We start from the raw sequence: 55033 nt of genomic DNA on the forward strand, positions 1-55033 counted from the left end.
TTCAGGCCCTCGGCCTCGCCTCCGTCGCCGACCCGCTCACCGCTTAATCCCCCGAACCGCCGGATACGGACCCGTATGTCCGGTGGTGTGGGAGGGGGGAGCCGCGAGGCTTCCCCCTATCCCGATATTCCCGGCCGTCCAGGTAGTCCGCCAGTGGGCGGTCATGCCCCACGATGTGATCGCTCAGATCAAAGACAACCTTGAGCCGAGGGTGACGCAGCGCCTCCTCCCTGGAGAGAATGCGGCCCAGGCCTCCCGAGGCCCAAGCTGTCTGTTCAGGGCCGACGATGCCGACATTGTATTGGCCGTCATCCGACCAAAGCTGGAACGCGAAGGCGACGCGATCCTCGGGCGACGCGGCGTCGTCCCAGTCTCCCAACCCGACGATCATCTCCACCCGAGGGTGCCGAGGACCACGCGTCAGCATCGCGCGATAGATCGCGAAGGCTTCGCCATCGCGAGCCACAAAACGGACCAGCCGGGTGCTGGGCAGGCCGCAGCAATCGCAAGAGGTGAGAATCGGCTCGACGAATTCGATCTCGTACACGACGTCCCCCACGCCATCGGCCAAGCATCGCTCGTTGCGGCCGATGGCGCGAGTCCCGTCACGCGGGTGCCCTCCCACTAGACTTCCCAAACTGTCATGCCCGGGCTTGACCCGGGCAGCCAGGAGGTCTCGACAGCCTCTGGATTGCCGGGTCAAGCCCGGCAATGACAGTGAGGGGATGAACGGCCTAAGGCTGGTCCCGCTTCAGGTCCAGCCAGTCCCGCTCGGCCTCGGTCAGGTTGGCCGACAGGCCCTCGATGTTGCGGCGGCTCTCGTCCAGCGTGCGCGGGCCGGACAGGGCGAAGGTGGCGAAGGGCTGCGACAGCACCCAGGCCATGGCGATCTGGACCGGGCTGGTGCCCTTGGCCTCGGCCAGGGCGATGGCGCGGCGGCGGCGCTCGAAATTGTCCTCGGCGTGCCAGCTGTGGGCGATCTCCGGCTCCGCCGCCGCCCGGGACGGGTCGCCGCGCTCGGTGAAGAAGCCGCGGGCGGTCGAGGACCAGGCGAACAGCACCGTGCCGCTCTCCTCCAGATGGCGCAGCCACTCCGGGTCGCGGGCCGAGACGCAGCCGGCCCAGACCGGCTGCACCATCCGGGCCAGGGCCAGGTTGTTGCTCAGCACCGTGAAGCCGGCCTTGCCGTTGCGCCTGGCGTAGTCGTTGGCCGCCCGGAACCGCTCCAGGCTCCAGTTCGAGCCGCCGAACACGCCGATCCGGCCCTCGCGGTGCAGCGCGTCGAGCACGTCGACGAACTCGCCGACCGGCACCTCCGGATTGTCGCGGTGCAGGAAGTAGATGTCGACGCGGTCGGTGCGCAGCGCCTCCAGGCTCCGCTCCAGCTGGCTCCGCGCCGCCGCCGGCGTGCAGTGCGGCGTGTGCGCGCCCTTGCCGATCAGGACGATCTTGTCGCGCAGGCCGCGGCTGGCCAGATAGTCGCCCAGCAGCCCCTCGGCCTGGCCGTCGACATAGATCCGGGCGGTGTCGAAGCAGTTGCCGCCGCGCTCGACATAGTCGTCGAACAGGGCGGCGGCCGCGCCGGGATCGCGCTGGTTGTCGACGCCCATCACCATGCGGGCGACCGGCTTGGCGACGCCCGGAATCGTGCCGTAGATCATCTCGCTTCCCCTCACTCGGCCCGCCAGCAGGCCACGCCCTGCGGCGGCACCCGCAGCCCGCCCAGCAGGTAGCGGCTGGCATCCGTCACCGGCGCCGCCCAATCGATCTCACCATAGTTGAAGGCGAAGGTCAGCCCGCCGCGGCGGCGCAGCCGCACCGCCTCCGGCAGCTCGACCAGGTCCAGCCCGGCGCGGCCCAGCAGATCGGCGACGACGCCGCGCAGCAGCGCCGGGTCGGGCCAGCCGGCCAGGTAGGAGCGCTGGCCGTCGCCGACCAGGGCCGGGGCGCCGTCGGCGAAGCTGGCCTGCGCCGGCAGGTCGGTCTCCAGCCATTCGCGCCAGCGCCGGATCGATCCCTTCAGCCCGGCGCCCTCGACCGGCTCGGCCAGGTTCGGGCGCAGCGAGGCGACCTGGATGACCTTGAGCGGCAGCAGCTCCTGCAGCAGGCCCGGCGGCAGCCCGTCCGGGATGGCGAAGTCGTGGGTCTTCGAGCCGGTGCGCGGGCCGAACAGGGTGACGGCGTCGGTCGCGGCGAAGGCCTGCCGCGCGGCCTCGGACACATGCGCCAGGGACGGCACCACAACCGCTTTGTACCCGGCCAGGGAGGCGCCGGGGCGGACGATGTCGACATCCAGGCCGAAGCGGCGGATCGCCTCGTACCAGCGGAACACCAGGTCGGTGTAGCGGAAGTCGCGACCCTGCGGCTGGATCCGGGTGATCCAGGAGGTCTCGTAGTCGAACACCAGCGCCACCGGGGCGGGGGCGGAGGCGGGCAGGGCGCCCAGCCGCGCCAGCTCCTGCCCGACCTGAGTCGCCTCCTGGCCGCCGGGGGACAGCTTGCGGTCCGGCCGGTTCAGCCCGGCATGCATCTGCTCCTGCGCGAAGGGGCATTGCCGCCAGCGGAAATAACTCACCACCTCGGCGCCGTGGGCCAGCGCCTCCCAGCTCCACAGCCGGACCATGCCGGGCTTCGGCACCGGGTTCCAGGCGGCCCAGTTCACCGGGCCGGGCTGCTGCTCCATCACCCACCAGCGGCCGCGGCCGACGGCGCGGTACAGGTCGTGGTTGAACGGCGCCAGGTCGGGGTGCGAGGTGCGGGCCCAGCGCGCCCGCTCGTCATCGTCGCAGGCGATCTTCTCCAGCGTGCCCAGCGGGTAGCTGTCCCAGGACGCGACATCCAGGTCCTCGCCCACCGGCCAGTGGTCGAACTCCTGGAAGAAGCCCATGAAGTTGTGGGTGACGAAGCGGCCCGGCGAATGCTGGCGGATGATGCCGACCTGCATCCGGTTGTAGGCGGCGACCTGGTCCGAGGCGAAGCGCCAATAGTCCAGCCGCGCCGCCGGGTTGGTCTCGGTCACCGCGCCGACCGGGGCGATGATCTCGTCGAAGCCGCCGACCTCCATCGACCAGAACACGTTGCCCCAGGCCTGGTTCAGCGCGTCCGGCGTCTGGTAGCGGTGGCGCAGCCAGGTCTGGAAGGCGGCGACGTCCTCGGGCCCGTAGGACAGCACGGTGTCGTGGCAGCCGAACTCGTTGTCGGTCTGCCAGCCGGCGACCGCGTCATGGCCGCCGTAGCGCCGCGCGACTTCCTCGGTGATCCGCGCGCTCTCCTGCAGCCAGACGCGGCTGGAGAAGCTGGTGTGTCGGCGCGAGCCGAAGCCGCGGGTGCGGCCGTCCTCGCCGACCGGCAGGATGTCGGGGTGGCGGTCGACCAGCCATTTCGGCGGCGTCGCCGTCGGCGTGCACATCACCACCTTCAGCCCGGCGGCGCCCAGCGTGTCGATGGCGCGGTCCAGCCAGCCCCAGTCGAAGCGCCCCGGCTCCGGCTCGATCCGCGACCAGGCGAATTCGGCGATGCGGACGAAGCTGATGCCGACCTCGCGCATCCGGCGGGCATCATCCTCCCACCACTCTTCGGGCCAATGTTCCGGGTAATAGCAGACGCCGAGCATTCGGAAGCCTCGTCGGAAACGGAAGTTGGGGGGCGCTACTTCACCGCGCCGGCGGTGATGCCGGCCACGAAGTAGCGCTGCAGGAAGATGAAGACCACGAGCATGGGCAGGGTCAGCAGCATGGCCCCGGTCATCAGGGCGCCCCAGGGCACGACATTCAGCCCGATCAGGCTGCCCAGCGCCACCGGCGCGGTGCGGGCCCCCGGCTGGGTCGCGACCAGCAGCGGCCACAGGTAGTTGTTCCAGGAGGCGAGGAACAGGATGATCGCCAGCGCCGCCATGCTGGGCCGCACCAGCGGCAGGGCGATGGTGAAGAAGATCCGCCCCTCGCGCGCGCCGTCGATGCGGGCGGCGTCCAACAGCTCCTGCGGCAGCGACAGGAAGGTCTGGCGCATGAACAGCACGCCGATCGAGTTGAACAGCGGCGGCACGATCACCGCGATCCAGGTGTTCGACAGGCCCAGGTCGCGCGCCACCAGGACGTATTGCGGGATGATCACCACCGCATAGGGCACGGTCAGCGTCGCCACCAGCAGGCTGAAGGTCGCCTGCTTGCCGACGAAGCGGAATCGGGCGAAGGCGTAGCCGGCCATGCTGGTCAGCATCAGCGACAGCACGGCCGAGACGGTGGCGATGCCGATCGAGTTCAGCATCGCCCGGCCGAAGCTGGCGGTGTCGTCGAGGAAGGCCAGGTTCTCCCAGAAATTGCCGCCGGGGGTCAGCGGCAGCTCCGGCGAGAAGATGGCGTAGTCCGGCAAGGTGGCGAAGATCACCATCAGGTACAGCGGCGCCAGCCACAGCAGCGCCACGGGCGCCATGCCGCCGGTCAGGGCCCAGGCGCCCCAGCGCCGGCGCGAGGTCATCGAGCGGGGCATGGCCATCCTCACGCCTTCCGGTTGCGGGTGAGCATCAGGTTGAGCGCCGCCATCACGGCCGCCATGCCGGCGATGGTGTAGGCGATCGCCGCGGCGTAGCCGAAGTTCAGGCTGACGAAGCCCTGCTTGTACAGGTAGGTGCCCAGCGTCTCGGTGGCGCCGCCCGGCCCGCCGCGCTCGGTGATCAGCCAGGGCTCGGTGAACAGCTGCATGGTGCCGATGATCGACAGCACCAGGCAGAACACCAGGATCGGCTTCAGCAGCGGCAGGGTGATGCGGAAGAAGCGGTCGACCGGCGAGGCGCCGTCGATCGAAGCCGCCTCGTACAGGTCGCGCGGGATCGACTGCAGCCCGGCCAGCAGGATGATGGCGTTGTAGCCGGTCCAGCGCCAGGTCACCGCCACCATGATCGTGGCCATCGCCGCGTCCGGGTCGTGCAGCCAGTCGACCGGGGCCAGGCCCAGCGCGGCGAGGCCGTGGTTGACGGCGCCGAACTGGCCGTTGAACAGCAGCCGGAACACCACCGAATAGGCGACGTCCGAGACCACCACCGGGGCGAAGAAGGCGAAGCGGTAGATCGGCCGCAGCTTCAGCAGCGGCGAGTTCAGGGCCACCGCCAGCAGCGTCGCCAGGACCAGCATCACCGGCACCTGGATCACCAGGATGGTCAGGGTGTTCTTCAGCGCTTCCTGGAAGGCGCGGTCCACCAGCAGGCGCCGCCAGTTGATGCCGATGTTCCAGGCCCAGGGATTGACCCGCGTGTTCTGCAGCGACAGCAGCGCCGAATCGATGATCGGCCAGCACCAGAACACGGCGAAGACCAGCAGATAGGGCGCCAGGAACCAGTACGGCGCCAAGGCGTGGCGCCGGCGCCGCCACCCGAGGCTGGCCTCCGGCGGCGCGGCGGCCGGGGCCCCGCGTATCCGTGGGGCCTGGAGGCCGCCTCGGGTGGCGGCTCCCATTACTCGGCGACCGGCAGGCCGGTGGCGGCGGAGATCTGCTCGGCCGCCTCGTCCAGGGTCTCCTTGGCGGATTTCGAGCCGCCCTTCAGATAGGCCAGCAGGATGCCGTCGGCGATGTTGTCGGCCTCGGCGAAATACTGGGTGCCGCGCGCCGGCTTGATCTGCGACAGGGTGTTCAGCACCACTTCCCAGACCTTCTGGCCGCCCCAATAGGGAAGCGGCTGCTGGACATAGGGATCGTTGACCGCCTCCGGCAGGGTCGGCACCAGGCCCGAGGCCTTGAGCTGGGTGATCTGGCTGTCCGGCCGGCCGTTCGCGAAGTTGATGAAGGCCAGCGCCGCCTGCGGGTTCTTCGACGAGGCCGGGATGGCCAGCGCGGAGCCGCCGAGATTGGCGGCGCGGTTGCCGCCGGCGGTGAAGGCCGGCAGCGGGAAGACGCCCCATTTGCCGCTCAGCTCCGGCGCGTTGCCGCGGACCGAGCCCTCGTACCAGGCGCCGAACACCGCGCTGGCCAGCCGGTTGGCCTTGATCGCCTGCAGGCTGCCGTCCCAGTCGCCCTCCATGAACAGGCCGGCATCGGTGATCTTCTTCACCGTCTCCAACGCCTGGACGCAGCCGGGCTGGGCGACCGTGACGGTCTCGCCCGTCTCATCGAAGAAGGCGCAGCCGGCCTGGTTGGCCAGGATGCGGAACCAGGTGGTGCTGGTCGCGCCGCTGTTGGTCGACAGGAACTTGACGTCGGGGCCGGCCTTGGCCTGCACCGCCTTGCCGGCGGCGATGAAGTCGTCCCAGGTCGCGATCTTGGCCGGGTCGACGCCGGCGGCCTCGTACATGTCGCGGCGGTAGAACACCACGACCGGGCCGGAATCCCAGGGCATGGCGTAGATCTTGTCGCCGACGGTCAGCTCGGCCAGCTTGAATTTCGGGAATTTGGCGAGGAGGTCGGCCTCCTTCGGATCGAGCGACTTCAGGTCCGCGAAGCAGTCCGGGAAGCGGGCCCAGAACACCTCGGATTCGTGGTTCTCGACCGAATAGACGTCCGGCATGTTGATGCCGCCGGCGGAGCAGCCGGCCAGGCCGCGGTCGTAGACCGGCTGGTTGCCGAGATCCTCCACCGTCACCTTGACGTCGGGATAGGCCTTGTTGAAGTCCGGCACCACGGCCTTCAAGGCCGTCGCCGCCACGTTCCAGCTCCAGACCGTGATCTCGCCCTTCACCTCCGACTGCGCCATCGCCGGCGCCGTCAGGGCCAAGACGGCCGCGCCGGCCAAGCCGGACATCATGCCGGCAATCCTGCCGAGTCTGCTCATAGGATCCTCCCTCGTGTCTGGTCCGACGGACGGGTCCGGCCTGCCAGAGGCGAACCCGCTTCGCGGAGCTTATCGTCGACTTGCGGGGGGAGTATGAATCCGATGGTTTCCGCATGTCGTCCCGATCAGGGACGAATTCTTCCGGGATCCTAAGGTCGACGATGAGCCGAGCCCAGACTGCGCGCATACCGAGGCTGCCGGGCCTGTCCGAGCACATCGTCAGCGCCGACACAAGGCGCGAGGTGCTGGTGATGCGGCGGGCGCACCAGCACAGCCAGATCGAGCTGAATCTGATGCTGGAAGGGGCCGCGACCTATCTGTTCAACGGCCGGCGGGCGACGATCGGGGCCGGCGACCTGGTGTTCTTCTGGGGCGCGATCCCGCACCAGACCATCGAGGTGTCGAGCCCGGCCAGCTTCGTCTGCCTGTACCTGCCGATCGAGATGTTCCTGAGCGCCGCGCTGGGGCCGCGGCTGAAAAGCGCGGTGCTGGGCGGCGGCATGATCGGCGATCGGGCGCCGCTGCCCTTCGACGCGGCCCAGTTCGAGCACTGGCATGCCGAGCTGAACCGCGGCGACGAGCGGATCACCGCCCTGGTGCGGCAGGAGATCGAGCAGCGGCTGCGGCGCAGCGACCTGTGCGGCTGGGAGGTGCTGAGCGACACCGGCGACGGCGCCGCCGCCTCGGAAGGCCGGCACGCCAAGGTCTGGGCCATGGCCGGCTTCATCGCCGCGCATGCCAGCGAGTCGATCTCGGTTTCCGACGTCGCCGCCTCGGTTTGCCTGCACCCGAACTACGCCATGGCGATCTTCCGCGAGGCGCTGGGCATGAGCATCGGCGGCTATCTCACCCGCCAGCGCCTGTACGTGGCGCAGGCGCTGCTGCTGTCGACCGACACCGACATCGTCACGGTCGCCTTCGAGGCCGGCTTCGGCTCGGTCTCACGCTTCTACGAGGCCTTCAGCCGCCACTTCGCCATGCCGCCCCGCCAGTTCCGCATCCTCTACCGCGGCGGCGGGTGAGGGAACCATGAGATCAGCCAGACAACGACCTGCCGCCTTCAGGCGCTTTAGGGCCATGGGCGGCGTGCTCGACTTCGCCGTCTTCGAAGAGAGCCTCGGTACGGAAGAGGAACTGTTCGAGGCCGTCGCTGCCGCCCTCGGGCGCAGAGCATCCTTCGATGCCGACAGGCTGCGGTCGCTCGGGGGCCGGCCGATCGACGAGCGCATGTTCTTCGGCGACTGGCACGACCACGAAAGCGGCGCGCTGCTTCGGCTGGGCCAATACGTCACTGCCGAGGGGAAGCATCTGCAGGATCCGAAGCTGCTGGCCCTAGACAGGGTGCATATCGTGTCCGGTGCGGCGATGCACCCGGAGCCCGGCGCAGGCGGGCAGTTCGCCTATGCGTTCTCGCGTCCGCCTTACCCGCTGCGGGCCAAGCCGCGACAGGTGCAGGCGGTGTTCGACGTGATCCGGGGCTTCATCCTGCCGCCCGGACATGACAGCGAGATCCTGGACTGGAGCAGCCCGCACCTTCCCGAGGTGTCGGACTATTTCGAGGCGGGCATGGACTGGTGGGGCGTGTTCCTGTTCAGCATCCGCACCCCGACGCTGCAGCGGCTGACCGTTATCGCGGGCTCCACGACCGATTGAGGGGCAGCCCGGCTACAGCCCGTCCTTAAGGCTCCAATGCCCGCCCCAGCGCGGGTCGGCCTCGTCGCGGACGTCCTGGAAGCGGATGTCGGCAGACAGGCGCATGATCCCGTCCGGGTCGTCGTTGCGGGTCGCGGCGTGGATCATGTAGGGGCTGTGCAGCACCACGTCGCCGGCGGCGTAGTCCGCGGCCAGCCAGCGGGTGCCGAAGCGATCGGCCATCGCCGGCAGGTCTTTCGAGATCCAGCCGGTCTCGGTCATGTTGCGGTTGTAGGCGCTGATCCGTTCCTCCGGCGACAGCTCGGCGTTCCTGCGGCCGAACTCCGCCTCCATTTCGCGGCCGAGGCGATGCGATCCGTCAAGGTAGAGCAGCCCGCCCATTCGCACCGGCACGTCGCCGATCGGGATCCAGGCGGTGACCAGCCGGTCGGTGCCGGCGCGCAGATAGATCAGGTCGTAATGCGCGCCGGTCGCGGCCGGGTCGCCGGGCCGGGTGAAGCGCAGGATCTTGCGCCGGTGCAGGGTGGAATTGCCGCCGATCAGCCGGTCGATGAATCGCCACAGCTCCGGCATCAGGCAGAAGGATTCGAAGGCGGAGGAGCGCACCAGCTCCATCAGCCGGCCGCGCGAGGCGGGGTCGGCCGGGCGGTCCGCGGTCCGGCCCTCGACGGGGTCGGAGCCCTCGGCCAGCAGGCCGAACTCGGCGAATTGTGCGAAGACGTGGCGGCGGAACTCCAGCACCGCCGCCCGCGGCAGCAGCGACCGCAGCCAGAGATAGCCCTCGGCATCGTAGCGCGACCGCAGGGCCGCGAGATCCTCCGCCGGCTCGCTCGGCGCCAGCCAGCCCAGCCGCGCCGGGCTGCAGTTCAGCGCATAGCCGTTCGACGACAGAGCGGACGGCAGAACGCCCATCTCCTCCTCCCATGACCGACGCGCCTGGGGGCGCTTGGCGGCCATCATGCCTCCCATGGTCCGGAATGTCGTCGCGTTCCGGTGGCTTTTTCTCCGGGATCCTCAGGTCGAGCCTGTGACATGAGAATTCTGGCGGGCGCGTAGAAATCTGTTTAATATCAAAGAGTTAAATCTACAACGCCACATTTCTTAGCCGAGGCTTAGAGAAACATGTCGGGGTTCCAGATGAAGCCAGCGCCTCTCCGCCCAGGTCCCGGAACGGGGGGCGATCGCTGATGGACCGCGCCTCCCAGGCCGCTCTGGCCAGCGTCTTCGTCGGGGCGCTGGTGCTGGGGCTCAAATTCCTGGCCTATTGGTTCACCGGCTCGGTCGCGCTCTATTCCGACGCGCTGGAGAGCATCATCAACGTGGTCGCGGCCGGCGCCGCCTTCATCGCGCTCAGGGTCTCGGCGCAGCCGGCCGACGCCAACCACCCTTACGGGCACACCAAGGCCGAGTACTTCTCGGCCGTGTTCGAGGGTCTGCTGGTGGTCCTGGCCGCGCTGTCGATCCTGCGCGAGGCGTATTTCGGCCTGCTCGATCCCCGGCCGATCGATGCGCCGGCGCTGGGCCTGGCGATCAGCGGGGTAGCGTCGGTCATCAACGCCGTCTGGGGCTGGGCCCTGCTGCGCTGGGGCCGGAGCCTTCGCGCCCCGGCGCTGGTGGCGGACGGCCGGCACGTGCTGACCGACGTCTACACCTCCGGCGGGGTGCTGGTCGGCGTCGGCCTGGTGGCCCTGACCGGCTGGCAGATCCTCGATCCGATCCTCGCCGCGATCGTGGCGCTGAACATCCTGTGGTCCGGCTACGTCATGGTCCGGGATTCGGTCGGCGGCCTGATGGACGAGGCGGTGCCGCCGGAGACGATGGCGCGCATCCGCGAGGCGATCGCCCGCACCGGCGGCGGCGCGCTCGAGGCCCATGACGTGCGCACCCGGCATGCCGGGCGGCTGACCTTCATCGACTTCCACCTGGTGGTGCCGGGCACGATGACCGTCTCCGAGGCGCACGACATCTGCGACCGCATCGAGGCGACGCTGAAACTGGACATCGGCGCCGACACGATCATCAGCATCCATGTCGAGCCGGAGGAGAAGGCCAAGCACGCCGGCGTGGCGATCGCCCGGAACCGGCCCCGCCAAACGGTGCCGGAAGCCTCAGCCAGCGAGACCTAGCCGGCGGCGGTGACCAGCACCTCGACCGTGCCGACGCCGTCGAACTCGGCCTCGGCCCGGTCGCCCGGCTTCACCACATGGACGCCGGTGGTCATGCCGGTCAGCACCCAGCTGCCGGCGGGCAGGTCCCGGCCGCGGCGGCCGAGATGCTCGGCCAGGAAGGCGAGGGAGGCGATCGGCCCGCCGCCGGCGACGCGGGCGGCGCTGCCCTCGCCGACCACCGTGCCGTCGACCCGCATCCGCACCGTCCAGTCCGACGGCGCCCGGCTGTCCCACGCCGCGATCGCGGGGCCGACCACGAGGCCGGCATTGTTGCCGAAATCGCTGGCCACGGCGCCGGGGCCGAGATCGTTCAGCGTCGCCAGCGGGCTGCCGGCGATCTCCATCCCGGCATGGACCGACTCGACGAAGGGCCGCATTTCCTCGATGGTGCGCGGCCGCGCCTCGGCCGGGATGTCGCGGCCGATCCGCAGCACGAATTCGGCCTCGACCGCGCCGAAGCCGCCCGGGATCACCGGGGTCTCGACCGGACCGCCGCGGGCGTCTCGCAGGTTGCGGGCGAAGACCGGGCCGGCCAGGCGCGGCGCGTCGTAGCGCGGCCGCCAGGTCTCGGCGATGCCGGCCACCTTCCAGCCGACCAGCGCATCGGTCCACAGGCCGATCGCCTCTTCCTGCACCGCATAGGCGGTGGGCAGGTCCGGCGGTAGCGTGCCGGGATAATCCGGCAGGGCGCGGGCGGCGCGGCGCGCCTCGGTGAAGGCGATGGCCAGGTCGCGGCTCGAACTCATGGCAGGCTCCGTCGGCTTATCTGGATTCTTGTGTATGGTAGTATGGGCTGTTATGCAAGGCGGCAACGGCATGCAGGATCCGGCGTGAAGATCGACCCCGCCCACAGCTTCGAATCCGCCGCGCACCGGCTGGAGCGCGAGCTGCGCCGCGCCATCGTGGCGCTGGAGCTGGCGCCCGGCGCCCGGCTGTCGGAGCAGGAGATCGCGCAGCGCTACGGCGTGTCGCGCCAGCCGGTGCGCGAGGCGCTGATCGCGCTGGCAAAGTCCCGGCTGATCGAGGTGCAGCCGCAGCGCGGCACCGTGGTGGTCAAGCTGTCGGTGCGGCGGATGGCGGAGGCGCGCTTCGTCCGCGAAACGGTCGAGGTGGCGCTGGTGCGCCGCGCCTGCGAGGGCTTCGACCGGTCCAGCCGCGAGCGCATCGACGACCTGCTCGACGCCCAGGTCAAGGCCGCCTCCCGCGGCAACCATGCCGATTTCCAGCGCACCGACGAGCTGTTCCACATCGCCATCGCCGAGGGCGCCGGCTGCGGCCTGGCCTGGATGGCGGTGGAGGACCTGAAGGCGCATATGGACCGGATCTGCACCCTGACGCTGCCGGGCGCCGAGGCGATGCTGCCGCTGGTCGACCAGCACCGCGCCATCATGGCCGCGATTGACGCCCGCGACCCCGACGCGGCGGAGCGGGCGATGCGCCATCACCTGACCGAGATCCTGCGCGCCCTGCCGCGGATCGAGGCCGAGCACCCCGAATTGTTCGACGAGCCCGCCCCGGGCCGAACCCGCTAGACGCGACCCCGATAGACGAGGACAGCATGAGCGACGCCCCGACCACCCGCCAGGCGGTGCATTACGAGCAGGCCGAGATGCTCGACGGCGAGGATCTGCGCCGGCATTTCCTGATCGAGCAGCTGATGGCGCCGGGCCGGCTGACCGCGACCTACACCCATTACGACCGCATGCTGGTGATGGGGGCGGTGCCGACCGACGCCCCGCTGGTGGTCGGCGAGGACCTGGCCAGGCTGGTCGGCAGCGCCACGCTGCTGGAGCGGCGCGAGCTCGGCCTGATCAATGTCGGCGGCCCCGGCCGCGTCACCGCCGACAAGACCGTGTTCGAGGTCGGGCCGCAGGACGCGCTCTATCTCGGCAAGGGCATCGCCTCGGTCGCCTTCGCCAGCGCCGACCCCGCCAACCCGGCGAAGTTCTACATCAACTCGACCCCGGCCCATGCCGCCCTGCCGTCGCGGGTGGTTGCCAAGGGCCAGGCGATCGTCAAGGAGCTCGGCGCGCCCGAGACCAGCAACCGCCGCACCCTGCACCAATACCTGCATCCCGAGGTGCTGCCGACCTGCCAGCTGCTGATGGGGCTGACCCGGCTGCACAGCGGCAGCGTCTGGAACACCATGCCGGCGCACACCCATGACCGGCGGATGGAGGCGTATTTCTACTTCGAGCTGCCGGCCGATGCGGTGGTGATGCACTTCATGGGCCGGCCGGAGGCGACGCGCCACCTGGTGGTGCGGAACGAGCAGGCGGTGCTGTCGCCGCCCTGGTCGATCCATTGCGGCGCCGGCACCGCCGCCTATGCCTTCATCTGGAGCATGGCCGGCGACAACCAGGCCTTCACCGACATGGACTTCATCGCCATGGGGGACCTGCTGTGAGCCTGTTCGACCTGACCGGCCAGGTGGCGCTTGTCACCGGGGCGCGCACCGGGCTCGGCCGCGGCATCGCCCTGGCGCTGGCCGAGGCCGGGGCCGACATCGCCGGGCTCGGCTCGCGCCCGATGCCCGACACCGCGGCGGCGATCGCCGGCACCGGCCGCCGCTTCGTCGAGGTGGTGCGCGACCTCGAGGATTCTTCCGGGCTCGACGCCGTGGTGGCCGACATCGTCGCCCGGCTCGGCCGGATCGACATCCTGGTCAACAACGCCGGCATCATCCGCCGCGCCGACCTGCTGGAGTTCAGCGAGGCGGATTGGGATTCGGTGATGGCGGTCAACCTGAAGAGCGCCTTCTTCCTCAGCCAGGCGGTGGCCCGCCACATGGTGGGGCAGGGCATCCAGGGCCGGATCATCCACATTGCCTCGGTGCTGTCCTTCCAGGGCGGCATCCGGGTGCCGTCCTACACTGCGGCCAAGCACGGCATCGCCGGGCTGACCCGGGCGATGGCGAACGAGCTGGCGCCGAAGGGCATCACCGTCAACGCCATCGCCCCCGGCTACATGGAGACCGACAACACCGAGGCGCTGCGCGCCGACCCGGTGCGCACCCGGCAGATCCTCGACCGCATCCCCGCCGGCCGCTGGGGCGTGCCGCAGGACCTGGCGACGGCAACGCTGTTCCTGGCCTCGCCGCACAGCGGCTACGTCACCGGGACGCTGCTGCCGGTCGATGGCGGCTGGCTGGCGCGTTGAAATTTTTCGATTGAATTTGTATCGAATTTGTGTCATAAAATCATATTCAATCGATTAAGATTGAAACTATATTTCGTTTCGTTTTATTCTCGTTGCTGCCGGTTCCGCGCTGTCCTGTCGATGGCGCGGAACCGGCATCACGCGTTTGATGCATTATCGATCCAATTTTCAGGAGCATTTCAGATGGAATCCTATCTCGCCACGATCATGGGCTGGGCCCCGAACTTCGCGCCGCGCGGCTGGGCCTTCTGCGGCGGCCAGATCCTGTCGATCGCGCAGAACACGGCGGTGTTCAGCCTGCTCGGCACCACCTATGGCGGCAACGGCCAGACCACCTTCGCGCTGCCCAACCTGTTCAGCCGGCTGCCGATCGGCGCCGGCAATGGCCCGGGGCAACCCTCCTACGAGCTCGGGGAGGTCGGCGGGACGCCGAGCACCACCCTGACCATCAACAACCTGCCGGCGCACACCCATACCGCGACCTTGTCCGGGCAACAGAAGGTGGCCACCACCGCCGCCAACACCACCTTGACCGCCGCGGCCGCCGATTCGATCCTGGGCGCGCCGAACTTCCTGGATTCAACGTCCGGCTCGACCGTCGACGTCAACACCTTCGCCGCCGGCGGCGCCAGCCCCTCGGTCTCCCTGGCGATCCCGGTCACCGGCACGATCGGCCCGACCGGCGGCAGCCAGCCCTTCGCGATCATGCCGCCCTATCTGGCGATCAACTGGATCATCTGCCTCGAAGGCATCTTCCCGCCGCGCAGCTAAGGGAGCGCCGCGATGCTCGCCGAGCTCAGCTTCGACGACTTCAAGGATCACCGTGGCCAGACCTTCGTGGTCGAGGGGCCGGGCGGGCGGGTGGAGGCGACGCTGGTCGCCGTCCGCCTCTCGCCCTACGAGTCGCCGGGCCTGCTGCGGCGCCACCCCTTCGCGATCCTGTTCACGGCGCCGCCGACGCCAGATCTCGGCGCGCAGGTCTACAACATCCGGCACCCGTCCAAGGGGCTGATGGAGGGCGTCTTCATCAACCCCGTGGTGCCGGCGGCGATGGATGCGCCGAAGGCCCAGGGCGTCCGCTTCTACGAGGCGGTGTTCGCCTGAGCAGGGCGCGGTCGAACGCGGCCAGGATCCGGTCCCGCAACGCATCGAGGCATCGGGCCAAGTCGCGATGCTCCCGGACCAGCGCCGCGATCGACCGCCTTTCTTCCGAAATCAGGTCGGAGCCCGACCTGACCGCATCGGCCAGCCGCGTCTCGGCGGCGTAGCGGCGGTGGTCCAGCGCGCCCAGCGCCGTGTCCAGGCGCATCCACTCCGCCAGTAGCTCCACCGCCGCGTCCGTGCCCCGCGCGTGCAGCCCCTCGATCGCCCGCCGCAGCGGCAGCCGGGCGGTGGTGTGGCTGCAGGCGAGCTGGGTGTCGCGTCGCCCGGCCGGGCACAGCGCCGGGCGGGCATAGCCGTCCGGCTCGACCGCATGGGTCAGCGGCTGCCCGGCCGCGTCGCGCGGCACCGCCTCGTGCACCATGCCGCAGACCACGGCGTGCGAGGCCGCGACCCGGTCGCGCAGCCGGTCCAGCTCGATGTCGTGCGCGACGGTCACGTCGCCTCCCGCGCCGCCGCGGCGTCGAGATGGATCTCCGGATGCCGGCAGCGGTGCAGGATGGTGGCCGGCCAGGCGGGCTCGAAGTCGCGGCTTTCCAGCAGGCGCCGCACCGCCTGCCGCTTGTGGCCGCCATGCAGGATCATCAGCGCCGCCCGCGACAGGCCGGCGATGGTGCCGAGGCCGACGGACACGCCCCGGCGCGGCACCTCGGCGATGGCGGCGAAGCCCGGGAAGGTCGCCATGTTGTCGCGCCGCGTCTCCTCCGCCAGCGCGACGATGCCGGTGCCGGCCTCGGCCGGGCTGCCCGGCGGATTGAAGGCGACATGGCCGTCGCTGGCGCCGCTGGCCAGCAGGAACAGGTCGATGCCGCCGGCGTCGCGGATCCGCCGGTCATAGGCCTCGGGCTCGGCCGGGGCCGGGCACCACACGCCCGCCGCCGGCAACTGCCGCGGCGCCGGCAGCTTGCCGTTCAGCACCGCCCGGATCTCCTGCTCGGCGAAGCGGCGGCAGCTGTAATGCGCTCGGGGATCGCACAGCACCGGATGCCCAAGCTCCTTGGCCGGCCCCTCGACCAGGTACTCGTCCATCATCACCAGGACCAGGCGCGACAGGTCGAACCGGGTCATCCCGGCCAGGGCGCCGAGCGCGGCATAGACCGGCGCGGCCGACCGCCCGGCCGGGCAGCCCAGCAGATAGGGCCGGCTCTCCTCCGCCGCGCGCTCGATCCCACCCAGGATGCGCTGGGCGACGGCGCGGCCCAGCGCGTCCGGCGTCGGATGGACGGTGACCGGGATGGCGATGGTGGATCGCATGGGCTGGTCCTGGCGGCCGACCGGGGCAGACGGCAGTGTGACAGGCCGGCGCCCGGCCGCGCAATCGCGGTGCCATTCAGCACTCCTGGCGCTGAATGCCATCACATCTTTCCGTTGGAACGCTGAAATCCGCGGGTCTAGGACAAGGGAGATCCCCGACACACAAAGGCGCCGTCATGGAATACCGTCTGCTCGGCCGCTCCGGCCTCAAGGTCTCCACCATCACCCTCGGCACCATGACCATGGGCGGGAAGGGCAATTTCGCCAAGGTCGGCACTGCCGGCGTGGACGAGGCGCGGCGGCAGGTCGACCTGTGCCTCGACGCCGGCGTCAACCTGATCGACACCGCCGACGTCTACTCGGCCGGCGGGTCGGAGGAGATCATCGGCGAGGTGCTGGGCGGCAGGCGCAAGGCCGGCGTGCTGATCGCCACCAAGGCGCGCTTCCCGATGGGCGACGGCCCGAACGACCGCGGCCTGTCGCGCCACCATTTGATCGAGGCCTGCGAGGCCAGCCTCAAGCGGCTGCGCACCGACGTGATCGACCTGTACCAGGTCCATCAATGGGACGGGCAGACCCCGCTGGAGGAGACGATCGACGCGCTCGACGCCCTCGTGCGCCAGGGCAAGGTCCGCTACATCGGCGCCTCGAATTATTCCGGCTGGCACCTGATGAAGGCGCTCGGGGTCAGCGACCGCACGCACCGCCAGCGCTTCGTCAGCCAGCAGATCCACTACACGCTGGAGGCGCGCGAGGCGGAGTACGAGCTGGTGCCGGTGTCGATCGACCAGGGCCTCGGCATCCTGGTGTGGAGCCCGCTGGCCGGCGGCCTGCTGTCCGGCAAGCACCGCCGCGGCGTGACGCCGGAGGGCACCCGCCAGCTCGCCGGCTGGGGCGAGCCGCCGATCCGCGACGAGGACCGGCTGTGGGCCATCGTCGACGCACTGGTCGGCATCGCCGAGGCGCGCGGCGTGTCCGGCGCCCAGGTGGCGCTGGCCTGGCTGCTGGGCCGGCCGGCGGTCACCTCGGTGATCATCGGCGGCCGCACCGAGGCGCAGCTGAAGGACAATCTCGCCGCCGCCGACCTGGTGCTGACGGCGGAGGAGCGGGCGAAGCTGGACAAGGTCAGCGCGCCGCCGGTGCTGTACCCCTACTGGCACCAGCTGCGCACCGCCAAGGACCGACTCGGGGCCGCCGACCTGTCGCTGCTGGGGCCGCATCTGTAGTCGGGTCGCGCGACCGGGCGGTCACGCCGGGACGCAGGCCGCCCCGGCGGGCGCGGGGCCGCGCAGCCACCGCTGGCCGAGCAGCGCGATCGCCAGCGCCGTGGCCCCGGCCGCGACCGACACCGAGAACCCGGCCGAGGCGCCGAACTCGTCGATGATCCGGCCGGAGGCGGAGGAGCCGACGGCCATGCCGATGCCGATCCCGGTCATCGCCCAGGTGATGCCCTCGGTCAGCTGCGACGGCGGCACCAGCCGCTCGATCAGCCCCATCGCGGTGATGATGGTGGGCGACACGGCGGCGCCGGCCAGGAACAGCACCAGCGCCAGCGCCGGGATGCTGTCGACCACCAGCAGCGGCAGCGTGGTCAGCGCCGCCAGGGCGATCGCCAGGACGAACTGGGTCGGCAGCGACAGCCGCGGCTTGATCGCCCCGAACACCAGCCCGACGATCAGCGAGCCGAGGGCATAGGCGGCCAGCACCAGGCTGGCGGCGGCGGTGGCGCCATGCGCCTCGGCGAAGGCGACGGCGGTGACCTCGGCGGTGCCGAAGATGGCGCCGACCGCGACCATGGTCAGCGCGATCACCCGCACCGATCCCAGCCGGACGACCGAGCGCCCGCGCCCGGCCTCCGGCGCATGCACCGGAGGCTCGGTCGCCTTCAGCCCGCTGAACAGCGCCACGCCGGCGGCCAGCAGCAGGGTCGCCGCCAGCGGCCCGGCCTCCGGAAAGACGGCGACGCTCAGTCCGATCGCGACGATCGGGCCGGACATGAAGATCACCTCGTCGACCACGGATTCGAAGGCGAAGGCGGTGCGCAGCTGCGGCGTGTCGCGGTACAGCTCGGTCCAGCGCGCCCGGACGAAGGCGGTCATGCTCGGCATGGCGCCGGCGCCGATCGCGAACAGGAACAGGGTCCAGTCCGGCGCGCCGAACCGGGTGGCCAGCATCAGCCCGGCCATCGCCGCCACGGTGACGATCGTGGCCGGCACCGCCACCCGGCCCTGGCCGCGCCGGTCGACCAGCCGCGAGATCTGCGGCGCGATCAGCGCGTTTGAAAGGGCAAAGGTGGCGGAGACGGCGCCCGCCAGCGCGTATTCGCCGCGCGCTTGCGACAGCATGGCGACGATGCCCAGCGTCATCATCGCCAGCGGCAGCCGGGCGATGAAGCCGGCGGCCGAGAACGCCTTGGCGCCGGGGGCGCGGAAGATCTCGGCATAGGGGTTGGTCATGGCGGCCTCCGCTGCGGGCAGCATCACTTGCATACGCACCGTATGTGAAGCAGATAATTGCATGCATGCCGTATGTCAATTAGCATACGTGCCGTATGTAAGAGGAGGGCCATGGCCCACAGACCGCGCAGCGAGATGATCGCCGAGACCCGCGCCAAGCTGCTGGCGGCGGCCCGCCATGCCTTCGGCACCAAGGGCTATGCCGAGGCGTCGATGGACGACTTCACCGCCGAGGCCGGGCTGACCCGCGGCGCGCTGTACCATCATTTCGGCGACAAGAAGGGCCTGCTGCGGGCGGTGATCGCCGAGATCGACGCCGAGATGAACGTGCGGCTGCGCGAGGTCTCCGGCCGCGCCGGCACGCCCTGGCAGGCCTTCTCGGACGAATGCATCGCCTATCTCGAGATGGCGCTGGAGCCGGAGATCCGGCGCATCGTCCTGCGCGACGGGCCGTCGGTCCTCGGCGATCCCTCGACCTGGGACAGCCAGTCCGAATGCATCGCCCTGATGACCGACAGCCTGCGCCGGCTGGCCGAGGACGGTGTGATCGTGCCGGTCGACCCGGAGACCACGGCGCGGCTGCTCAACGGCGCGATGCTGCACGCCGCCCAGTGGATCGCCAACGCCCCCGATCCGCATGCCGCAGCGCGGCATGCGGTCAAGGCCTTCGGCGCGCTGTTGTCCGGCCTGCTGAAGCAGCGGGCCGATGGGCGAGCCTCACGGTGACGAAGCGCCCGGCCCGGTGTTGTTTCCCGAAGCGACCAGGAGAAGAAGGGCCCGATGAGCGACTATCCCGTGCTGCGGCCGGAGCCGCGGATGGATGCCGACGGCACGCGCCTGCGCCAGGGCGGCTGCAGTTGCGGCGCGGTGCGCTTCACCCTGCGCGGCGAACCGCTGGTGGTCGGGATCTGCCACTGCACCGAATGCCGCAAGGCCACCGGCGCGGTCGCCATGGCCTATGCCGACTGGCCGCGCGACGCCTTCACCGCGACGGGGGAGGTGCGCACCCATTGCGGCCGCAGCTTCTGCCCGGCCTGCGGCTCGCGCCTGTTCCACCTGGCGGAGAGCGACGGCACGGTCGAGATCCTGCTCGGTGCCCTCGACGAGGCGCCGGGCGACCTGCTTCCGACCCGCGAGGGCTGGATCATCCGCCGCGAGCCCTGGCTGGCGCCGGTCGCCGGCGCCAGCCAGTTCGACCGCGACCCGGACTGACCGCTACAGCTCGACGAACACCTCGAACCCGCCATAGATCATGCGCTTGCCGTCGAAGGGCATGGTGGAGGGATCCCCTTTCAGCCGCGGATCGGCCATCACCTTTTTGTTGATCTCGTCACGCGCGGCGTGGGACTCGTAGACGATCCAGGCGAAGATCACGATCTCGTCCTCCTTCGCCAGCACCGAGCGCGGGAAGGAGGTCAGCTCGCCATAGGGCGTGTCGTCGCCGGTGCATTCGACATAGGCCAGCGCGCCGTGGTCCTTCCACACCGCGCCGGCGTTGCGCGCCATCTCCTTGTACTCCTCCAGCTTGGCCTTCGGCACCGCCAGCACGAAACCGTCTGCATAGGACATCCCGGGTCTCCTCCGTTGGTTGGGATCGAACATAGGACGAGCGACGGGTCAGGGAACCGACAGGCCGGCCGGATTTTCTCTGCCGCTTACCTCCGCGCCCCGATATACGCCGCCGTGCCCGGCCGCAGCTTGTCGTGCACGAACTGGACGAAGGCGCGCAGCTTGGGCAGGGCCTGGGCCCGGCTGGGATAGTACAGGAACAGGCCGGGGGTGCCGGCGCAGAACTCCTCCAGCACCGGCTCCAGCAGCCCAGCGGCGATCTGGTCCTGCGCCGCCGGCGCCGCGGTGAAGGCCAGGCCGACGCCCATCTCCGCCGCCATCAGGTTCAGCCCGCCGCTGTTGACGATCACCGGCCCGGCCACCGCCATGTCGAAGGCGCGGTTGCCCTCGACGAACTCCCAGCGGTAGATCGGCCCCTGCGGCGTGTTGCGGGTGCCGATGCAGGCATGGTGGCGCAGATCCTCCGGCCGCTGCGGCCGGCCGTGCCGGGCGAAATAGGACGGCGACCCGACCACGCTGAACCGGAAGGGCGGGGTCAGCCGCACCGCCACCATGTCGGCCTCCACCAGCTCGCCGAGGCGGATGCCGGCGTCGAAGCCCTCGGCCACGATGTTGGTCAGCCCGTCCTCGGCGAAGATCTCGATCTGCAGCGCCGGGTGGGCGGCGCGGAAATCCATCAGGATCGGCTCGGCCAGGAACGGCACCAGCGACCGCGGCATGTTCAGCCGCAGCAGGCCGGTCACCTCCTCGCCCAGGCTCTGGGCCGCGTCGAAGGCGGCCAGAACCTCCGCCACCCCCGGCCGCGCGCGGTCGACGAAGCGCTGCCCGGCCTCGGTCAGCCCGACCTTGCGGGTGGTGCGGGTCAGCAGCGCCACGCCCAGCCGCGCCTCCAGCCCGCGGATGGTCTGGCTGATCGCCGAGGGCGACACCCCCAGCTCCTCCGCCGCGGCGCGGAAGCTGCGGCGCTCGGCGACGCGCAGCAGGGCGATCACGCCGTCCAGCTGGTCGCGCCCGATTGTGAAGGGCCTCTTCATGGCCACTGCAGATTATTCCGGATGGCGAGGCAAAGCGAGCGGCCATAGCCTTCCCCTTCATCGCAGCGGAGGGACCGGCATGGGCATCGCCCTGATCCTGAACGGACGGCCCTTCGCCTTCGACGGCGATCCGGAGACGCCGCTGTTGTGGGTGATCCGTGAGGCGGCCGGGCTGACCGGCACGAAATACGGCTGCGGCGTCGCCGCCTGCGGCGCCTGCACCGTGCATCTCGACGGTGCCGCGGTCAGGTCCTGCAGCGTGCCGGCCGGGTTGGCCGCCGGCGCCGCGGTCACCACCATCGAGGGGCTGGCCGAGACGGTTGAACCATCGCCGGCCGACGGGTTGCATCCGGTGCAGCGGGCCTGGGTCGAGATCCAGGTGCCGCAATGCGGCTATTGCCAGCCCGGCATGATCATGGCCGCCGCCGCCCTGCTGCGCGGCCGGCCGTCGCCGACCGATGCCGAGATCGACGCCACCATCACCAATCTGTGCCGGTGCGGCACCTATCCGCGGGTGCGGCGGGCCATCCGCGCCCTGGCGGCGCAGGCGTGAGGCGATGAGGCGGCGCTGGTTCCTCACCGCCACCATCGCCGGGGCCGGCGGGCTGGCGCTCGGCTGGCGCGCCTGGGACCGCGGCTCGACATCCCGGCCAAGGTCACCGGCGCCTTCGGCTTCGGCATCGACCTCAACTTGCCGGGGATGCGCGTGGCGATGGTGACCGCGGCGCCGGTGCCGGGCGGGCGGCTGCTTTCGGTGGACTCCGCCCTGGCCCTGGCGGTGGCGGGGGTGGAGCAGGTGGTGCGGCTGGACGACGCCGTCGCCGTCATCGCCCGCGACAGCTGGGCGGCGCGGCAGGGGCTGGCGGCGCTGGCGCCGCGCTTCTCCGATGGCGGTCATGGCGGCGTCTCCAGCGCCGGCATCGACGCCGCCCAGGACCGGGCACTGGCTGAACAGGAGGGCGAGGCGCGGGTGACGCTCGGCGACGCCGCCGCGGCGCTGGCGCAGGCCGGCCGTATCGTCGAGGCGACCTATCGCGTGCCGCATCTGCATCACGCGGCGATGGAGCCGATCACCGTCACGGCGCAGCTCGCCGGCGGCCGGCTGACGGTCTGGGCCGGCGATCACAATCCGCTGGTCGCCCGGCGCCAGCTGGTCGCGCTGTCCGGCCTGGCGGAGGAGGACGTCACCCTGGTGCCGCTGCCGATGGGCGGCTCCTTCGGCCGGCGCGGCGGGCGCGACGACAGGCCGCCGGCCTATTTCATCCAGGCGGTCGCGCTGGCGAAGGCGGTGGCGCCGAACCCGGTGAAGCTGGTCTGGAGCCGGGAGGAGGAGTTCGCCCAGGGCACCTTCCGGCCGCGCCTGGCCACCCGGATCCGCGCCGCGCTGGCGCCGGACGGCACGCCGCTGGCCTGGTCGCAGCTCTATGTCGACGGGATGCCGGCGCCGGTCGAGGCCTTCCGCATCCCCTATGCCATCCCGCACCAGTCGATCCGCTCCGTGGCGGTGCCCGACCCGGTGCGGCGCGGCTCCTGGCGCGGCGTCAACCACACCCAGCATGCCTTCTGGGCCGAGAGCTTCATCGACGAACTGGCCCACGCCGCCGGCCGCGACCCCTTCGCCTATCGCCGCGACCTGCTGCCGCCGGGGTCGCGTCCTCGCCGGGTGCTGGAGGCGGCGGCCGAGGCCGCCGGCTGGGGCGCGCCGCTGCCGCCCGGTGCCGGCCGCGGCATCGCGGTGGCCGAGGCCTACGGCACGGTGGTCGCCCATGTGATCGAGGCCTCCCTCGGCCCCGGCGGCAAGCCGGTGGTGCATCGGGTGATCGCGGCGGTCGATTGCGGCGACGTCTGCAACCCGGACACGGCGCGGCAGCAGGTGGAGGGGGCGGTGGTGATGGGGCTGAGCGCCGCGATCGCGGAGCGGATCACGATCGAGGCCGGCGCCGTGGTCGAGCGCAACTTCCCGGACTATCCGCTGCTCGGCCTCGCCGCGACGCCGGAGATCGAGGTGCGGTTCCTGCGCAGCGACGGGCCCTGGGGCGGGCTCGGCGAGCCGGGGCTGCCGCCGGTGGCACCGGCGCTGGCCAACGCCCTGTTCGCCGCGACGCAACGCCGCTGCCGCAACCTGCCGCTGAGCGTCATATAAGCGGAGCGCGCCGCTATCGCGTTCCCCTGACCTTCTCATTGCCATTATGATAACAGGGGAGTCGGCCTTGGACCCGCTGGGAGACCTCATGCCCTGGATCGCCGCCTGCAGCGTCGCCGGACTGTTCGGCCTCATGCTGGTCGAGCGCCTGCTGCCGATCCTGCCCTCCTACGGCCTGCTGGTCGCGGTCGGGGTGGCGGTCGGCGAGGGCTACTGGTCGCTGCCGCTGGCCATGGCGATGACCGTGATCGGCGGCATCGCCGGCTGCGCGCTGTTCTACGGGCTGGGCTGGGGCCTGGGCGAGGCCCGGGCCGGGGCGCTGCTGCGCCGCACCGCCGGCTTCTTCGGCATGGGGCCGGCGCGGGTCGACCGCTGCATCGCCTGGCTGCGCGACCGCGGGGCGGTCTTCGCGCTGGTGGCGCAGCTGGTCCCGACCGTGCGGCTGGTGGTGCCCGGCGTCGCCGGGCTGCTGCGGGCCCGCCCCTTGATGTTCTTCACTGCGACCGCCCTCGGGATCGGGCTGTGGAACGGGCTGTTCATCGGCACCGGCTATGCCGCCGCGTCGCTGATCGAACCGAACCCGAACGCATCCTCGCTCGCGCTGATGGTGCTGGTCGTGTTGCTGTCTCTCGAGCTGATGGGCACGATGATGTGGCGTAGCTTCTCCCGCCGGCGGCAGGCTGTCGCCGTCTCCTCCGCCGGCGCGCCGCCGGTCCTGATGTCGGGCGCCGCGATGTCGCCGCGGCCTGCGACCGGCCCCTCGCGCCGCCAGGACGCGGCCGACGACTTCGCCTTCTTTCGCGCCTGGCTGAAGGCGCCGCTGCGGGTGGCCGCGGTGGTGCCCTCGGGGCGGGCCCTGGCGGCGGCGATGACTGCCGAGATCGGGCCGGAGACGGGGCCGGTGATCGAGCTCGGGCCTGGCACCGGCGTCTTCACCCGGGCGCTGCTCGGCCGCGGCGTGCCGGAATCGCGGCTGGCGCTGGTCGAGGCCGGGCCGGATTTCGCGGCGCTGCTGCGCGAACGCTATCCGGCGGCGCAGGTGTTGTGCATGGACGCCGCCCGGCTGGGCACCGCCGATCCCTTCGACGGCGAGAAGGCCGGCGCCGTGGTCAGCGGCCTGCCGGTGCTGTCGATGCCGGCCAAGACGGTGATCGGCATCCTCGACGGCGCCTTCCGCCATCTGCGGCCGGACGGGGCGTTCTACCAGTTCACCTACGGGCCGCGCTGCCCGGTCCCGCGCGCCATCCTGGACCGGCTCGGGCTCAAGGCGGTGAAGACCGGCCGGGCGGTGGCGAACGTCCCGCCGGCCGCGGTGTACCGCATCACCCGCCGCTGGCAGCGTCCGCCGGCCTAGGGGCGGCCGCCACCATCGCATCCCACGCCGCCATGGCGTGGTCGATGATGGCGTGCATCTCGCGGCGGCCGGTGCCGTCGCGGGCCTTGATCGACAGGCCGGCCAGCACGGTCGAATAGAAGCCGGCCACCGGGGCCAGATCCAGGCCCGGCGGGAACTCGCCCGCCGCCGCCCCCTGCTCCAGCCGGCGCAGGATCAGGGCGCAGGATTCCTGGTGCAGATCCAGCAGATGGGCACGCACCCCCTCATGCTCCGGCGCCGTGTTGATGGCGCCGAGGATGACGAAGCAGCCATTCGGCAGGCCGGGGTCGGTGAAGGCGTCGGCATTGTCGCGCAGCATCGCCTCGATCGCCCCGCGCGCCGTGCGCTCGCAGTCCAGCGCCCGGCGCGTGGCCGACCCGTCGGTGGCGCGGTACAGCGCGATCGCCTCGCGGAACAGCGCCTCCTTGCCGCCGAAGGCGGCGTAGAGGCTGGGCGCCGCGATGCCCATCGCCGCGGTCAGGTCGGCCATCGACACGCCCTCATAGCCGTGCCGCCAGAACAGCTCCATCGCCCGCCGCAGGGCCACGTCCCGGTCGAAACCGCGGGGTCGGCCGCGCTCCGCCATCTCCATCCCTTTCTTTAACGATCCATAAATAATTCGCTTGACCTCGGAATGCAACTGCGCCAGCTATTTGTTTATCGATCATTAAAGATATGGAGCAATCCCATGGCCGACCTGTCCGGAACGGTGGCGCTGGTCACCGGCGCCAGCCGCGGCATCGGTGCCGCCATCGCCCGCCGCCTGGCGCGCCAGGGCGCCGACGTGGCCCTCACCTACAGTTCCTCGCCCGACAAGGCGGCCGAAGTGGCGCGCGACATCGAGGCGGCGGGCCGGCGCGCCTTGCTGATCCAGGCCGACAGCGCCGACCCGGTTGCGGCGGCCGCGGCAGTGGACCGGGCGGCGGCAGGGCTCGGCCGGCTCGACATCCTGGTCGCCAATGCCGGCATCGCCGTGCACAAGCCCTTCGCGGAGGTCTCGGTCGAGGAGTTCGACCGCAGCATCGCGATCAATGTCCGCGGTGTCTTCGTCGCCGCCCAGGCGGCCGCCAGGCACCTGCCGGAGGGCGGGCGGATCATCGTCATCGGCAGCAACCTGGCCGAACGCGTGCCGGGGGCCGGGATCACGCTCTACACCCTGTCGAAGACGGCGCTGACCGGCCTGGTCAAGGGCGCCGCGCGGGACCTGGGACCCCAAGGCATCACCGTCAACCTGGTGCAGCCGGGCCCGACCGACACCGACATGAACCCGGCCGACGGGCCACGCGCCGACACGCTGCGGTCGCTGATGGCGATCCCGCGCTATGGCAGCGGCGACGACATCGCCGGGCTGGTCGCCTGGGTGGCCTCGGCCGAGAGCCGCTTCGTCACCGGCGCCGCCCTCACCATCGACGGCGGCATGTCGATCTGACGCGGGGAGAGCCGAGATGACCGCGCGAACCATATCCGACGAGGCCGGCAACAGCGCCTGGGTGCTGGGCGCCGTCTGCCTGGCGGGGCTGATGATGCCGCTCAGCTTCACCGGCCCGGCCGTGGCGCTGCCGGCGATCGGGCGCGAGCTTGGCGGCAGCCCGGTGGCCCTGGCCTGGGTGGTGAACGCCTTCGTGCTCAGCTTCGGCAGCTTCGTCATGGCCGCGGGAGCCTTGGCCGACCAGCTCGGCCGCAAGCGCATGTTCGCCATCGGCGTGGCCGGCTTCGCCCTGCTGTCGCTGGTGCTGGGCTTCGCGCCGACGGTGGTGGCGCTCGACCTCCTGCGCGGCGCCCAGGGCATCGCCGCCGCGATCGCCATGGCCGGCGGCGCCGCCTCGCTGGCGCAGGAGTTCGAAGGCCCGGCCCGCACCCGCGCCTTCAGCCTGCTCGGCACCAGCTTCGGCATCGGCCTGGCCTTCGGCCCGATCCTGGCCGGCGTGCTGGTGGAGACGCTGGGCTGGCGCGCCATCTTCCTGACCGGCACCGCGATCGGCGTCCTGGTGCTGCTGTTCGGCGTGCCGCGGATGCGGGAATCGCGCGACCCCGGCGCCACCGGCGTCGACTGGCCGGGGCTGTTCAGCTTCACCGCCGCCCTCGGCCTGCTGACGTTCTGCATCATGCAGGGGCCGCAGGACGGCTGGGGCAGCCCGGTGGTGCTGGCCCTGCTGCTCGGTGCCGCGGCGATGCTGGCGCTGTTCGTCGCGGTCGAGACCCGGGTGCGGCGGCCGATGCTGGACCTGTCGCTGTTCCGCTACCCGCGCTTCGTCGGGGCGCAGTTCCTGCCGATCGCCACGGCGGTCTGCTTCGTGGTGCCGCTGGTGCTGCTGCCGGTGCGCTTCATCGGGGCCGAGGGGATGAGCGAGATCGAGGCCGGCGGGCTGATGATCGCGCTGTCAGCGCCGATGGCGGTGGTGCCGTTCCTGGCCGGCATGCTGGCCCGCCGGATCCCGGCGGCGGTGCTGTCGGCGGTCGGCCTGGTGATCGCCGCGCTCGGCCTCGGCTGGCTCGCCGCCGTCCCGGTCGGCGCCGGGGTCGTGACCCTGGCTCTGCCGATGCTGGTGATCGGCATCGGCACCGGCCTGCCTTGGGGGCTGATGGACGACCTCTCGGTCAGCGTCGTGCCGCGCGAGCGCGCCGGCATGGCCACCGGCATCTTCTCGACCATGCGGGTGGCGGGGGAGGCGGTGGCGATCGCCGCCGCCGGCGCCCTGGTGGTGGCGCTCGGCCAGTCCGGCCTGCACCGGGCTGCCGGCGGCGAGGCCGGGGTGGCGGACGCGGTCAACGCCCTGGCCGGCGGCGACATGGGCCGGGCCGAGGCGCTGCTGCCCGGCCTCGGCCGGGCGGCGCTGGCGCAGGCCTATGGCGCCGCCTTCCAGGCGATGCTGGCCGTGCTGGTCGCCGCCACCCTGGCGGCGGCGCTGGTCGCCTACGCCTTGCTGCGGCGGCGCGACCGGCGCCAGGCCGTTGAAGCCTGCGAGGCGTAACCGCCGCCTCTACGATTCCATCAGATCCACCCCGTCGGCCGATCCGGTCGCTTCCCCGCCCATGCGCAGCCGGTGGCCGTCGATGTCCTCGACGTTCATCTCGCGCATGCCCCAGGGGAAGTTGGTCGGCGGCTGGCGGATGATGGCGCCGCTGGCCTGGTACTCGCGGTGCAGCGCGTCGACATCCTCGACGTCGATGCACAGCCACATGCCGGGCCCGCCCTGCGCCCCCTGGCACAGGAAGATGCGGGCGCTGCCGCGGTCGATGCAGGCGAAGCCGGACGGGTCGCCCCATTCCCAGTCCAGCCGGAAGCCCAGCTTGTCGCGGTAATAGGCGATGGCGGCCGGCACGTTGCGCACGTTCAGGATCGGGATCAGGCCGCGGAAGCGGGGCGTGTCCTTCGGCGCGGCGCCGGCCTCGGCGAGCAGCCGGGGGATGCCGGGATCGGCATTGGGCGGCAGCCCGTCCAGCGGGCCGTCGCCGCGGTTGTCGACGGCGCGCGGATCGGCGCCCAGCTGCAGCAGCAGCCGCACCATCCCCGGCCGGTTCTTGATCACCGCCAGGTGCAGCGGCGTGCGGCGGCGATCGAACCGGCTCATCGGCCGCATCACCTGGGCCGGGTCAGCCGCGGCCAGCGACCGGACCAGGTCCTCGCGGCCGAGCGCGACGGCGGAGAGGACGGTCGGCGCGGCCCCGGCCGCCAGCAGCCGCTCGGCCACCGCCGCATGGGTCTGGCGGAAGCAGGTGGCCCAGCCGATCGCGCCCAGCTCGTGCTCGTCGCCGGCGCCGTCCGGATCGGCCCCGGCCGCCAGCAGGCGGTCGACGACCGCCAGTTGCCCGCCGCTCGCGGCCCAGTGCAACGCGGTGGCATTGTCGGAGCGGTCGCGCCGGTCGATCTCGACGCCACGCCGCAGCAGCAGCTCGACGCAGGCGAGATGGCCGGCCTCAGCGGCCAGGTGCAGCAGCGGCCGGTTCCAGCTGCCGCCGGTGATGTCGCGCTTGGCCGGGTGGGCGGCCAGCAGAGCGTCCAGCTCGTCGGCCCGGCCGCGCAGCGTTGCGGCGACGACCTGCCCGTCCAGGCTCAGGGCATCGACATGCGCCTTCAGGGCGCGCCAGCTCGGGAAGCCGTGGTCGCGGGCGACCGCCAGCTGGGCCTGATGCAGCCGCGCGCCGGGATCCTCGGCGCGCAGCACGGCCAGCCGCTGCTTGGCGGTCTTTCTCAGCCAGTCGATGTCGGGACGCGGGGGAAGCGATTCAGCCATGGAACACCTTCTTTCTCATGGCCCGATGTCCGCGTCGACGGGCCGGAAAGAAGATGTGCGATCAACCAAAGCCGGAGGTGGGTTCAACCCTTCACGCGGACCGTCGGTCGCCTCCCGACCGTGATCCGAGACTAGGGGCGATGCGGTGCGGCCGTCAATCCGGGGGGCACAATTGAAAAAGCCTCCCCGCGGCGCGGGGAGGCTCCGACCCGATCCGGAATCGCAGGCTTACGACGCGTCCGGGATCAGCTTGGCGCGCAGCGACCGGCGCGCCTCGTGGTCCAGGCGCTGCAGCGCTTCGCGGATCTGCTGGGTGATGGCGCCGGCCTCGGCATCGGGATTGCGGAAATAGGCCTGCGCCTCGGCGATCAGCACCGGCAGGGCGGCGGCAGCGGCCTTGGCCGCGGCGGCCGGCGACGACGCCTTCGCCGCCATGCCGCGGATGCTGGTGGCCAGCTCGGCGGCCGAATTCTTCCAGCCGGCGGGGCCGGTGTCGGACAGGTCGGTCACCGCCTCCTCGACGATCTGGTCGATCAGCACGCCCGAATCCCGCGCCCCGGACCAGGAGGCGGCAAGGCGCCCGTCGCGGTCGCGCACCTCGGTCCAGCGGAAGGTCTGGCGTTCCTCGTCGGTCAGGATGCGTTCGACCCGCGCGAACATGCCGGTCACCGGCCGGGTCCAGCCCGCCGGCAGCGATGCCAGCTGTTCCCGCACCCTGGCATCCACGCGTGCGCCGCAACTCTTCAGCATCTGCTTCAGCCGCTGGGGGGCCCGCTGCTTCATCGCCATCTCTCCTCGCTCTCCCTCGTATGCACGCCCCGCCGCATTGCTCCCATGGTTCAGGGACGCCACGACCTTCGGTGTTTTATTCAAAGGGGCTTCGCCCACCAGAATCAAGTCACAGCCTGTCGCGGATGGCGAGTCATTCCTTCGGGCAAAACGGACACCCGCGGAATCCCTGGAGCGGGGCGGGACGCGCCGTCGCACTTGCTCAACTGATATTTTAGTATATGTTGCATATCAGAATCGCAGGGAGGGTGCGGATGCGCAGCGCGGCGGCGGAGGACGGACCGGCGGGACGGCGGCGGATGCCGCGATCGCCGCGGCTCGATGCGCTGTCGCAGGGGCAGCCGGCCACCGCCTCGGCCCTGATTCGGCGGGCGCTGCGCAGCGACATCGTCGCCCTGCGCCTGAAGCCGGGCACGCCGCTGGCGGAAAAGGAGATCGCCGAGGGTTACGGCGTCAGCCGCACCCCGGTGCGCGAGGCGGTGCTGCGCCTGGCCGATGAGGGGCTGGTCGACATCTTTCCGCAATCGGGCACCTTCGTGTCGCGCATCCCGGTGCATGCCCTGCCCGAGGCGATCATCATCCGCAAATCGCTGGAGGAGACGACGGCACGGATGGCCGCCGAACGGGCCAGCCGCAGCCAGGTCGCCATCCTGCACGCGGTGATGGAGCGGCTACGTGAGACCGAGGCGGCGGGCGACCGCGACGGCTTCCACCAGGCCGACGAAGCCTTCCATGCCGGCATCGCCGAGGCCGCCGGCCATCCCGGCATCTGGACCCTGGTGCAGCAGGTCAAGATCCAGGTCGACCGCTACCGCCGGCTGACCTTGCCGGAGGAGGGAAGGCTGGCCCGGATCATCGCCGAGCACGGCGCCATCCTGGGCGGGATCGAGGCGCACGACCCGGACCGGGCGGCGGCGACGATGGGGACGCATCTCGGGGCGCTGCTGGCCGATCTCGGCGGCATCAAGGACCACAATCCGGACTATTTCGTCGACGCGCCGCCGCCCGGCTACTGAGCCGCGGCAGCCGGGGACACGGCGAGCACAGGGGGAGGGGGCGTACGCCCGATGCGGTACGAGTTCGATTTCGACAGCCTGCGGGACTACTGGCCGTCCTTCCTGCACGGCGCGCTGATGACGCTGCAGATGACGGCGGTGGCGACCGTGCTGGGCCTCGCCATCGGCGTGGTCCTGGCCATCGGTCGGCGTGGCCGGTCGCGCTGGATCGCCGGGCTGTGCGGCGCCTATGTCGAGATCGTCCGCAACACCCCCTACCTGATCCAGATCTTCTTCCTGTTCTTCGGCCTGTCCAGCATCGGCCTCAGGCTGCCGATCTTCGCCGCCGCGGTGCTGACCATGGTGATCAATGTCGGTGCTTACACGGCCGAGATCGTGCGCGCCGGCATGGACACGGTGCCGCCCGGCCAGGTCGAGGCGGCCCAGGCGCTGGGCCTGTCGACGCCGCAGATCTACTGGGACGTGATCCTGCGCCCGGCGCTGGAACGGGTGTATCCCGCCCTGACCAGCCAGTTCGTGCTGATGATGCTGTCCTCCTCCGTCACCTCGCAGATCTCGGCCGAGGAGCTGACGGCGATCGCCAACAACATCCAGTCCGACACCTTCCGGCCGTTCGAGACCTACATCGTCGTGGCGCTGCTGTACCTGGCCATGGCGCTGTTGCTGAAGTTCGGCTTCCACCTGTTCGGCCAGGCGATCTTCCCGCGCCGGCGCCGGCTCGGCACCCCGCTCTGAGGAGGCCGGCATGGGCGGCGCCTTCACCATCAATCACCTGATCTACCTGCTGCAGGGCGCGGCCTGGACCGTCGTGCTCTCGCTGCTGGCCTTCGCCCTCGGCGGCGTCGCCGGCTTCGGCGTCATGCTGCTGCGCATCGCGCGCGGCCGGATCCTGCGCCGGGCCGCCTTCGTCTATGTCCAGATCGTCCAGGGCACGCCGTTGCTGATCCTGCTGTTCCTGGTCTATTTCGGCCTCGGCATCGTCGGCATCGAGGTGCCGCCGTTGCTCGCCGCCGGCATGTCGCTGATGATCTATTGCAGCGCCTTCCTCGGCGAGATCTGGCGCGGCTGCGTCGAGGCGGTGCCGAAGACTCAGAGCGAGGCGGCCGAGTGCCTGGCGCTGAACCGCTGGCAGGTGCTGACCGACGTCCTGCTGCCCCAGGCGGCGCGCATCGCCACGGCGCCGACGGTGGGCTTCCTGGTGCAGGTGCTGAAGAGCACGTCGCTGGCCTCGGTGGTCGGCTTCATCGAGCTGACCCGCGCCGCCCAGGTCATCAACAACTCGCTGTTCCAGCCATTCCTCGTCTTCGGCATCGCCGGGCTGATCTACTTCGCCCTCTGCTACCCGCTGTCGCGCTGGAGCCGTTCCCTCGAAAGGAAGATGAATGTCGGCCGTCGTCACGCTGCGTGATGTCCACAAGCGCTTCGGCGAGCTCGAGGTGCTCAAGGGCGTCTCCTTCGAGGTCGCCAAGGGCGAGGTCGTCGCCATCATCGGCCGCAGCGGCTCGGGCAAGAGCACGGCGCTGCGCTGCGTCAACCGGCTGGAGACGATCCAGTCGGGCCACATTGAGGTCTGCGGCCACCGGGTCGACGCGGCCGACCTGAACCTGCGCGCGCTGCGCCAGGACGTCGGCATGGTGTTCCAGAGCTACAACCTGTTCCCGCATCTGACGGTGGAGCAGAACATCACCCTGGCGCCGCGCCGGGTGCGCCGGATGCGCGGCGCCGAGGTGCGCGACCTGGCGCGCGCCGCGCTGGACCGGGTCGGCCTGGCCGACAAGATCAACGCCTATCCCGAGCAGCTGTCGGGCGGCCAGCAGCAGCGGGTGGCGATCGCCCGGTCGCTGGCGATGAACCCGAAGGTGATGCTGTTCGACGAGGTCACCTCGGCGCTCGACCCGCATCTGACGGGCGAGGTGCTGAGGGTGATGGAGGGCCTGGCCCGCGGCGGCATGACCATGCTGGTGGTGACGCATGAGATGGCGTTCGCCCGCCGCGTCGCCAACCGGATCATCTTCATGCATCTGGGCAAGGTCTGGGAGACGGGGTCGGGCGACATGCTCGCGGCCCCGGGGACGGGGGAGCTCCGCGACTTCCTCTCCAACGGGCTCTGATCGCGGAAAATCGATGTCGATCCGGTCGGGGCCGGCCGACGCAAAACGTGCAAAAGGGTGGAGGAACGTCATGACGCTGACAGGAATGCTGAAGGTCGCCGCCGCGGCGGCGGCGCTGTGGGTCGCGGCCGCGCCGGTGGTGCAGGCGGAATCGCTGGACGACATCCAGTCGACCAAGAAGGTGCGCATCGCCGTGGCCATGGGCGTGCCGTTGTTCGCCTTCGTCGACGACAAGCTGCAGCCCACGGGCTCGGACGTCGAGACGGCGCAGATGATCGCCAAGGCCCTGGGCGCCGAGCTTGAGCTGGTGCAGATCACCAACGCCGCCCGGGTGCCGACGATCCAGACCGGCAAGGCCGACCTGCTGGTCGCCGACCTGGCGATCACCGAGGAGCGCAAGAAGGCGGTGGACTTCACCATCCCTTACGCCACGCTGAACATCGAGGTCGCGGCCCCGGCCGGGGTGGCGGTCAAGGACTATGCCGACCTCGCCGGCAAGCGCATCGGCGTGACCCGGGCGACGGTCAACGACACGCTGGTGACCAAGAACGCCAAGGATGCCGAGATCGTCCGCTTCGAGGACGACGCGACGCTGATCACGGCGGCGGTCTCGGGCCAGGTCGACATCGTCTCGACCCAGAGCGCCGTGGTGGCAGAGATGAACAAGGGCCGGACGGAGAAGCTGGAGACCAAGTTCGTGCAGCAGGAGTTGAATCTCGGCATCGCCCTGCCGAAGGGCGAGCCGAAGCTGAAGGCCTGGCTCGACGACTGGATCAAGGCGCATTTCGCCGATGGCAGCCTGAACGCCACCTTCAAGAAGTTCCACGGCCGCGACCTGCCGGCGGATCTGATCACCCGCTGACGGACGACGGCGCCGGGCCGGGGCCGCTCCTCAGCGGTCCCGTCTCGGCCGCCGGTCGCGTTCGCGCTCGATCTCGGAGTTCAGCTCGGCGCCGATCAGGAAGATCACCGTCGACAGCCAGATCCAGGTCAGGAAGCCGATCACGGCGCCCAGCGAGCCGTAGGTCGCGCCGTAATTGGCGAAGCGGGCGACGTACCAGGAGAACAGCATCGAGCCGCCGATCCAGATGGTCGCGGCGACGATGCCGCCCCAGTTCAGCCAGTGCTCGCGCCGGCCGCCGGGGCCGTAGCGGTAGACCAGCGTCAGCGCCATGATCGTCGCCAGGTACAGCGCCGGCCAGCGCAGCAGCCGGATCAGCGTGCCGGCGTCGGAGCCGAGGCCGATGAGCTGCAGCGCGATCGGCGCCGCCACCACCACCGCCAGCGCCAGCACGGCGAAGCCGATGGCGCAGACCGTGAACAGCAGCGACACCATGTTGAGCCGCACGAAGCCGCGCCGCTCCTCCTCGTCATAGGCGACGTTCAGCGCGTCGAACATCGCCTTGACCCCGGCATTGGCGCTCCACAGCGAGATGGCGAGGCCGGCGAAGAAGGCGATGCCCAGGCTCTTCGGCGGCTGGCTGGCGATGCGCTGCATCTGCCCGGCGATCAGGTCCAGGCTGCCGGCCGGCAGGATCAGGGCGAGGTCCTCGATGTTCTGCTGCACGGTCGAGACATCGGCGACCAGCCCGTACAGCGAGACGAACACGCCGATCGCCGGGAACAGCGCCAGCAGGGTGTAGTAGGCGACGCCGGCGGCCAGGGCGAACACCCGGTCCTCGCCGATCTCGCCCCAGACCCGCCACAGCACGATGCCGCCGCGCCGCGCCCTGCGCCGCCAACGCCGGTCCGTCTTCGGTGCCGTTCCGCCTTCCGCCGTCATCCGCTTCCGCCCGGCTCCTCATGATTTCGAACGGCGATTCGGCCGCACCGTTCTACCTCGCCGACCATAGGTGTTGGCGGCCATGACGGAAATCCGGTTGACGCGGCCGGCGCGGCTGCGACCATCTGGGCTGCTTGCCGCGACCGATCCGGGAGAAATGCCGTGCCTCGTCTGAGCCCGTCCTCCAGCCACTACGGCGCCGTCATGGCCGTCGTCGAGGGCAACAAGATGGTCGGCATCCAGCCCTATGCCAGCGACATCGACCCGTCGCCGATCATCAATTCGCTGCCCGGCATGGTGCATGGCAACCTGCGCGTCTCGCAGCCGATGGTCCGGGCCGGCTGGCTGGCCCAGCGCCACAACAGCGACGGCAGCCGCCGCGGCGCCGACGCCTTCGTGCCGGTGTCGTGGGAGACGGCGCTGGAGCTGGTGGCAGGCGAGCTGGAGCGGGTGCGGACCGAGCACGGCCCCGAGGCGATCTATGGCGGCAGCTACGGCTGGGGCAGCGCCGGCCGGCTGCACAACGCGCCGACGCTGCTGCGCCGGATGCTGGGCTTCACCGGCGGTTTCACCGCCTCGGTCAACAACTACAGCTTCGGCGCGGCGCTGCCGCTGATCCCGCACATCATCGGCGACTTCAACCGGGTGCTGACCGAGACCACCGACTGGCGCAGCATCGTCAGCGACGGCCGCCTGGTCGTGGCCTTCGGCGGCATGCCGCCGCGCAACAGCCAGATCGCCTCCGGCGGCACCGGCAAGCACCAGCAGCGCGACTGGAACCGCCGCAGCCGCGAGGCCGGGGTGCAGTTCGTCTATATCGGCCCGGTGCGCGACGACATGGCGGAGGAGACGGGCGCCGAATGGCTGGCGCCGCGGCCGAACACCGACACCGCGATCATGCTCGGCCTGGCCCACACGCTGGTGGCCGAGGGGCGGTACGACCGCGCCTTCGTCGACCGCTGCACCGCCGGCTTCGACCGCTTCCTGCCCTATCTGATGGGCCAGTCCGACGGCACCCCGAAGGACGCCGACTGGGCCGCTGCGATCTCCGGCCTGTCCGCCGACACCATCCGCGGCCTGGCGCGGCGCATGGCGTCGCAGCGCACCATGATCAGCCTCAGCTGGTCGCTGCAGCGCGGCGACCATGGCGAGCAGCCCTACTGGATGGGCACGGTGCTGGCGGCGATGCTGGGCCAGATCGGCCTGCCCGGCGGCGGCATCGGCTATGGCTACGGCGCCGAGGCCAATGTCGGCTCGGCCAGCGACGGCCGCAGCCGCGCCCGCATCATCCCCGGCCCGAACCCGACCGGCCGCTACATCCCGGTCGCCCGCATCTCCGACCTGCTGCTGCGGCCGGGTGAGGAGGACGACTACAACGGCCACCGCATCACCTATCCGGACACGCGGCTGGTCTACTGGGCCGGCGGCAACCCGTTCCACCACCACCAGGACCTCAACCGCCTGCTGCGGGCCTGGGCGAAGCCGGAGACGGTGATCGTGCAGGAGCCGTGGTGGACCCCGGTGGCCCGCCGCGCCGACATCGTGCTGCCGGCCACCACCAGCTTCGAGCGCAACGACATCGGCGGCGCCGCGCGCGATCCCTACATCCTGGCCATGCCACAGGCGATCCCGCCGGTCGGCCAGTCGCGCAGCGACTTCGACATCCTGACCGAGCTGTCGGACCGGGCCGGCGCCCGCGAGGCCTTCACCGAGGGCCGCGACGAGATGGGCTGGGTGCGGTTCTTCTACGACGGCGACCGTCGCACCGCCGCCGAGGCGGGGATCGAGCTGCCCGGCTTCCAGGAGTTCTGGGAGATCGGCCATGTCGAGCTGCCGCTGTCGGACCAGCCGAAGATCCTGCTGCAGGCGTTTCGCGCCGATCCGGTGGCCAACAAGCTGCCGACGCCGAGCGGCCGGATCGAGATCTTCTCCGACCGCATCGCCGGCTTCGGCTATGACGACTGCCCGGGCCACCCGACCTGGTTCGAGCCGGCGGAATGGCTCGGCTCGCCGGCGACCGAGCGCTTCCCGCTGCACCTGATCTCGAACCAGCCGAAGACCCGGCTGCACAGCCAGCTCGACGCCGGCGTGACCAGCCGCAGCGAGAAGGTGGCCGACCGCGAGCCGGTGTGGATCCACCCGACCGACGCCGCCGCTCGCGGCATCCAGGACGGCGACGTGGTGCGGCTGTTCAACGACCGCGGCGCCTGCCTGGCCGGGGCGCTGGTCACCGACCGGGTGATGCAAGGCGTGATCCAGCTCGCCACCGGCGCCTGGTACGACCCGGAGGTGCCGGGCGAAATCGGGGCGCTGTGCAAGCACGGCAACCCGAACGTCCTGACCCGCGACCACGGCACGTCGCGGCTGGGGCAGGGGCCCAGCGCCCACACCTGCCTGGTGGAGATCGCCAGGCTCGAAGGCCCGGCGCCCCGCGTCACCGCCTTCGACCCGCCGGTGATCCTCGCCCCCAAGGCCGAGGCGGCGGGGTAGGGGACGGGCTGCCGGGGGTGACCCCGTGAAGCTCGTCGGCAGCACCCTGGAGGAGGGCATCCGCGCCCGCCTGCTCCAGGGACAGCGGAGCCTCATGGTGGAGGGCCGGCATCCGGAGCTGTTGTCGGAGCTGGTTCGCCATTTCGGACGGATCGAGAGCGCCTTCTTTCTGGGTCATGTCCCCGGCCAGGGCGAGGATTCCTACACGCTCCTGGTTAATGGCGACCAGGTCGCGAGCTGCGAGATCCCCCGCGTCCCAGGCGGGTGCTACTCGCCGGTCGAAGTCGTTTCCGTGCATCACTATGCCCGCGGCCTGAGAGGCAAGAACAGAAACCTGACGCTCCTGATCGCGCGGGCTCTGGCGGATGAGATCAGCAAGTCAAGGGCGCCGGGCCCCGACCGCCCGGTCCCCAGCGGAGGCAGGACATGACACGGGACGCGGCGATCGCCGGGGCGGCGCGCTATTTCGACGAGGGCGGCTTCAAGGCCGATCTCGACCGCCGCATCGGCATCCGCACCGAAAGCCAGGCGGCCGACCGCGCGCCGCTGCTCGACTATCTGCAGCGCGAGATTGGGCCCAGCCTGGCCCGGCTCGGCTTCGATCTGCATCTCGTGCCGAACCCGGCCGCGCCCGATGCCCCGGCGCTGATCGCCCGGCGGCAGGAGGGCGACGGCCTGCCCGGCGTGCTGTGCTACGGCCATGGCGACGTGGTGCTGGGCGCGCCCGAGCGCTGGCGGGCCGGGCTCGACCCCTGGCGGATCACGGTCGAGGGCGACCGCTGGTACGGCCGCGGCACCGCCGACAACAAGGGCCAGCATTCGATCAACATCGCCGCCATCGAGCAGGTGCTGCAGGCCCGCGGCGGCCGGCTGGGCTTCAACATGGCCTTCCTGGTCGAGACCAGCGAGGAGATCGGCTCGCCCGGCCTGGACGCGATCTGCGCCGCGAACCGCGACCTGCTGGCCGCCGACGTGCTGATCGCGTCCGACGGGCCGCGGCTCGACGTCGCCCGGCCGATGATCGCGCTCGGCACCCGCGGGGTGATCAATTTCGACCTGCGCCTGACCCTGCGCGAGGGCAGCCACCATTCCGGCAACTGGGGCGGCCTGCTGCCCAACCCCGCCACCATCCTGGCCAATGCCGTCGCAGCGCTGGTCGATTCCCGCGGCGCCATCCGCGTGCCCGGGCTGCGGCCGCCGCCGGTCCCGGACTCGGTGCGCCGCGCCCTGGCCGATGTCGCCATCGCCCGCGATGCCGAAGGCGCGCCGCTGGCCGAGGGCTGGGGCGAGCCGGGGCTGAGCCCGGCCGAGCGGGTGTTCGGCTGGAACACGCTGGAGGTGCTGGCCTTCACCGCCGGCACGCCGGACGCGCCGCAGAATGCGATCCCGCCCACCGCGCGGGTGCATTGCCAGCTGCGCTTCGTCGTCGGCACCGATGTCTCGGACCTGCCCGGCACGGTCAGCGCCCATCTCGAGACGCAGGGTTTCCGCGGCATCGAGGTCAGCGGATCCGGCACGCCGATGCTGGCGACGCGGCTCGACCCCGACGACCCCTGGGCGCGCTGGGCCGCCGCCTCGATCGCCGCCACCACCGGCGCGGCGCCGATGGTGCTGCCGAATGTCGGCGGGTCGCTGCCGAACGAGGTCTTCGCCGGCACGCTGGGCCTGGCCACGGTCTGGGTGCCGCACTCCTATGGCGGCTGCCGCCAGCACGGGCCGGACGAACACCTGCTGGCCCCGCTCGCCCGCGAGGGGCTGCAGATGATGACCGGACTGTTCTGGGACCTGGGCGAGGCGGGCAGGCCGAAGGGCTGAACCCAACATCTTTTGCCTCGGCGTCAATGTTGGGTTTGCGGCCGCGAACCCAACCACAGAGCTTGCTCTTGAACTCAAAATTTACGATGAGTCTTTCTCAATCAAGCCTTCGCCAGGTGCTCTCGTCGATAAGGGCACACAGCTGCTCGCCAAGAAAATAATTATGCGTTTGATTGAACAGTAAGGCGGCTTCGACCTCAGAATCGCAGTCATCCTGATAAAGGAGAACGCGATCGCCTTCCTTCAGGCCGAGTTGGGTCGCTTGCTCTTCGAGTGGCTTGCCGTCGTACCAAAGGATCCAGCATCGACCATCCTCGGTGCTGTCCTGGAAATCGCAATAAACTCGCAACACGTTCGCCTCCGGGCTTCGCCGATGCCAGCATACTGAACCCGTAGGTTGGGTTCGCGACCGCGAACCCAACCTACTCGGCCTTCGGCCTCCGCGGCAGCAGGAGCCGGTCGACCGCCTGGGCGAAGCCGTCGGCATCGTTGCCGGCGGTGGTGAAATGGGCCAGCGCCTTGACCTCGTCGATGGCGTTGCCCATGGCGATCGACAGCCCCGCGGCCTTGAACATCGGCACGTCGTTGGCGGCGTCGCCGATCACCGCCACTTCCGCGGGGTCCACCCCCGCCGCCGCGGCGATGCGGCCGACCGCATGGCCCTTGTCGGCTTCGGGGTGGTTGATGTCGAGGTAGTAGCGCTGCGACCGGGCGGCGATGGCGCTGCCGCCGAGCAGGCCTCGCAGCTCCGCCTCGCAGCGCGCCAGCAGGTCGAAATCCCGCGACGAGCCGACGATCTTGCCGGCCCGCCCCAGATACGGCCCGAAATCGCCGACGATGGTCGGCTCGAACCCCACCGTGTGCCGTTCCAGCGGCACATAGGGCCCGTCCGGGTCCATCGTCAGCCACTGGTTGTCGGCGAACACCCAGACATCGGCGCCGAAGCGGCGCAGCGTCTCCAGCGTGGTCCGCGCCGCCGGCTCCGGCACCGTCAGCGCCGACACCACGCTCTGGTCGGGCCGGAAGATGGTGCCGCCGTTGAAGCCGCCGAGCGGCAGGGCCAGGCCGAGCTGCCCGATCAGCCCCGACAGGCCGCGCGGCGGCCGGCTGGAGACGATCGAGAAGCCGATCCCGGCCTCGCCCAGCCGGCGCACCGCCGCGACCGTGGCCGGAGTCACCGCCTTGTCCGGGTCGACCAGCGTGCCGTCGACATCGGAGATCAGCAGGGCGATGCGCCCGGCCGGGGCGGGCGCGCCGCCCGGCGTCAGCTCAGCGGCAGCCATCGGTACCCGTCCCGCGCCAGCAGTTCGTCGGCTTCGACCGGGCCGTCGCTGCCGGCCGGGTACAGGGCCGGGTCCTCCGGATGCGCCGCCCAGCGTTCCTGGATCGGCTGCACCTCGCCCCAGCCGGCCTCGATGTTGTCGGCGCGCTGGAACAGGGTCGGGTCGCCGATCAGGCAGTCATAGATCAGCGTCTCGTAGCCGGTCTGCGGCTCCGCCTTGAAGTGCTCGGCGTAGCGGAAATCCATCTCGACCTCGCCCAGCCGCATCTCCCGGCCCGGCACCTTGGCGGCGAAGCGCAGCGAGATGCCCTCGTCCGGCTGGATGCGGATCACCAGCAGGTTGGGCGTCGGCGTGCCGGCCGTGTCGCGGAACAGCACCGCCGGCGCCCGCTTGAACTGGATCGCGATCTCGGTGCGCCGCACCGCCAGCGACTTGCCGGTGCGCAGATAGAAGGGCACGCCGGACCAGCGCCAGTTGTCGATCGACGCCTTCAGCGCGAGATAGGTCTCGGTGCGGCTGTTCGGCGCCACGTCCGGCTCCTGCCGATAGGCGGCGCGGGGCTTGCCCAGCACCGTCCCCGCACCGTACTGGCCGCGCACCACCGCCCGCGGCACCTCGTCCGGCGACAGGTCGCGCAGCGCCTCGATCACCTTGGTCTTCTCGGTGCGCACCGCGTCGGCGGCGAAGGAGTTCGGGGCCTCCATCGCTGTCATGGCCAGGAGTTGGAACAGGTGGTTCGGCACCATGTCGCGCAGCGCCCCGGTGCCGTCGTAGAAGCGGCCGCGCCGCTCCACCCCCACCGTCTCGGCCGCGGTGATCTGGACATGCTCGATATGGTCGCGGTCCCAGATCGGCTCGAAGATGCCGTTGCCGAACCGGAAGGCCATGATGTTCTGGACCGTCTCCTTCCCGAGATAATGGTCGATCCGGTAGATCTGCTTCTCGGCGGCGGCGGCCAGCAGCCTGGCGTTGAGCTCGCGGGCCGAGGCCAGGTCGGTGCCGAAGGGCTTCTCCACCACCAGCCGGCGGAAGCCGCCGTCGTTTTCGACCAGGAGCGCGGCGGTGGCCAGCGATGCCGCGATCGGCGCGAAGAAGCGCGGTGCCACCGCCAGGTAGAACACGGCGTTGGCGTGGCCGGTGGCCTCGGCCCGCCGCGCCAGGTGCTCGGCCAGGCGGGCATAGGTGCCGGGGTCGGCGAAGTCGCCGGTCAGGTAGCGGACGCCGGCGGCCAGGCGCTCCCAGGCAGCCTCGTCGATGCCGCGCTCGGCATCGGCACCCAACGTGTGCAGGGCCTCGCCCAGGGCCTTGCGGAACCCGGCGTCGTCGTTCTCGACCCGGTCGACGCCGAGGATCTCGAAGCCGGGGTCCAGCAGCCCCTCGCGCATCAGGTGGTAGAGGGCGGGGGTCAGCAAGCGGCCGGTCAGGTCGCCCGAGGCGCCGAAGATGACGAAGGTGCAGGGCGGCGCGGCCGGGGTGCCGGCCGGCTTCGCCGGGGAAGGCGAGATCATCGCGGCCATGGCTCAGCCGCCCGCCGGCCGCTCGACATGGCCGCCGAACTTGTTGCGCATGGCCGACAGCAGCTTCTCGCCGAAGGTGTGCTCCTGGCGCGAGCGGAAGCGGACATACAGCGCGGTCGACAGCACGTCGGCCGGCACCGCCTCCTCCAGCGCCGCCATGATGGTCCAGCGGCCCTCGCCGGAATCGGCGACCGAGCCGGTGTAGTTCGACAGGCTCTCGTTCTCGGCCAGCGCCATGGCGCTGAGGTCGAGCAGCCAGGAGGAGACGACGCTGCCGCGGCGCCACACCTCGGCGATGTCGGCCAGGTCCAGCGTATAGCGCTCGGCCTCCGGCAGCTCGGACGAGTCCTTGTTCTTCAGGATGTCGAAGCCCTCGGCATAGGCCTGCATCAGCCCGTATTCGATGCCGTTGTGCACCATCTTGACGAAGTGCCCGGCGCCGGCCGGCCCGGCATGGATGTAGCCGTTCTCGGCCCGCGGGTCGCGGCCGTCGCGGCCCGGCGTGCGCTCGACCGTGCCCACGCCCGGCGCCAGCACTGAGAAGATTGGATCCAGGTGGTCGACCGCGGCCTTGGTGCCGCCGATCATCATGCAGTAGCCGCGCTCCAGCCCCCAGACGCCGCCGGAGGTGCCGACGTCGACATAGTGCAGGTCCTTCGGCTCCAGCGTCGCGGCGCGGCGGATGTCGTCCTTGTAGAAGCTGTTGCCGCCGTCGATGATGATGTCGCCGGGGCCCAGCAGGCCGGCCAGCGCCATCACCGTGTCCTCGGTCGGCGCCCCGGCGGGCAGCATCACCCAGACCGCGCGCGGCGCCGTCAGCCCGGCCACCAGCCCCTGCAGATCCGCCGCCGGCTTCGCCCCGTCTTCGGCCAGCGCCTTGATCGCCTCGGCGCTGCGGTCGTAGACGACGCATTGATGGCCGGCACGCATCAGCCGGCGCGCGATGTTGCCGCCCATGCGGCCGAGTCCGATCACCCCGAGCTGCATTCCGTCGATCCTCTCGTTTCCTTCGGCTGCGCTGATGGTAGCGTACCAACGCTTGATGACGCCGATGGTGCGCCCGTGCCGCGTCGGTTTCGAGTCTGAATGACGGGGGATGCGGCGATCGGGCGCCGAGGGAGGAGAGTCGCATTGGATCGAGTCGATCAGCCACCGGGTGCGCCCGGCGGGCCGGCGCGGTGGACCTCCAGCGCCAAATCGGGGGTCGGCACCGCCCTGTCCGGCACCAGCCGGGTATGGTTCACCCTCAGCCACGGCATCCTGAACGAGATCTACTTCCCACGAATCGACACCGCCTGCGTCCGCGACCTCGGCCTGATCGTCACCGGCCCCGATGGCTACTTCGCCGAGGAGAAGCGCGACGCGCGGTCGGAGACCCGGATGATCGAGGCCGGCGTGCCGGCCTTCCAGATGGTCAACACCGCGCTGGACGGCCGCTGGCGGATCGAGAAGACGGTGCTGGCCCATCCGCGCGGCCCGGTGCTGCTGCAGGAGGTTGTGTTCACCCTGCATGAGGGCGAGCCCGCCGACCACCGGCTGTTCGCGCTCCTGGCGCCGCATCTGGTCAATGCCGGTGCCGACAACACCGGCTGGGTCGACGACTACAAGGGCACGCCGATGCTGTTCGCCCGCGGCACCGACGGGGTGTCGCTGGCGCTGGCGGCCTCGGTGCCCTGGCGCGCCCGCTCGGTCGGCTATGTCGGCGCCTCGGACGGCTGGCAGCAGCTGTCGCAGCGGGGCGAGCTGAACCCGGCCTGGCGCCGGGCCGAGGCCGGCAATATCGCTTTGGCCGGGGAGATCGACCTGACGGAGGCGCCCGGCGGCCGCTTCCTGCTGGCGCTTGGCTTCGGCGAGCGGCCGGAGGAGGCGGCGCACCACGCTCTGGCCGGCCTCCAGACCGGCTTCGCCGATGCGCACGACCTCTATGTCGAGGGCTGGCGGCGCTGGCAGTCCGGGCTGCTGCCGCTCGACGGCACCGCCGGCTCCGAACCCACCGCCTATCGCACCAGCACCGCGGTGCTGGCCAGCCACCAGACCATCGAGTTCCCCGGCGCCGCCATCGCCTCGCTGTCGATCCCCTGGGGCTTCCACAAGGGCGACGAGGATCTCGGCGGCTACCACCTGGTCTGGCCACGCGACCTGGTCGAGACCGCGGGCGGCTTCCTCGCCGCCGGCGCGGTCGCCGAGGCCAAGGCGATCCTCGGCTATTTGCAGGCGATCCAGGAGGCGGACGGCCACTGGTCGCAGAATGTCTGGCTCGACGGCACCCCCTATTGGAACGGGGTGCAGATGGATGAATGCGCCTTCCCGATCCTGCTGGCCGACATGCTGCGGCGGGAGGGCGACCTGGCCGGGGACGAGCTGGCCCGCTTCGTGCCGATGGTGCGGCGCGCCGCCGGCTTCATCCTGCGCAACGGCCCGGTCACCGGCCAGGACCGGTGGGAGGAGGATGCCGGCTACTCGCCCTTCACCCTGGCGGTGGAGATCGCTGCGCTGCTGGCTGCGGCCGACATCCTCGACCTCTCCGGCCAGGCGGAGGAGGCGCGCTGGCTGCGCGAGACCGCCGATGTGTGGAACGACGAGGTCGAGCGCTGGACCTTCGCCGAGGGCACCGCGATCTGCAGCCGGCTCGGACTGAAGGGCTACTATGTCCGCATCGCCCCGGCCGATGCGGCGGACGCGGCCTCGCCGCTCGACGGCTACGTGCCGGTGAAGAACCGGCCGCCGGGCGACGACGCGCGCAAGGCCGCCCTCTTGATCAGCCCCGACGCGCTGGCCCTGGTGCGCTTCGGCCTGCGCGCGCCGGACGATCCGCGCATCGTCGACACGGTCAAGGCGATCGACGCGGTGCTGAAGGCGGAGCTGCCGCAGGGTCCGGTCTGGTACCGCTACAACGACGACGGCTATGGCGAGCATGCGGACGGCGCGCCGTTCGACGGCACCGGCATCGGCCGGGCCTGGCCGCTGCTGACCGGCGAGCGGGCGCATTACGAGCTGGCGGCCGGGCGCGTCGACGCGGCCAAGGCGCTGCTGGCGACGCTGGAGCGCTCGGCCGGGGAGGGCGGACTGCTACCGGAGCAGGTGTGGGACGCCGACGACGTGCCGGAGCGCGAGCTGTTCCGCGGTCGCCCCTCGGGCAGCGCCATGCCGCTGGTCTGGGCGCATTCCGAGCACATCAAGCTGCTGCGCTCGCTGCGCGACGGCCGGGTGTTCGACCTGCCGCCGCAGCCGGTGCAGCGCTACCAGCTCGACAAGGTGGTCTCCCCGGTCCGCTGCTGGCGCTTCAACCAGAAGCGGCGGGCCCTGCCGGCTGGCAAGGCCCTGCGCCTCGAGCTGCCGGCGGCCGCGACCGTCCATTGGACCCTGGACGACTGGGGCACGATCCGCGACGACGCCACGGCCGAAACGCCCTTCGGCCTGCATGTCCTCGACCTGCCGACCGCATCGGCGCCGCCCGGCACGCGGATCCGCTTTACCTTCCAATGGCGCGACGCCGAGCGGTGGGAGGGGACCGATTTTCTGGTGCTGGTCGATGGCGAGACCGGCGTCGCGGCCGGCCACGCGGCCGCCGGCGCGAGCAGTAAAGGTTGACGCTTCGTGAAATAAGCCCTCATGCTGCGAAAAAGTATTGTGACAATCGAATGAAGGTTACACGGACTTCTTACTTGACCTCTCCCGCTCGCGGCGGCGGGAACGCGAAGGAACGCTGTCGTCGCTCATACGGTTTCAGGACCGACGGAGGAGGAACGCGTGAAGCCTGGCATCCTGGCGATCGATGTGGGGGGCACGGGGCTCAAGGCCGCCGTGATCGACGATCGCGGACAGATGCTGTCGGACCGGCAGCGTGTGCCGACGCCGCATCCCTGCCCGCCGAAGCTGTTCCTCGACACCGTCGCGGCGCTGGTGAAGCCGCTGCCGGAATTCGACCGCATCTCCGTCGGCTTTCCCGGCGTGGTCCGCGACGGGCGGGTGATCACCGCCTTCAATCTCGGCACCGAGGACTGGGTCGGCTTCGCCCTGGCCTCCGCCCTGTCGAAGCGGCTGGGCGGCGCCCCGGTGCGGATCATCAACGACGCCGAGATGCAGGGGCTGGCCCTGGTCGAGGGAAGCGGGCTGGAGCTGGTGGTCACCCTCGGCACCGGCATCGGCACCGCGCTGTTCCGCGACGGCGCGCTGGCGCCGCATCTGGAGCTGGCGCACCACCCGCTGGCCAAGGGCGGCAAGACCTATGACGAATATCTCGGCAACGTCGCCTACGAGAAGATCGGCAAGAAGCGCTGGAACAAGCGCGTGAAGCGGATGCTGGAGGTGCTGGAGATCCTGCTGCATCCGGACCGGGTGCAGATCAGCGGCGGCAACGCCAAGCACATCGATTTCGAGCTGCCGAAGGGCGTGGCCATCGCCTCGAACGACGCCGGGATTGAAGGCGGCGCCGGGCTGTGGCGCGCGCCGGCGGCCAGGGCCCCGGTCGCGAGAAGCGCCGCGGCGAAGGTCGCGAGTGCCCCTGTGAAGAGTGCTCCCATCAAGGCTGCAGCGGAGAATGCCTCAATGAAGACCCCGACCATCAAGGCCGCCACCAAGAGCGCTTCTGCGAGGAGCGCTCCGGCCAAGGCCGCAGCGAAGATCGCTCCGGTGAAGAGCGCTCCGGTGAAGGCTGCCGCCAAGAGCGCGCCCGCGAAGGCCGCTCCGGCGAAGGCCGCCGCCAAGAGCGCTCCCGCGAAGAAGGCTCCGGCGAAGGCCGCTGCCAAGAGCGCTCCCGCGAAGAAGGCTCCGGCGAAGGCTGCTGCCAAGAGCGCGCCTGCGAAGGCCGCTCCGGCGAAGGCCGCCGCCAAGAGCGCTCCCGCGAAGAAGGCTCCGGCCAAGGCTGCCGTCAAGAGCGCTCCTGCGAAGAGCGCCAAGGCTCCAGCCAAGACGGCTCCTGCCAAGAAGCCCTCCGCCAAGGCCTGAGGCCCGGGCCCGCCGGCGTCACCGAGACCCGGCGGCCTCAGCCGCGCCCGGGAGCATGGCGCGCGATGATCTGGTCGGCGACCGCGTTGAGGTCGAGCCCGACGTAGTCAGGCTGGGCCGCCGTCTCCAGGACATCGTTGCCGGCGCGCTTGATCAGCCCGGCCTCCCAGCCGGCCGCCTGGGCGCCGATGGTGTCCCAGGTATGACAGGCCATCAGGCACATCTCGGCAGGCTGCGCGCTCAGCGCCTTGGTGACCTCGGCATAGGCCTCCGGCGCCGGCTTGTGGCGCTTGGCCGTGTCGTCGACGCTGAAGCGGCGGTCGACCAGGTCGATCAGCCCGCCATGGGTCAGCTGGCGGCCGGAGATGGCGGCGGTGTTGTCGGTCAGCGTGAACAGGCGGAAGCCCGCAGCCTTCAGCCGCCGCAGCGCCCCCGGCACGTCGGGGTAGGGCGGCATGGTGGCGAACCGGTCGGTCAGCTCGGCCCGGTCGGCGGCGGTGACCGTGACGCCCCGGGGCGCGGCGATCTTGTCCAGCACCGCGCCGCCGATATCGGTGAAGGGGACATACACGTCGGCGATGGTCAGGGCCTGGGAGTAGGTGATCAGCTCCTGGAACCACAGGCGCATCACGCCCGGCGCGCCGAACAGGCGCTGGAAGACCGGCGTGACGGTGGTGAGGTCCAGGATCGACTCGTTGCAGTCGAACACGATGTTGCGGACGGTCGGCATGGCGGAACTCCCGGGCTCAGGCGTGCTTCAGCGCGACGAGCTGCGCGGCGATGGCGGTCAGGGTCGGCGCGACGATCTGGGGCTGCGGCAGGCCCGGCACGGTGAAGGGCGCGACGCCGCTCCGCGCGATCAGGGCGGCCGAGCAGCCCGCCGCCCGGGCGCCGATCAGGTCCCAGGGGTGTACGGCGATCATGCAGAGATCGGACAGCTCCACGCCCGTCGCCTGGGCGACCATCTGGTAGGTCTCGCGGGCTGGCTTGTACCGGCGCACCGTCTCGGCGGTGAGCTGCTGCTCGAACAGCTCCGCCAGCCCCGCCGCCTGCAGCGGGCCGCGGCTGGGGATGGCCGGCGAGTCGGTCAGCGTGACCAGGCGATAGCCCGCTGCCTTCAGCACGCGCAGGCTGTCGGGGACGTCCGGGTGGGGCGGCAGGGCGCCCAGGCCGCGGCCGAGCTCCGCGACATCGGCGTCGGTGACCGGGACGCCGTGGATGCGGCCCAGCATGCGCAGCACCCCGGCGCCGAGCGGGCCGAACGGCGTGAAGGTATCGGTCAGGGTGGCGGTCTCCGAATACAGGATGGTCTGGCCGAACCACTCATCCACCACGGCACCGTCGCCGAACAGCCGCTGGAACAAGGGCCGCAGCGCCTGGAGGTCGAGCAGGCTTTCGGCGACGTCGAAGACCAGCACGCCCGGCGCGCGGTCGAGGGCCTGGGCCCTCGGGGTTCCCTGGGCCCGGACCACGCCGGGCTTGAGGACAGACGCGAGGGTCGCGGCCGCGATCCCCGCCAGGACGGGGCGACGGCCGACAGAGGTGAACACGCTCACGAAGGGAACTCCTTGCTAGAAACCGGCCGCTAGACCGACTTGACCTCGCCGCCATCCATGCGCAGCGCCGACCCGGTCATCCACCGGGCGCCCGGCGACACCAGGAAGGCCATCAGCTCGGCGATCTCCTCAGGCTCGCCGTAGCGGGCGATGCCGGCCTCCTTCGGGAAGGCCGCCGTGGCCTCCTCCACCGACAGGCCGTGCAGCGGCGCCCAGTGGTGCAGGTAGGATTGGCGGCGGCCGGTCATCACCGGGCCGGGCAGGACGCTGTTGACCTGCACCCCGTCGGCGATGCCGCGGTCGGAGAAGGCCTTGGCCAGGGCGACGATGGCGGCGTTGATGGTGCCCACCGCGGCATAGGGCGCCTTCGGGAACAGCGCCGAGTTGCCGGACATCAGCACCACCGATCCGCGGGAATCCTTCAGCGCCGGCCAGGCGGCGACGGTCAGCCGGCGGGCGCCGTGCAGCTTCAGCGCCAGCCCGGCATCCCACTGCGCGTCGGTCATGTCGAACAGGTCGATCTGCGGCACCGCGCCGGCGATGTTCAACAGCGCGTCGATCCGGCCGAAGGCCTGCAGCGTTGCGTCGGCCACCGCCTGTGCCGCCGGGGGCTCGGAAAGATCGAGGTCCAGTACCAGGGGCTCGGCGCCGGCGGCCTTCACCGCCGCCGCCGTGTCCTCCAGCTTGTCGCGGCTGCGGGCGACCAGCGCGACCTGGTCGAAATCCTGCGCCAGGCGGATGGCGGTGGCGCTGCCGACGCCCTGGCTGGCGCCGGTGACGATGGCGACGGACATGGTGTCTGCTTCCTGGTGCTGGGTCACGGGGCCAGGAAGACGCGGATGGCGTCCGCGATCTCGCGGGCATGCGTCTCCAGGGCGAAGTGGCCGGTGTCGAAGAAGCGGATCTCGGCCTCCGGCAGGTCGCGCCTGAACGCCTCGGCGCCCGGCGGCAGGAAGAACGGGTCGTTCTGGCCCCAGACCGCCAGGAAGAGCGGCCGGTGGGTGCGGAAATACGCCTGGAACTCCGGGTACAGCGCGACGTTGCTGGCGTAGTCGAGGAACAGGTCGAGCTGGACGTCGTCGGCGCCCGGCCGGGCCATGTAGTGGCTGTCCAGCGTGTATCCGTCGGGCGAGACCAAGCTCTCGTCGGCCACGCCGTGCACATACTGCCAGCGCGTGGTCTCGGGCGTCAGGATGGCGCGCAGGGCCTCGCGGTTGGCCGCGGACGGGTCCTGCCAATAGGCCTGGATCGGGTTCCAGCCGTCGCTCAGCCCTTCGACATAGGCGTTGCCGTTCTGCGAGATGATGGCGGCGATCCGCTCCGGGTGCCGCAGCGCCAGCCGGAAGCCGGTCGGGGCGCCGTAGTCGAAGACATACACGGCATAGCGGTTGAGGCCGATGACCTCGGTGAACCGGTCGATCACCTGGGCGATGCCGTCGAAGCTGTACCGGAAGGCGGCGCGGTCCGGCATGTCGGACTGGCCGAAGCCCGGCAGGTCCGGGGCCACGACATGGAAGCGGTCGGCCAGCAGCGGGATCAGGTCCCGGAACATGTGGCCGGAGCTCGGGAAGCCGTGCAGCAGCAGCTTCGGGGCGCGGGGCGAGCCGGCCTCGCGGTAGAAGATCTTGAAGCCGTCGACATCGGCCTGGCGGTAGCGGATCTGAGTCATGACGGTTCTCCGTGGGCGAATGGGCTGGGCGACCCGGCGCTTCATAACCGGGTAAAAATTTGATGATCAGTTACGAATGCAGGATCAGGAGAGGGCGCGGACGGCCTCGAGGAGGACGCCGACCACCACCTCCGGCGCCGACACCATCGGCGTGTGGTCGACCGGGGCGGTGCACAAGGTCGCCGCCATCCGCGTTGCCATGAAGCGCTGGGTCTCGGCCGCGATCATCCGGTCCTCCTCGGCCAGCAGGAACCAGCTGGGCCGGTCCCGCCACATCGGCCGGCCGACCGGGGTGGTGATGCAGGGCAGGTGGATCGGCCGCTGGACCGCGGCCAGCACCGCAGCGGATTCCGCCGGCGCGTGCTGGGCGAAGGCGGCCGGGAAAGCCGCGTCCGGCAGCCAGATGGCGCCGTGCCGGTCGGGGGCCAGAAGCGGCGCCTTAGGGTGCGGGGCCGCGCGCAGGAACACGTCCAGCACGGTCTCGCCCTCATCCGGGGCCAGCGCGGCGACGAACACCAGGGACCGGACCTGCTCGGAGCGGGCGGAGGCGATGACCGCGCCGGCATAGGCATGGCCGGCCAGCACGACCGGGCCGTCGATCCGCTCCAGCACGCGGTCGAGGGCGGCGACGTCGTCCGCCAGCGAGGTCAGGGGCAGCGGCGCGGCCCGCACGGCCAGGCCCCGCCGCTGCAGCGGCGGGATCACCGGCCCCCAGGACGACCCGTCCGCCCAGGCGCCATGGACCGCGACGATGGTCACCGGTCCCTCGGAACTCCCTCCGGCCATGATCATAACCTCTTTAATTGATTTAAAGAGGTTATGAGTCAAATGGTCATAACTTGTCAATGCGGATTTGAGAGGTTACTTATCGGTAAGGTGATCCCATTCGAGGCCGACCGAAGTGAGCCACCAGCTGCCCCCCGCGATGTTCCTCGCCGACGCGCTCGGCCTGGACTTCCTCAACTCGATCGCGACGCCGGTCGACACCCCGGTCGACTGGCTGCCGGACGGTGACGGTCTGCTGTCCTGGCTGGCGCAGGCCGGGATGGTCCCGGAGACCGTCCTGGCGGAGATGCGGGAGCGGGCGATGCCGGGCGAGCTCGACAGCGTGGCGGCGCAGGCGCGCGGCCTGCGGGACTGGTTCCGGGGCTTCGTCCAGAGCCGGAAAGGCCGCCCGCTGACCGCGGATGCGCTGCAGGACCTGCAGCCCCTGAACCGGCTGCTGGAGCGGGACGAGGGCTACTCTCAGATCGTCGTGGGCGGCGGCGGGCTGGCGCTCGGCCCGTTCCGGCGCTGGCGCTCGCCGGACAGCCTGCTGCTGCCGATCGCCGAGGCGATGGCAAGGCTCGTCTGCGAGGAGGACTTCACCCACGTCAAGGCGTGCGAGGGGCCGGTCTGCACGCTGATGTTCGTCGACCACACGCGCGGCCATGCCCGGCGCTGGTGCAGCATGGCGCTGTGCGGCAACCGCGCGAAGCAGGCCGCCCACCGCCACCGTCTGAAGGAGAAAAGGGGGGAGGGGTGACGCTTCCGCCGCCCCTCCCACCCGCGATCAGGCAGCTTCGCGCAGCTGCCGCGCGGCCGCGACCATGTTGACCAGGGCCGGCCGCACCTCGGCCCAGCCGCGGGTCTTCAGGCCGCAATCGGGGTTGATCCAGATCTGCCGGTCGGACAGGCGCTGCCGGGCGAGCCGCAGCAGCGCCGTGATTTCCTCCACCTCCGGCACCCGCGGCGAATGGATGTCGTAGACGCCCGGCCCGATCTCGTTCGGGTACCGGTAGGTCGTGAACGCGTCGAGCAGCTCCATCGTCGAGCGGGAGGTCTCGATCGAGATCACGTCGGCATCCATCGCGGCGATGGCGTCGATGATCTGGTTGAACTCCGAATAGCACATATGGGTGTGGATCTGGGTCTCGTCCCGGACGCCGGAGGCGCACAGGCGGAAGCTCTCCACCGCCCAGTCCAGATAGGCCTTCCAGTCGGACCGGCGCAGCGGCAGGCCCTCGCGCAGCGCCGCCTCGTCGATCTGGATCATCGCGGCGCCGGCCTCCTCCAGGTCCAGCACCTCGTCCCGGATCGCCAGGGCGATCTGCCGGCACGCCTCGCTGCGGGGCAGGTCGTCGCGCACGAAGGACCAGTTCAGGATGGTGACCGGCCCGGTCAGCATGCCCTTGACCGGCTTCTCCGTCACCGACTGGGTATAGCTCCACCACCCGACGGTCATCGAGCGCGGACGCGACACGTCGCCATACAGCACCGGCGGCCGGACGCAGCGCGAGCCGTAGGACTGCACCCAGCCATGCCTGGTGAAGGCGAAGCCGGCCAGCTGCTCGCCGAAATACTGCACCATGTCGTTGCGCTCGAACTCGCCATGCACCAGCACGTCGAGGCCGATCTCCTCCTGCCAGCGGATGGTGCGCGCCGTCTCCTCCTTCAGGAAGGTCTCGTACTGGCCGTCGGTCAACGCGCCCTTGGCATGGGCCGAGCGGGCGCGGCGGACCTCGGCGGTCTGCGGGAAGGAGCCGATCGTGGTGGTCGGGAACAGCGGCAGGCCGAAGCGCCGGTGCTGGGTCTCGGCCCGGGCCGTGAAGACGTTGCCGCGCCGGGCCATCTCAGCCGTCACCGCCGCCATCCGGGCGGCCACCGCGGAATCATGCACCTTCGGCGACGTCTTGCGCGCGGCCGCCGCCTTGGCAGAGGCGTCCAGCACCTCGGCCACCGCATCGCGGCCCTGCGCCAGGGCCCGGCCGAGCGCCGACAGCTCGCCCATCTTCTGCACGGCGAAGGCCAGCCAGCTCCTGACGTCGGCGTCGAGCTCGTTCTCCAGCTCCAGATCGATCGGCACGTGCAGCAGCGAGCAGGACGGGGCGATCTGCACCCGGTCGGCGCCGCGGGCGGCGACGATCGGCTCCAGCCAGCCCAGCAGCGCCGGCAGGTCGGCACGCCAGATGTTGCGGCCGTCGATCACGCCGAGCGACAGCACCAGCTCGCGCGGTGCCTTGTCGAGTGCGGCGGGAAGCTGGCTCGGCGCCCGCACCAGGTCGAGATGCAGCCCGGCCACCGGCAGGGACACGGCCGTCGCCAGGTTCTCGCCGAGGCCGCCGAAATAGGCCGCAACCATGATCTTCAGCTGCGGCGCCGCCTGTGCCAGCGCGGCATAGGCCCGGCGCAGCGCGGCACGGTCGGCGTCGTCGAGGTCCAGCACCAGGCAAGGCTCGTCGATCTGCACCCAGTCGGCCCCCTCGGCGGCCAGGCGCTGCAGCACCTCGGCATAGACCGGCAGCAGCCCGTCCAGCAGCGCCAGCGGGTCCGGCATGGAGCCGTGGCTCTTGCCGAGCTTGAGGAAGGTCACCGGCCCGAGCAGCACGGGGCGCGTCCGGTAGCCCAGCGCCTTGGCCTCGCGGTACTCCTCGACCGGCTTCAGCGAGGACAGGGCGAAGCGCTGCCCCTCGGCGAATTCAGGCACCATGTAGTGGTAGTTGGTATCGAACCACTTGGTCATCTCCTGGGCCGGCACGCCATGGCCATGGTCGTGGCCATGGCCGCAGGCGGCGTCGCCGACATCGGCCTGAGACCCGCGCGCCATGGCGAAATAGGTGGCCAGCGGCACCGGGCCGCCGGCCCAGCCATAGGCGGCGGGAATGGCCCCGACCATGACGCTGATGTCCAGCACCTGGTCGTAGAACGAGAAGTCGTTCGACGGGATCACGGTGACGCCGAGCGCGTGCTGGCGCGCCCAGTTGGCGGCGCGCAGCGCGGCCGCCGTCTCCTGCAACGCCGTCTCGTCGGACTTGCCCGACCAGAAGCTCTCGAGGGCCGACTTCAGCTCGCGGCGCGGACCGATCCGCGGCGTGCCGAGCGTGGCGACAGCCAGGGGGCTGATAGGAACGGAAGAAACAGACATCGGCTTGGACTCCAGATCTGGAGGCAAAGGCCGAGCGACGCGTGCGCGATCCACGGACGACGGGCGCCGGCGGAATCGCGAGCGCACCACCGGGACACCCCGCCCAGGGACGTTATGGTGTCGCGGCAGGTCTCCTGGCTTGCGGGTCGTCGCCTCGGTCCGGCCTTCCCGGGGCCTTGCGGCTCCAGTGACTCGGAATGGACCTCGGCTCGCCGCTCACAGTTGCGGGGGCAGCTCCGGCATCGCCTCGCGGCCCACCGGATTCCCTCTTAGCTCCGGCGCCCAAGGGGCCCGGAGAACCACGACCGGCCGACTCTGGCGATACGGGGGCGGGGCGTCAAGAGATACATAAAAACATCTTTATGTTTCTATGCTCGAATTGGCCTGCAGCTGGACCGTCGGTGCACGATAGGCGGTCCGCATTCGATCCTGAGCGGACGATCGCTGGTCCAACTGGCCTCCAAGAGGGGTGGCATATGCCACGTTGAGCCTTACCCACAAACACAACTGAACTCCGCACATCGCCGGCTTCGGCTTCCTCTTGCGGAGTCATCAGACAGACTAAAGCTCGACTAACCGTTTACGATTTTCGGTACTTGTCCCAAAAAAACATAAAAACAAAAATCAATAATACGAGAATTATAGCGAATTTCCCAAACAAGAATGCCAAATTCTGTGCTTCGAAGTCACCCTCGTGTCTATTTACGAAGCCTGTTACGCAAATCGGAATAATGAACATAAATATTGGTATTATGTAATACCACCTCCATTTCCTCTTTCCCTGATCGTCAGCAGAATTTTTGCTGTCCATCACAAGTTCCGCCATGATATCTCGGGGGGAATATTTGGCCTGCTTAGCCTAGGCTCCGCCAAACGCGCCTAATCGAGTCACGAGATGCTTTTATTCTGCCATGTTATCGAATGGCGGCAAAGGGGGAATCCGCCTTCGTCTACTTGGGAGACAGCGCCGCATGACCCCTATTCACGCTTGCGGCCGAGAGTTGTGGTGGCGCCGCTCCCCTCCTTTAGTCCGCTTTCCGCCCTTCGCGGACCTGTGCAGGCGCGTTGGAAAGTCCCCAGCGCAAGGACCTGACGATCCAGATGCGGCGGCCCCGCTCTGCCGATGGCACGCAGCGCTCGGTGAGCCGGTCTGGGCACCCTTCGAAAGCGTCGGATTTCCTGGCGC

The 55033-nt window shown here is 70.6% G+C and carries 54 protein-coding genes and 1 riboswitch; of the genes, 27 read left to right on the forward strand and 27 right to left on the reverse strand.

The features are described from left to right. Window positions 1-43 precede the first annotated feature (43 nt). From ACTOWL_RS24990 to ACTOWL_RS25015, 6 genes are all read right to left on the reverse strand, one after another. Window positions 44-547, reverse strand: coding sequence for a hypothetical protein (locus ACTOWL_RS24990; protein ID WP_441323997.1), 504 nt, complete (start codon window positions 545-547; stop codon window positions 44-46). A gap of 187 nt (window positions 548-734) precedes the next feature. Beyond that, a complete protein-coding gene (locus tag ACTOWL_RS24995) occupies window positions 735-1661 on the reverse strand; it encodes an aldo/keto reductase (protein ID WP_441323998.1) in 927 nt (308 codons plus the stop codon). A gap of 11 nt (window positions 1662-1672) precedes the next feature. Then, entirely contained in the window at window positions 1673-3613 is a 1941-nt protein-coding gene (locus ACTOWL_RS25000; RefSeq protein ID WP_441323999.1) for a beta-galactosidase, read from the reverse strand. A gap of 35 nt (window positions 3614-3648) precedes the next feature. Continuing rightward, window positions 3649-4494 (reverse strand): carbohydrate ABC transporter permease, encoded by an 846-nt coding sequence (locus ACTOWL_RS25005; protein ID WP_441324000.1) that lies wholly within the window; start codon window positions 4492-4494, stop codon window positions 3649-3651. 2 nt (window positions 4495-4496) lie between these two features. Then, window positions 4497-5345: a carbohydrate ABC transporter permease gene (locus tag ACTOWL_RS25010; protein ID WP_441324001.1), complete on the reverse strand. Its 849-nt coding sequence runs from the start codon at window positions 5343-5345 to the stop codon at window positions 4497-4499. Window positions 5346-5449: 104 nt separating this feature from the next. Further along, the gene (locus tag ACTOWL_RS25015; protein ID WP_441324002.1) at window positions 5450-6760 is read right to left on the reverse strand and encodes an ABC transporter substrate-binding protein; all 1311 of its coding nucleotides are present in this window, start codon (window positions 6758-6760) and stop codon (window positions 5450-5452) included. A gap of 161 nt (window positions 6761-6921) precedes the next feature. On the opposite strand from ACTOWL_RS25015, the gene ACTOWL_RS25020 reads away from it, so the two are divergent. Next, on the forward strand, window positions 6922-7782 hold the full coding sequence (locus tag ACTOWL_RS25020; RefSeq protein WP_441324003.1) for a helix-turn-helix domain-containing protein: 861 nt from the start codon (window positions 6922-6924) through the stop codon (window positions 7780-7782). A gap of 55 nt (window positions 7783-7837) precedes the next feature. Continuing rightward, window positions 7838-8413, forward strand: coding sequence for a hypothetical protein (locus ACTOWL_RS25025; RefSeq protein WP_441324004.1), 576 nt, complete (start codon window positions 7838-7840; stop codon window positions 8411-8413). A 12-nt stretch (window positions 8414-8425) separates the two neighbouring features. Here the strand turns inward: ACTOWL_RS25025 and ACTOWL_RS25030 are convergent, their stop codons facing one another. After that, window positions 8426-9325 carry a phytanoyl-CoA dioxygenase family protein gene (locus tag ACTOWL_RS25030; protein ID WP_441324005.1) on the reverse strand — a complete coding sequence of 300 codons (900 nt, stop codon included), beginning with the start codon at window positions 9323-9325 and terminating at the stop codon, window positions 8426-8428. A 275-nt stretch (window positions 9326-9600) separates the two neighbouring features. Here ACTOWL_RS25030 and ACTOWL_RS25035 point away from each other — a divergent pair, with 275 nt between their 5' ends. Then, window positions 9601-10539: a cation diffusion facilitator family transporter gene (locus ACTOWL_RS25035; RefSeq protein WP_441324006.1), complete on the forward strand. Its 939-nt coding sequence runs from the start codon at window positions 9601-9603 to the stop codon at window positions 10537-10539. On the opposite strand, the gene ACTOWL_RS25040 is transcribed toward ACTOWL_RS25035, so the two are convergent. Then, window positions 10536-11327: a 2-keto-4-pentenoate hydratase gene (locus ACTOWL_RS25040; protein WP_441324007.1), complete on the reverse strand. Its 792-nt coding sequence runs from the start codon at window positions 11325-11327 to the stop codon at window positions 10536-10538. The two genes, ACTOWL_RS25035 and ACTOWL_RS25040, sit on opposite strands and share 4 nt — an antisense overlap. An 84-nt stretch (window positions 11328-11411) precedes the next feature. Between ACTOWL_RS25040 and ACTOWL_RS25045 the strand changes: the two genes are divergently transcribed. From ACTOWL_RS25045 to ACTOWL_RS25065, 5 genes are all read left to right on the forward strand, one after another. After that, window positions 11412-12113 (forward strand): GntR family transcriptional regulator, encoded by a 702-nt coding sequence (locus tag ACTOWL_RS25045; RefSeq protein ID WP_441324008.1) that lies wholly within the window; start codon window positions 11412-11414, stop codon window positions 12111-12113. 26 nt (window positions 12114-12139) lie between these two features. Further along, complete coding sequence (gene kduI / locus ACTOWL_RS25050; protein ID WP_441324009.1) at window positions 12140-12988, forward strand: 5-dehydro-4-deoxy-D-glucuronate isomerase; 849 nt, start codon at window positions 12140-12142, stop codon at window positions 12986-12988. Continuing rightward, window positions 12985-13740, forward strand: coding sequence for a 2-dehydro-3-deoxy-D-gluconate 5-dehydrogenase KduD (gene kduD / locus ACTOWL_RS25055; protein ID WP_441324010.1), 756 nt, complete (start codon window positions 12985-12987; stop codon window positions 13738-13740). Before kduI ends, kduD begins: the two co-directional genes overlap by 4 nt. A gap of 183 nt (window positions 13741-13923) precedes the next feature. Continuing rightward, window positions 13924-14511 carry a phage tail protein gene (locus ACTOWL_RS25060; protein WP_441324011.1) on the forward strand — a complete coding sequence of 196 codons (588 nt, stop codon included), beginning with the start codon at window positions 13924-13926 and terminating at the stop codon, window positions 14509-14511. 12 nt (window positions 14512-14523) lie between these two features. Then, window positions 14524-14844, forward strand: coding sequence for a DUF6916 family protein (locus tag ACTOWL_RS25065; RefSeq protein WP_441324012.1), 321 nt, complete (start codon window positions 14524-14526; stop codon window positions 14842-14844). Here the strand turns inward: ACTOWL_RS25065 and ACTOWL_RS25070 are convergent. Together ACTOWL_RS25070 and ACTOWL_RS25075 are read right to left on the reverse strand one after the other, a co-directional pair. Further along, the gene (locus tag ACTOWL_RS25070) at window positions 14768-15340 is read right to left on the reverse strand and encodes a hypothetical protein (protein ID WP_441324013.1); all 573 of its coding nucleotides are present in this window, start codon (window positions 15338-15340) and stop codon (window positions 14768-14770) included. The genes ACTOWL_RS25065 and ACTOWL_RS25070 overlap by 77 nt on opposite strands. Further along, a complete protein-coding gene (locus ACTOWL_RS25075) occupies window positions 15337-16155 on the reverse strand; it encodes a 6-phosphogluconolactonase (RefSeq protein ID WP_441324014.1) in 819 nt (272 codons plus the stop codon). The genes ACTOWL_RS25070 and ACTOWL_RS25075 overlap by 4 nt, the downstream gene beginning before the upstream one ends. A gap of 176 nt (window positions 16156-16331) precedes the next feature. Here ACTOWL_RS25075 and ACTOWL_RS25080 point away from each other — a divergent pair, with 176 nt between their 5' ends. Beyond that, window positions 16332-17381 (forward strand): aldo/keto reductase, encoded by a 1050-nt coding sequence (locus ACTOWL_RS25080; protein ID WP_441324015.1) that lies wholly within the window; start codon window positions 16332-16334, stop codon window positions 17379-17381. Between the two features lie 21 nt (window positions 17382-17402). Here ACTOWL_RS25080 and ACTOWL_RS25085 read toward each other — a convergent pair whose 3' ends face one another. Beyond that, window positions 17403-18611, reverse strand: a complete 1209-nt coding sequence (locus ACTOWL_RS25085) for an MFS transporter (RefSeq protein ID WP_441324016.1) — start codon at window positions 18609-18611, stop codon at window positions 17403-17405. A 111-nt stretch (window positions 18612-18722) separates the two neighbouring features. On the opposite strand from ACTOWL_RS25085, the gene ACTOWL_RS25090 reads away from it, so the two are divergent. Both ACTOWL_RS25090 and ACTOWL_RS25095 read left to right on the forward strand, forming a co-directional pair. After that, the gene (locus tag ACTOWL_RS25090) at window positions 18723-19337 is read left to right on the forward strand and encodes a TetR/AcrR family transcriptional regulator (RefSeq protein ID WP_441324017.1); all 615 of its coding nucleotides are present in this window, start codon (window positions 18723-18725) and stop codon (window positions 19335-19337) included. A 54-nt stretch (window positions 19338-19391) separates the two neighbouring features. Continuing rightward, window positions 19392-19823 (forward strand): GFA family protein, encoded by a 432-nt coding sequence (locus ACTOWL_RS25095; RefSeq protein ID WP_441324018.1) that lies wholly within the window; start codon window positions 19392-19394, stop codon window positions 19821-19823. A 3-nt stretch (window positions 19824-19826) separates the two neighbouring features. Here ACTOWL_RS25095 and ACTOWL_RS25100 read toward each other — a convergent pair whose 3' ends face one another. Continuing rightward, a complete protein-coding gene (locus ACTOWL_RS25100; protein ID WP_441324019.1) occupies window positions 19827-20180 on the reverse strand; it encodes a DUF1428 domain-containing protein in 354 nt (117 codons plus the stop codon). Window positions 20181-20266: 86 nt separating this feature from the next. Further along, complete coding sequence (locus ACTOWL_RS25105) at window positions 20267-21214, reverse strand: LysR family transcriptional regulator (RefSeq protein WP_441324020.1); 948 nt, start codon at window positions 21212-21214, stop codon at window positions 20267-20269. A gap of 79 nt (window positions 21215-21293) precedes the next feature. Here ACTOWL_RS25105 and ACTOWL_RS25110 point away from each other — a divergent pair, with 79 nt between their 5' ends. The 3 genes from ACTOWL_RS25110 (at window position 21294) to ACTOWL_RS25120 (ending at window position 24711) form a co-directional block, all read left to right on the forward strand. Then, a complete protein-coding gene (locus ACTOWL_RS25110; protein WP_441324021.1) occupies window positions 21294-21767 on the forward strand; it encodes a (2Fe-2S)-binding protein in 474 nt (157 codons plus the stop codon). A 159-nt stretch (window positions 21768-21926) separates the two neighbouring features. Continuing rightward, window positions 21927-23357, forward strand: coding sequence for a xanthine dehydrogenase family protein molybdopterin-binding subunit (locus ACTOWL_RS25115; protein ID WP_441324050.1), 1431 nt, complete (start codon window positions 21927-21929; stop codon window positions 23355-23357). 88 nt (window positions 23358-23445) lie between these two features. After that, complete coding sequence (locus ACTOWL_RS25120; protein WP_441324022.1) at window positions 23446-24711, forward strand: VTT domain-containing protein; 1266 nt, start codon at window positions 23446-23448, stop codon at window positions 24709-24711. Here the strand turns inward: ACTOWL_RS25120 and ACTOWL_RS25125 are convergent. Next, a complete protein-coding gene (locus ACTOWL_RS25125) occupies window positions 24680-25318 on the reverse strand; it encodes a TetR/AcrR family transcriptional regulator (RefSeq protein WP_441324023.1) in 639 nt (212 codons plus the stop codon). The two genes, ACTOWL_RS25120 and ACTOWL_RS25125, sit on opposite strands and share 32 nt — an antisense overlap. Before the next feature lie 102 nt (window positions 25319-25420). On the opposite strand from ACTOWL_RS25125, the gene ACTOWL_RS25130 reads away from it, so the two are divergent. Together ACTOWL_RS25130 and ACTOWL_RS25135 are read left to right on the forward strand one after the other, a co-directional pair. After that, entirely contained in the window at window positions 25421-26161 is a 741-nt protein-coding gene (locus tag ACTOWL_RS25130; RefSeq protein ID WP_441324024.1) for an SDR family oxidoreductase, read from the forward strand. Window positions 26162-26177: 16 nt separating this feature from the next. Then, entirely contained in the window at window positions 26178-27704 is a 1527-nt protein-coding gene (locus ACTOWL_RS25135; protein ID WP_441324025.1) for an MFS transporter, read from the forward strand. A 9-nt stretch (window positions 27705-27713) separates the two neighbouring features. Here the strand turns inward: ACTOWL_RS25135 and ACTOWL_RS25140 are convergent, their stop codons facing one another. Both ACTOWL_RS25140 and ACTOWL_RS25145 read right to left on the reverse strand, forming a co-directional pair. Further along, window positions 27714-28967: an ankyrin repeat domain-containing protein gene (locus tag ACTOWL_RS25140; protein WP_441324026.1), complete on the reverse strand. Its 1254-nt coding sequence runs from the start codon at window positions 28965-28967 to the stop codon at window positions 27714-27716. 228 nt (window positions 28968-29195) lie between these two features. After that, window positions 29196-29750 carry a hypothetical protein gene (locus ACTOWL_RS25145; protein ID WP_441324027.1) on the reverse strand — a complete coding sequence of 185 codons (555 nt, stop codon included), beginning with the start codon at window positions 29748-29750 and terminating at the stop codon, window positions 29196-29198. 305 nt (window positions 29751-30055) lie between these two features. On the opposite strand from ACTOWL_RS25145, the gene ACTOWL_RS25150 reads away from it, so the two are divergent. The 5 genes from ACTOWL_RS25150 (at window position 30056) to ACTOWL_RS25170 (ending at window position 33745) form a co-directional block, all read left to right on the forward strand. Then, window positions 30056-30772, forward strand: coding sequence for a GntR family transcriptional regulator (locus ACTOWL_RS25150; RefSeq protein WP_441324028.1), 717 nt, complete (start codon window positions 30056-30058; stop codon window positions 30770-30772). A gap of 51 nt (window positions 30773-30823) precedes the next feature. Beyond that, window positions 30824-31507 (forward strand): amino acid ABC transporter permease, encoded by a 684-nt coding sequence (locus ACTOWL_RS25155; protein WP_441324029.1) that lies wholly within the window; start codon window positions 30824-30826, stop codon window positions 31505-31507. A gap of 10 nt (window positions 31508-31517) precedes the next feature. Then, entirely contained in the window at window positions 31518-32180 is a 663-nt protein-coding gene (locus tag ACTOWL_RS25160) for an amino acid ABC transporter permease (RefSeq protein WP_441324030.1), read from the forward strand. Next, window positions 32155-32883 carry an amino acid ABC transporter ATP-binding protein gene (locus tag ACTOWL_RS25165; protein WP_441324031.1) on the forward strand — a complete coding sequence of 243 codons (729 nt, stop codon included), beginning with the start codon at window positions 32155-32157 and terminating at the stop codon, window positions 32881-32883. The genes ACTOWL_RS25160 and ACTOWL_RS25165 overlap by 26 nt, the downstream gene beginning before the upstream one ends. A gap of 70 nt (window positions 32884-32953) precedes the next feature. Then, on the forward strand, window positions 32954-33745 hold the full coding sequence (locus ACTOWL_RS25170) for a transporter substrate-binding domain-containing protein (RefSeq protein WP_441324032.1): 792 nt from the start codon (window positions 32954-32956) through the stop codon (window positions 33743-33745). A gap of 30 nt (window positions 33746-33775) precedes the next feature. On the opposite strand, the gene ACTOWL_RS25175 is transcribed toward ACTOWL_RS25170, so the two are convergent. Further along, a complete protein-coding gene (locus ACTOWL_RS25175) occupies window positions 33776-34666 on the reverse strand; it encodes a YihY/virulence factor BrkB family protein (RefSeq protein ID WP_441324033.1) in 891 nt (296 codons plus the stop codon). 162 nt (window positions 34667-34828) lie between these two features. On the opposite strand from ACTOWL_RS25175, the gene ACTOWL_RS25180 reads away from it, so the two are divergent. From ACTOWL_RS25180 to ACTOWL_RS25190, 3 genes are read left to right on the forward strand one after another with little or no spacing between them, the layout of a single operon-like run. Then, window positions 34829-37156, forward strand: coding sequence for a molybdopterin guanine dinucleotide-containing S/N-oxide reductase (locus ACTOWL_RS25180; RefSeq protein ID WP_441324034.1), 2328 nt, complete (start codon window positions 34829-34831; stop codon window positions 37154-37156). Between the two features lie 25 nt (window positions 37157-37181). Further along, entirely contained in the window at window positions 37182-37586 is a 405-nt protein-coding gene (locus ACTOWL_RS25185; RefSeq protein WP_441324035.1) for a hypothetical protein, read from the forward strand. Continuing rightward, complete coding sequence (locus ACTOWL_RS25190) at window positions 37583-38971, forward strand: M20 family metallopeptidase (RefSeq protein WP_441324036.1); 1389 nt, start codon at window positions 37583-37585, stop codon at window positions 38969-38971. The genes ACTOWL_RS25185 and ACTOWL_RS25190 overlap by 4 nt, the downstream gene beginning before the upstream one ends. 97 nt (window positions 38972-39068) lie before the next feature. Here ACTOWL_RS25190 and ACTOWL_RS25195 read toward each other — a convergent pair whose 3' ends face one another. The 4 genes from ACTOWL_RS25195 to gnd all read right to left on the reverse strand — a co-directional run bounded on the left by ACTOWL_RS25195 (window position 39069) and on the right by gnd (window position 42920). Beyond that, window positions 39069-39323, reverse strand: a complete 255-nt coding sequence (locus ACTOWL_RS25195; RefSeq protein WP_441324037.1) for a hypothetical protein — start codon at window positions 39321-39323, stop codon at window positions 39069-39071. 70 nt (window positions 39324-39393) lie between these two features. Beyond that, window positions 39394-40254 (reverse strand): HAD family hydrolase, encoded by an 861-nt coding sequence (locus ACTOWL_RS25200; protein ID WP_441324038.1) that lies wholly within the window; start codon window positions 40252-40254, stop codon window positions 39394-39396. Further along, complete coding sequence (gene zwf / locus ACTOWL_RS25205; RefSeq protein WP_441324039.1) at window positions 40236-41771, reverse strand: glucose-6-phosphate dehydrogenase; 1536 nt, start codon at window positions 41769-41771, stop codon at window positions 40236-40238. Before zwf ends, ACTOWL_RS25200 begins: the two co-directional genes overlap by 19 nt. A 3-nt stretch (window positions 41772-41774) precedes the next feature. Then, window positions 41775-42920, reverse strand: coding sequence for a phosphogluconate dehydrogenase (NAD(+)-dependent, decarboxylating) (gene gnd / locus ACTOWL_RS25210; RefSeq protein ID WP_441324051.1), 1146 nt, complete (start codon window positions 42918-42920; stop codon window positions 41775-41777). On the opposite strand from gnd, the gene ACTOWL_RS25215 reads away from it, so the two are divergent. Together ACTOWL_RS25215 and ACTOWL_RS25220 are read left to right on the forward strand one after the other, a co-directional pair. Next, window positions 42903-45362: a glucan 1,4-alpha-glucosidase gene (locus ACTOWL_RS25215; RefSeq protein ID WP_441324040.1), complete on the forward strand. Its 2460-nt coding sequence runs from the start codon at window positions 42903-42905 to the stop codon at window positions 45360-45362. The genes gnd and ACTOWL_RS25215 overlap by 18 nt on opposite strands. Before the next feature lie 159 nt (window positions 45363-45521). Then, on the forward strand, window positions 45522-46718 hold the full coding sequence (locus tag ACTOWL_RS25220) for an ROK family protein (protein ID WP_441324041.1): 1197 nt from the start codon (window positions 45522-45524) through the stop codon (window positions 46716-46718). Between the two features lie 37 nt (window positions 46719-46755). Here the strand turns inward: ACTOWL_RS25220 and ACTOWL_RS25225 are convergent, their stop codons facing one another. The 5 genes from ACTOWL_RS25225 to ACTOWL_RS25245 all read right to left on the reverse strand — a co-directional run bounded on the left by ACTOWL_RS25225 (window position 46756) and on the right by ACTOWL_RS25245 (window position 50702). Continuing rightward, window positions 46756-47448: a haloacid dehalogenase type II gene (locus ACTOWL_RS25225; protein ID WP_441324042.1), complete on the reverse strand. Its 693-nt coding sequence runs from the start codon at window positions 47446-47448 to the stop codon at window positions 46756-46758. A gap of 16 nt (window positions 47449-47464) precedes the next feature. Beyond that, entirely contained in the window at window positions 47465-48274 is an 810-nt protein-coding gene (locus ACTOWL_RS25230) for a haloacid dehalogenase type II (protein WP_441324043.1), read from the reverse strand. A 29-nt stretch (window positions 48275-48303) separates the two neighbouring features. Beyond that, window positions 48304-49068 (reverse strand): SDR family oxidoreductase, encoded by a 765-nt coding sequence (locus tag ACTOWL_RS25235; protein WP_441324044.1) that lies wholly within the window; start codon window positions 49066-49068, stop codon window positions 48304-48306. Window positions 49069-49091: 23 nt separating this feature from the next. Continuing rightward, window positions 49092-49943 carry an alpha/beta fold hydrolase gene (locus ACTOWL_RS25240; protein WP_441324045.1) on the reverse strand — a complete coding sequence of 284 codons (852 nt, stop codon included), beginning with the start codon at window positions 49941-49943 and terminating at the stop codon, window positions 49092-49094. Between the two features lie 84 nt (window positions 49944-50027). Further along, window positions 50028-50702, reverse strand: coding sequence for an alpha/beta fold hydrolase (locus ACTOWL_RS25245; RefSeq protein ID WP_441324046.1), 675 nt, complete (start codon window positions 50700-50702; stop codon window positions 50028-50030). Between the two features lie 142 nt (window positions 50703-50844). On the opposite strand from ACTOWL_RS25245, the gene ACTOWL_RS25250 reads away from it, so the two are divergent. After that, on the forward strand, window positions 50845-51468 hold the full coding sequence (locus tag ACTOWL_RS25250) for a CGNR zinc finger domain-containing protein (RefSeq protein ID WP_441324047.1): 624 nt from the start codon (window positions 50845-50847) through the stop codon (window positions 51466-51468). 27 nt (window positions 51469-51495) lie between these two features. Here ACTOWL_RS25250 and metE read toward each other — a convergent pair whose 3' ends face one another. Next, window positions 51496-53847 carry a 5-methyltetrahydropteroyltriglutamate--homocysteine S-methyltransferase gene (gene metE, locus ACTOWL_RS25255; RefSeq protein WP_441324048.1) on the reverse strand — a complete coding sequence of 784 codons (2352 nt, stop codon included), beginning with the start codon at window positions 53845-53847 and terminating at the stop codon, window positions 51496-51498. A gap of 107 nt (window positions 53848-53954) precedes the next feature. Next, a riboswitch (cobalamin riboswitch) is annotated at window positions 53955-54166 on the reverse strand. Window positions 54167-55033 lie beyond the last annotated feature (867 nt).

This window comes from Inquilinus sp. CA228 (genome assembly GCF_052078665.1).
Taxonomy (GTDB): Bacteria; Pseudomonadota; Alphaproteobacteria; order DSM-16000; family Inquilinaceae; genus Inquilinus.

What these genes read in the sequence shown, in the direction of transcription:
- ACTOWL_RS24995 (WP_441323998.1), bottom strand. Translation starts at nt 1,661, where the DNA reads ATGATCTACGGCACGATTCCGGGCGTCGCCAAGCCGGTCGCCCGCATG.
- ACTOWL_RS25000 (WP_441323999.1), bottom strand. Translation starts at nt 3,613, where the DNA reads ATGCTCGGCGTCTGCTATTACCCGGAACATTGGCCCGAAGAGTGGTGG.
- ACTOWL_RS25005 (WP_441324000.1), bottom strand. Translation starts at nt 4,494, where the DNA reads ATGGCCATGCCCCGCTCGATGACCTCGCGCCGGCGCTGGGGCGCCTGG.
- ACTOWL_RS25015 (WP_441324002.1), bottom strand. Translation starts at nt 6,760, where the DNA reads ATGAGCAGACTCGGCAGGATTGCCGGCATGATGTCCGGCTTGGCCGGC.
- ACTOWL_RS25020 (WP_441324003.1), top strand. Translation starts at nt 6,922, where the DNA reads ATGAGCCGAGCCCAGACTGCGCGCATACCGAGGCTGCCGGGCCTGTCC.
- ACTOWL_RS25025 (WP_441324004.1), top strand. Translation starts at nt 7,838, where the DNA reads ATGGGCGGCGTGCTCGACTTCGCCGTCTTCGAAGAGAGCCTCGGTACG.
- ACTOWL_RS25030 (WP_441324005.1), bottom strand. Translation starts at nt 9,325, where the DNA reads ATGGGCGTTCTGCCGTCCGCTCTGTCGTCGAACGGCTATGCGCTGAAC.
- ACTOWL_RS25035 (WP_441324006.1), top strand. Translation starts at nt 9,601, where the DNA reads ATGGACCGCGCCTCCCAGGCCGCTCTGGCCAGCGTCTTCGTCGGGGCG.
- ACTOWL_RS25040 (WP_441324007.1), bottom strand. Translation starts at nt 11,327, where the DNA reads ATGAGTTCGAGCCGCGACCTGGCCATCGCCTTCACCGAGGCGCGCCGC.
- kduI (WP_441324009.1), top strand. Translation starts at nt 12,140, where the DNA reads ATGAGCGACGCCCCGACCACCCGCCAGGCGGTGCATTACGAGCAGGCC.
- ACTOWL_RS25060 (WP_441324011.1), top strand. Translation starts at nt 13,924, where the DNA reads ATGGAATCCTATCTCGCCACGATCATGGGCTGGGCCCCGAACTTCGCG.
- ACTOWL_RS25065 (WP_441324012.1), top strand. Translation starts at nt 14,524, where the DNA reads ATGCTCGCCGAGCTCAGCTTCGACGACTTCAAGGATCACCGTGGCCAG.
- ACTOWL_RS25075 (WP_441324014.1), bottom strand. Translation starts at nt 16,155, where the DNA reads ATGCGATCCACCATCGCCATCCCGGTCACCGTCCATCCGACGCCGGAC.
- ACTOWL_RS25080 (WP_441324015.1), top strand. Translation starts at nt 16,332, where the DNA reads ATGGAATACCGTCTGCTCGGCCGCTCCGGCCTCAAGGTCTCCACCATC.
- ACTOWL_RS25085 (WP_441324016.1), bottom strand. Translation starts at nt 18,611, where the DNA reads ATGACCAACCCCTATGCCGAGATCTTCCGCGCCCCCGGCGCCAAGGCG.
- ACTOWL_RS25090 (WP_441324017.1), top strand. Translation starts at nt 18,723, where the DNA reads ATGGCCCACAGACCGCGCAGCGAGATGATCGCCGAGACCCGCGCCAAG.
- ACTOWL_RS25095 (WP_441324018.1), top strand. Translation starts at nt 19,392, where the DNA reads ATGAGCGACTATCCCGTGCTGCGGCCGGAGCCGCGGATGGATGCCGAC.
- ACTOWL_RS25100 (WP_441324019.1), bottom strand. Translation starts at nt 20,180, where the DNA reads ATGTCCTATGCAGACGGTTTCGTGCTGGCGGTGCCGAAGGCCAAGCTG.
- ACTOWL_RS25105 (WP_441324020.1), bottom strand. Translation starts at nt 21,214, where the DNA reads ATGAAGAGGCCCTTCACAATCGGGCGCGACCAGCTGGACGGCGTGATC.
- ACTOWL_RS25110 (WP_441324021.1), top strand. Translation starts at nt 21,294, where the DNA reads ATGGGCATCGCCCTGATCCTGAACGGACGGCCCTTCGCCTTCGACGGC.
- ACTOWL_RS25115 (WP_441324050.1), top strand. Translation starts at nt 21,927, where the DNA reads ATGGTGACCGCGGCGCCGGTGCCGGGCGGGCGGCTGCTTTCGGTGGAC.
- ACTOWL_RS25120 (WP_441324022.1), top strand. Translation starts at nt 23,446, where the DNA reads ATGCCCTGGATCGCCGCCTGCAGCGTCGCCGGACTGTTCGGCCTCATG.
- ACTOWL_RS25125 (WP_441324023.1), bottom strand. Translation starts at nt 25,318, where the DNA reads ATGGCGGAGCGCGGCCGACCCCGCGGTTTCGACCGGGACGTGGCCCTG.
- ACTOWL_RS25130 (WP_441324024.1), top strand. Translation starts at nt 25,421, where the DNA reads ATGGCCGACCTGTCCGGAACGGTGGCGCTGGTCACCGGCGCCAGCCGC.
- ACTOWL_RS25135 (WP_441324025.1), top strand. Translation starts at nt 26,178, where the DNA reads ATGACCGCGCGAACCATATCCGACGAGGCCGGCAACAGCGCCTGGGTG.
- ACTOWL_RS25140 (WP_441324026.1), bottom strand. Translation starts at nt 28,967, where the DNA reads ATGGCTGAATCGCTTCCCCCGCGTCCCGACATCGACTGGCTGAGAAAG.
- ACTOWL_RS25145 (WP_441324027.1), bottom strand. Translation starts at nt 29,750, where the DNA reads ATGAAGCAGCGGGCCCCCCAGCGGCTGAAGCAGATGCTGAAGAGTTGC.
- ACTOWL_RS25150 (WP_441324028.1), top strand. Translation starts at nt 30,056, where the DNA reads ATGCCGCGATCGCCGCGGCTCGATGCGCTGTCGCAGGGGCAGCCGGCC.
- ACTOWL_RS25155 (WP_441324029.1), top strand. Translation starts at nt 30,824, where the DNA reads ATGCGGTACGAGTTCGATTTCGACAGCCTGCGGGACTACTGGCCGTCC.
- ACTOWL_RS25160 (WP_441324030.1), top strand. Translation starts at nt 31,518, where the DNA reads ATGGGCGGCGCCTTCACCATCAATCACCTGATCTACCTGCTGCAGGGC.
- ACTOWL_RS25165 (WP_441324031.1), top strand. Translation starts at nt 32,155, where the DNA reads ATGTCGGCCGTCGTCACGCTGCGTGATGTCCACAAGCGCTTCGGCGAG.
- ACTOWL_RS25170 (WP_441324032.1), top strand. Translation starts at nt 32,954, where the DNA reads ATGACGCTGACAGGAATGCTGAAGGTCGCCGCCGCGGCGGCGGCGCTG.
- ACTOWL_RS25175 (WP_441324033.1), bottom strand. Translation starts at nt 34,666, where the DNA reads ATGACGGCGGAAGGCGGAACGGCACCGAAGACGGACCGGCGTTGGCGG.
- ACTOWL_RS25190 (WP_441324036.1), top strand. Translation starts at nt 37,583, where the DNA reads ATGACACGGGACGCGGCGATCGCCGGGGCGGCGCGCTATTTCGACGAG.
- ACTOWL_RS25200 (WP_441324038.1), bottom strand. Translation starts at nt 40,254, where the DNA reads ATGGCTGCCGCTGAGCTGACGCCGGGCGGCGCGCCCGCCCCGGCCGGG.
- zwf (WP_441324039.1), bottom strand. Translation starts at nt 41,771, where the DNA reads ATGGCCGCGATGATCTCGCCTTCCCCGGCGAAGCCGGCCGGCACCCCG.
- ACTOWL_RS25225 (WP_441324042.1), bottom strand. Translation starts at nt 47,448, where the DNA reads ATGCCGACCGTCCGCAACATCGTGTTCGACTGCAACGAGTCGATCCTG.
- ACTOWL_RS25235 (WP_441324044.1), bottom strand. Translation starts at nt 49,068, where the DNA reads ATGTCCGTCGCCATCGTCACCGGCGCCAGCCAGGGCGTCGGCAGCGCC.
- ACTOWL_RS25240 (WP_441324045.1), bottom strand. Translation starts at nt 49,943, where the DNA reads ATGACTCAGATCCGCTACCGCCAGGCCGATGTCGACGGCTTCAAGATC.
- metE (WP_441324048.1), bottom strand. Translation starts at nt 53,847, where the DNA reads ATGTCTGTTTCTTCCGTTCCTATCAGCCCCCTGGCTGTCGCCACGCTC.